General features: G+C 66.9%; 57 protein-coding genes (2 of these 57 running past the window's edge). 27 read left to right on the top strand and 30 right to left on the bottom strand.

From position 1 onward, the window contains the following. On the top strand, positions 1-646 hold the 3' portion of the coding sequence (locus FB547_RS09190; RefSeq protein WP_145741506.1) for a helix-turn-helix domain-containing protein. Its footprint begins 200 nt before the window's first position; the window shows 646 of its 846 coding nt (coding positions 201-846); the start codon falls outside the window, past its left edge; its stop codon occupies positions 644-646. On the opposite strand, the gene FB547_RS09185 is transcribed toward FB547_RS09190, so the two are convergent. From FB547_RS09185 to FB547_RS09160, 6 genes are all read right to left on the bottom strand, one after another. Further along, a complete protein-coding gene (locus tag FB547_RS09185) occupies positions 552-2,810 on the bottom strand; it encodes an acyl-CoA dehydrogenase (protein WP_145741504.1) in 2,259 nt (752 codons plus the stop codon). The two genes, FB547_RS09190 and FB547_RS09185, sit on opposite strands and share 95 nt — an antisense overlap. 192 nt (positions 2,811-3,002) lie before the next feature. After that, positions 3,003-5,591 carry a bifunctional aconitate hydratase 2/2-methylisocitrate dehydratase gene (locus tag FB547_RS09180; protein ID WP_145741502.1) on the bottom strand — a complete coding sequence of 863 codons (2,589 nt, stop codon included), beginning with the start codon at positions 5,589-5,591 and terminating at the stop codon, positions 3,003-3,005. A gap of 81 nt (positions 5,592-5,672) precedes the next feature. Further along, positions 5,673-6,212, bottom strand: coding sequence for a hypothetical protein (locus FB547_RS09175; RefSeq protein WP_145741500.1), 540 nt, complete (start codon positions 6,210-6,212; stop codon positions 5,673-5,675). Between the two features lie 33 nt (positions 6,213-6,245). Continuing rightward, positions 6,246-7,244: an HpcH/HpaI aldolase/citrate lyase family protein gene (locus tag FB547_RS09170; protein WP_145741498.1), complete on the bottom strand. Its 999-nt coding sequence runs from the start codon at positions 7,242-7,244 to the stop codon at positions 6,246-6,248. Continuing rightward, complete coding sequence (tam, locus tag FB547_RS09165; RefSeq protein WP_145741496.1) at positions 7,241-8,020, bottom strand: trans-aconitate 2-methyltransferase; 780 nt, start codon at positions 8,018-8,020, stop codon at positions 7,241-7,243. Before tam ends, FB547_RS09170 begins: the two co-directional genes overlap by 4 nt. Positions 8,021-8,035: 15 nt before the next feature. Then, positions 8,036-9,022 carry a malate dehydrogenase gene (locus tag FB547_RS09160; RefSeq protein ID WP_145741494.1) on the bottom strand — a complete coding sequence of 329 codons (987 nt, stop codon included), beginning with the start codon at positions 9,020-9,022 and terminating at the stop codon, positions 8,036-8,038. A gap of 183 nt (positions 9,023-9,205) precedes the next feature. Between FB547_RS09160 and FB547_RS09155 the strand changes: the two genes are divergently transcribed. From FB547_RS09155 to accD, 19 genes are all read left to right on the top strand, one after another. Continuing rightward, positions 9,206-9,964 (top strand): GntR family transcriptional regulator, encoded by a 759-nt coding sequence (locus FB547_RS09155; RefSeq protein ID WP_145741492.1) that lies wholly within the window; start codon positions 9,206-9,208, stop codon positions 9,962-9,964. Positions 9,965-10,191: 227 nt separating this feature from the next. Continuing rightward, a complete protein-coding gene (gene sdhC, locus FB547_RS09150; protein ID WP_145741490.1) occupies positions 10,192-10,638 on the top strand; it encodes a succinate dehydrogenase, cytochrome b556 subunit in 447 nt (148 codons plus the stop codon). Between the two features lie 13 nt (positions 10,639-10,651). Continuing rightward, complete coding sequence (gene sdhD / locus FB547_RS09145; RefSeq protein WP_028254163.1) at positions 10,652-11,017, top strand: succinate dehydrogenase, hydrophobic membrane anchor protein; 366 nt, start codon at positions 10,652-10,654, stop codon at positions 11,015-11,017. A gap of 7 nt (positions 11,018-11,024) precedes the next feature. Next, the gene (gene sdhA, locus FB547_RS09140) at positions 11,025-12,833 is read left to right on the top strand and encodes a succinate dehydrogenase flavoprotein subunit (protein WP_145741488.1); all 1,809 of its coding nucleotides are present in this window, start codon (positions 11,025-11,027) and stop codon (positions 12,831-12,833) included. Positions 12,834-12,860: 27 nt separating this feature from the next. Next, a complete protein-coding gene (locus FB547_RS09135; protein ID WP_012746572.1) occupies positions 12,861-13,562 on the top strand; it encodes a succinate dehydrogenase iron-sulfur subunit in 702 nt (233 codons plus the stop codon). 19 nt (positions 13,563-13,581) lie between these two features. Beyond that, positions 13,582-13,905, top strand: a complete 324-nt coding sequence (locus tag FB547_RS09130) for a succinate dehydrogenase assembly factor 2 (protein ID WP_145741486.1) — start codon at positions 13,582-13,584, stop codon at positions 13,903-13,905. A gap of 24 nt (positions 13,906-13,929) precedes the next feature. Further along, positions 13,930-15,240: a citrate synthase gene (gltA, locus tag FB547_RS09125; protein ID WP_021006166.1), complete on the top strand. Its 1,311-nt coding sequence runs from the start codon at positions 13,930-13,932 to the stop codon at positions 15,238-15,240. A 123-nt stretch (positions 15,241-15,363) separates the two neighbouring features. Further along, the gene (locus FB547_RS09120; protein WP_145741484.1) at positions 15,364-15,504 is read left to right on the top strand and encodes an entericidin A/B family lipoprotein; all 141 of its coding nucleotides are present in this window, start codon (positions 15,364-15,366) and stop codon (positions 15,502-15,504) included. Positions 15,505-15,620: 116 nt separating this feature from the next. Next, positions 15,621-16,574: a LysR substrate-binding domain-containing protein gene (locus FB547_RS09115; RefSeq protein WP_145741482.1), complete on the top strand. Its 954-nt coding sequence runs from the start codon at positions 15,621-15,623 to the stop codon at positions 16,572-16,574. Positions 16,575-16,622: 48 nt separating this feature from the next. After that, positions 16,623-18,044 (top strand): 3-isopropylmalate dehydratase large subunit, encoded by a 1,422-nt coding sequence (gene leuC / locus FB547_RS09110; protein ID WP_145741480.1) that lies wholly within the window; start codon positions 16,623-16,625, stop codon positions 18,042-18,044. 19 nt (positions 18,045-18,063) lie between these two features. Beyond that, positions 18,064-18,714 (top strand): 3-isopropylmalate dehydratase small subunit, encoded by a 651-nt coding sequence (leuD, locus tag FB547_RS09105; RefSeq protein ID WP_145741478.1) that lies wholly within the window; start codon positions 18,064-18,066, stop codon positions 18,712-18,714. A gap of 40 nt (positions 18,715-18,754) precedes the next feature. Continuing rightward, positions 18,755-19,843, top strand: a complete 1,089-nt coding sequence (leuB, locus tag FB547_RS09100; protein WP_145741476.1) for a 3-isopropylmalate dehydrogenase — start codon at positions 18,755-18,757, stop codon at positions 19,841-19,843. 91 nt (positions 19,844-19,934) lie between these two features. Continuing rightward, entirely contained in the window at positions 19,935-21,077 is a 1,143-nt protein-coding gene (gene asd, locus FB547_RS09095; RefSeq protein ID WP_145741474.1) for an aspartate-semialdehyde dehydrogenase, read from the top strand. A 167-nt stretch (positions 21,078-21,244) separates the two neighbouring features. Continuing rightward, on the top strand, positions 21,245-24,046 hold the full coding sequence (locus FB547_RS09090) for a FimV/HubP family polar landmark protein (RefSeq protein WP_145741472.1): 2,802 nt from the start codon (positions 21,245-21,247) through the stop codon (positions 24,044-24,046). A 33-nt stretch (positions 24,047-24,079) separates the two neighbouring features. Continuing rightward, the gene (truA, locus tag FB547_RS09085; RefSeq protein WP_145741470.1) at positions 24,080-24,892 is read left to right on the top strand and encodes a tRNA pseudouridine(38-40) synthase TruA; all 813 of its coding nucleotides are present in this window, start codon (positions 24,080-24,082) and stop codon (positions 24,890-24,892) included. Then, positions 24,889-25,584 carry a phosphoribosylanthranilate isomerase gene (locus tag FB547_RS09080; RefSeq protein WP_145741468.1) on the top strand — a complete coding sequence of 232 codons (696 nt, stop codon included), beginning with the start codon at positions 24,889-24,891 and terminating at the stop codon, positions 25,582-25,584. The genes truA and FB547_RS09080 overlap by 4 nt, the downstream gene beginning before the upstream one ends. A 49-nt stretch (positions 25,585-25,633) precedes the next feature. Then, positions 25,634-26,911, top strand: coding sequence for a tryptophan synthase subunit beta (trpB, locus tag FB547_RS09075; RefSeq protein WP_145741466.1), 1,278 nt, complete (start codon positions 25,634-25,636; stop codon positions 26,909-26,911). A 71-nt stretch (positions 26,912-26,982) separates the two neighbouring features. After that, entirely contained in the window at positions 26,983-27,840 is an 858-nt protein-coding gene (gene trpA / locus FB547_RS09070; RefSeq protein WP_145742016.1) for a tryptophan synthase subunit alpha, read from the top strand. A gap of 63 nt (positions 27,841-27,903) precedes the next feature. Next, positions 27,904-28,776: an acetyl-CoA carboxylase, carboxyltransferase subunit beta gene (gene accD, locus FB547_RS09065; RefSeq protein WP_012746558.1), complete on the top strand. Its 873-nt coding sequence runs from the start codon at positions 27,904-27,906 to the stop codon at positions 28,774-28,776. Positions 28,777-28,788: 12 nt separating this feature from the next. Here accD and FB547_RS09060 read toward each other — a convergent pair whose 3' ends face one another. Beyond that, entirely contained in the window at positions 28,789-29,349 is a 561-nt protein-coding gene (locus FB547_RS09060; RefSeq protein WP_145741465.1) for a YggT family protein, read from the bottom strand. Between the two features lie 49 nt (positions 29,350-29,398). On the opposite strand from FB547_RS09060, the gene FB547_RS09055 reads away from it, so the two are divergent. The 4 genes from FB547_RS09055 (at position 29,399) to FB547_RS09040 (ending at position 33,533) form a co-directional block, all read left to right on the top strand. Further along, positions 29,399-30,046: an LON peptidase substrate-binding domain-containing protein gene (locus FB547_RS09055; RefSeq protein WP_261380250.1), complete on the top strand. Its 648-nt coding sequence runs from the start codon at positions 29,399-29,401 to the stop codon at positions 30,044-30,046. 123 nt (positions 30,047-30,169) lie between these two features. Then, on the top strand, positions 30,170-31,741 hold the full coding sequence (gene lysS, locus FB547_RS09050) for a lysine--tRNA ligase (protein ID WP_145741463.1): 1,572 nt from the start codon (positions 30,170-30,172) through the stop codon (positions 31,739-31,741). Beyond that, on the top strand, positions 31,738-33,006 hold the full coding sequence (locus FB547_RS09045; RefSeq protein ID WP_145741462.1) for an Hsp70 family protein: 1,269 nt from the start codon (positions 31,738-31,740) through the stop codon (positions 33,004-33,006). Before lysS ends, FB547_RS09045 begins: the two co-directional genes overlap by 4 nt. Further along, on the top strand, positions 33,003-33,533 hold the full coding sequence (locus FB547_RS09040; RefSeq protein WP_145741460.1) for a M48 family metallopeptidase: 531 nt from the start codon (positions 33,003-33,005) through the stop codon (positions 33,531-33,533). Before FB547_RS09045 ends, FB547_RS09040 begins: the two co-directional genes overlap by 4 nt. A gap of 7 nt (positions 33,534-33,540) precedes the next feature. Here FB547_RS09040 and nagZ read toward each other — a convergent pair whose 3' ends face one another. The 22 genes from nagZ to FB547_RS08930 all read right to left on the bottom strand — a co-directional run bounded on the left by nagZ (position 33,541) and on the right by FB547_RS08930 (position 52,977). Then, on the bottom strand, positions 33,541-34,644 hold the full coding sequence (gene nagZ / locus FB547_RS09035; RefSeq protein WP_145741458.1) for a beta-N-acetylhexosaminidase: 1,104 nt from the start codon (positions 34,642-34,644) through the stop codon (positions 33,541-33,543). Next, a complete protein-coding gene (gene acpS / locus FB547_RS09030) occupies positions 34,641-35,033 on the bottom strand; it encodes a holo-ACP synthase (RefSeq protein ID WP_145741456.1) in 393 nt (130 codons plus the stop codon). The genes nagZ and acpS overlap by 4 nt, the downstream gene beginning before the upstream one ends. Before the next feature lie 13 nt (positions 35,034-35,046). Further along, a complete protein-coding gene (locus tag FB547_RS09025; RefSeq protein WP_145741454.1) occupies positions 35,047-35,811 on the bottom strand; it encodes a pyridoxine 5'-phosphate synthase in 765 nt (254 codons plus the stop codon). Beyond that, on the bottom strand, positions 35,808-36,581 hold the full coding sequence (recO, locus tag FB547_RS09020) for a DNA repair protein RecO (RefSeq protein WP_145741453.1): 774 nt from the start codon (positions 36,579-36,581) through the stop codon (positions 35,808-35,810). Before recO ends, FB547_RS09025 begins: the two co-directional genes overlap by 4 nt. A gap of 1 nt (position 36,582) precedes the next feature. Next, the gene (gene era, locus FB547_RS09015; protein WP_145741451.1) at positions 36,583-37,548 is read right to left on the bottom strand and encodes a GTPase Era; all 966 of its coding nucleotides are present in this window, start codon (positions 37,546-37,548) and stop codon (positions 36,583-36,585) included. Positions 37,549-37,555: 7 nt separating this feature from the next. Next, complete coding sequence (gene rnc, locus FB547_RS09010) at positions 37,556-38,242, bottom strand: ribonuclease III (protein WP_145741449.1); 687 nt, start codon at positions 38,240-38,242, stop codon at positions 37,556-37,558. A 17-nt stretch (positions 38,243-38,259) separates the two neighbouring features. Beyond that, positions 38,260-38,628 carry a DUF4845 domain-containing protein gene (locus FB547_RS09005; protein WP_027729515.1) on the bottom strand — a complete coding sequence of 123 codons (369 nt, stop codon included), beginning with the start codon at positions 38,626-38,628 and terminating at the stop codon, positions 38,260-38,262. Between the two features lie 31 nt (positions 38,629-38,659). Then, positions 38,660-39,625 carry a signal peptidase I gene (lepB, locus tag FB547_RS09000; RefSeq protein WP_145741447.1) on the bottom strand — a complete coding sequence of 322 codons (966 nt, stop codon included), beginning with the start codon at positions 39,623-39,625 and terminating at the stop codon, positions 38,660-38,662. An 8-nt stretch (positions 39,626-39,633) separates the two neighbouring features. Further along, complete coding sequence (lepA, locus tag FB547_RS08995; RefSeq protein ID WP_012746544.1) at positions 39,634-41,445, bottom strand: translation elongation factor 4; 1,812 nt, start codon at positions 41,443-41,445, stop codon at positions 39,634-39,636. Between the two features lie 522 nt (positions 41,446-41,967). Continuing rightward, positions 41,968-43,449, bottom strand: a complete 1,482-nt coding sequence (locus tag FB547_RS08990) for a DegQ family serine endoprotease (protein WP_145741446.1) — start codon at positions 43,447-43,449, stop codon at positions 41,968-41,970. Positions 43,450-43,551: 102 nt separating this feature from the next. Continuing rightward, on the bottom strand, positions 43,552-44,622 hold the full coding sequence (locus tag FB547_RS08985; protein WP_145741445.1) for a MucB/RseB C-terminal domain-containing protein: 1,071 nt from the start codon (positions 44,620-44,622) through the stop codon (positions 43,552-43,554). Positions 44,623-44,642: 20 nt separating this feature from the next. Continuing rightward, a complete protein-coding gene (locus tag FB547_RS08980) occupies positions 44,643-45,302 on the bottom strand; it encodes a sigma-E factor negative regulatory protein (RefSeq protein ID WP_145741444.1) in 660 nt (219 codons plus the stop codon). A gap of 17 nt (positions 45,303-45,319) precedes the next feature. After that, positions 45,320-45,994: an RNA polymerase sigma factor RpoE gene (rpoE, locus tag FB547_RS08975; protein WP_225613190.1), complete on the bottom strand. Its 675-nt coding sequence runs from the start codon at positions 45,992-45,994 to the stop codon at positions 45,320-45,322. A 9-nt stretch (positions 45,995-46,003) separates the two neighbouring features. Then, positions 46,004-46,486 (bottom strand): hypothetical protein, encoded by a 483-nt coding sequence (locus FB547_RS08970; protein ID WP_145741442.1) that lies wholly within the window; start codon positions 46,484-46,486, stop codon positions 46,004-46,006. Between the two features lie 13 nt (positions 46,487-46,499). Continuing rightward, positions 46,500-47,744: a beta-ketoacyl-ACP synthase II gene (gene fabF, locus FB547_RS08965; protein ID WP_145741440.1), complete on the bottom strand. Its 1,245-nt coding sequence runs from the start codon at positions 47,742-47,744 to the stop codon at positions 46,500-46,502. A 96-nt stretch (positions 47,745-47,840) separates the two neighbouring features. Beyond that, positions 47,841-48,080, bottom strand: coding sequence for an acyl carrier protein (gene acpP, locus FB547_RS08960; protein ID WP_007830471.1), 240 nt, complete (start codon positions 48,078-48,080; stop codon positions 47,841-47,843). A gap of 98 nt (positions 48,081-48,178) precedes the next feature. Further along, complete coding sequence (gene fabG / locus FB547_RS08955; RefSeq protein ID WP_145741438.1) at positions 48,179-48,922, bottom strand: 3-oxoacyl-ACP reductase FabG; 744 nt, start codon at positions 48,920-48,922, stop codon at positions 48,179-48,181. Between the two features lie 26 nt (positions 48,923-48,948). Then, on the bottom strand, positions 48,949-49,902 hold the full coding sequence (gene fabD, locus FB547_RS08950; protein ID WP_145741436.1) for an ACP S-malonyltransferase: 954 nt from the start codon (positions 49,900-49,902) through the stop codon (positions 48,949-48,951). A 52-nt stretch (positions 49,903-49,954) separates the two neighbouring features. Continuing rightward, positions 49,955-50,932 (bottom strand): beta-ketoacyl-ACP synthase III, encoded by a 978-nt coding sequence (locus tag FB547_RS08945; protein ID WP_124957201.1) that lies wholly within the window; start codon positions 50,930-50,932, stop codon positions 49,955-49,957. Continuing rightward, positions 50,932-52,029, bottom strand: coding sequence for a phosphate acyltransferase PlsX (gene plsX / locus FB547_RS08940; RefSeq protein ID WP_145741434.1), 1,098 nt, complete (start codon positions 52,027-52,029; stop codon positions 50,932-50,934). The genes FB547_RS08945 and plsX overlap by 1 nt, the downstream gene beginning before the upstream one ends. A gap of 61 nt (positions 52,030-52,090) precedes the next feature. Then, positions 52,091-52,273, bottom strand: coding sequence for a 50S ribosomal protein L32 (rpmF, locus tag FB547_RS08935; RefSeq protein WP_007830466.1), 183 nt, complete (start codon positions 52,271-52,273; stop codon positions 52,091-52,093). 146 nt (positions 52,274-52,419) lie between these two features. Next, positions 52,420-52,977: a YceD family protein gene (locus FB547_RS08930; protein WP_145741432.1), complete on the bottom strand. Its 558-nt coding sequence runs from the start codon at positions 52,975-52,977 to the stop codon at positions 52,420-52,422. Positions 52,978-53,058: 81 nt separating this feature from the next. Between FB547_RS08930 and FB547_RS08925 the strand changes: the two genes are divergently transcribed. The 3 genes from FB547_RS08925 to FB547_RS08915 are packed head-to-tail and all read left to right on the top strand — an operon-like array spanning position 53,059 to position 55,558. Beyond that, positions 53,059-53,640: a Maf family protein gene (locus tag FB547_RS08925; protein WP_145741431.1), complete on the top strand. Its 582-nt coding sequence runs from the start codon at positions 53,059-53,061 to the stop codon at positions 53,638-53,640. Next, complete coding sequence (locus FB547_RS08920; protein ID WP_145741428.1) at positions 53,637-54,401, top strand: SAM-dependent methyltransferase; 765 nt, start codon at positions 53,637-53,639, stop codon at positions 54,399-54,401. Before FB547_RS08925 ends, FB547_RS08920 begins: the two co-directional genes overlap by 4 nt. A gap of 2 nt (positions 54,402-54,403) precedes the next feature. Next, the gene (locus FB547_RS08915; RefSeq protein ID WP_145741426.1) at positions 54,404-55,558 is read left to right on the top strand and encodes an MFS transporter; all 1,155 of its coding nucleotides are present in this window, start codon (positions 54,404-54,406) and stop codon (positions 55,556-55,558) included. An 18-nt stretch (positions 55,559-55,576) separates the two neighbouring features. Here the strand turns inward: FB547_RS08915 and FB547_RS08910 are convergent, their stop codons facing one another. Continuing rightward, positions 55,577-55,581: the end of a S49 family peptidase gene (locus FB547_RS08910; RefSeq protein WP_145741424.1), read on the bottom strand. Its footprint extends 1,039 nt past the window's final position; 5 of the gene's 1,044 nt are visible here — the last part of the coding sequence; its start codon lies off the right edge, out of view; the stop codon is at positions 55,577-55,579.

Genomic DNA, 55,581 nt, shown 5'->3' with positions numbered 1-55,581 from the left:
GGCCGAGCGGCTCGACGTGCCGCTGCGCGAGCGCAATGCGCTGCTGGTGGCCGCGGGCTTCGCGCCGATGTACCGGCAGCGCTCGCTCGACGATCCGGCCATGGCCTCGGCCCGGCGCGCGGTGGACCTGGTGCTCAAGGGCCATGAGCCGTTCCCTGCGCTGGCCGTCGACCGGCACTGGAACCTGGTGGCGCACAACGCGCTGGTGCCGATGCTGATGGCCGGCGCCGCCCCCGAACTGGTGAAGGCGCCCATCAACGTGCTGCGACTGAGCCTGCATCCCGAGGGCCTGGCTTCGCGCATCGCCAACTTCGCGCAGTGGCGTGCCCATCTGCTCGAACGGCTGCAGCAGCAGATTGCGGCCACCGGCGACGCGGTGCTGCAGGCCCTGCACGACGAGCTCGCAGCCTATCCCGCGCCGCAGGTGAGCCACGACACGTCCGCTGCCGACACGGAGCTTTCGGGCGTGGTGGTGCCCTTTCAGCTGGCCACGCCGAGCGGCGTGCTGAGCTTCATCAGCACCACCACCATCTTCGGCACGCCGGTGGACGTCACTTTGCAGGAACTGGCGGTGGAGTCCTTCTTTCCGGCCGATGCGCAGACGGCCGCGGCGCTGGCTGCACTGGCGGCGCAGCCGGCCGGCTGAGCGCCGCGCGCGCCTGCTGCTGCGCGGGACCTTCGAAGTCGTCGACCTGGATCACCTTGTCGGCGGCCTTGAGATAGGCGAGCGCCAGTCCCGGATCGGGTGCCGAGCATGCGGCCTCCTCGAACGAGCGGGTACGCCGCAGCGCCTTGTTGAGCACGGCCGCGGTGTCGCCACCGAGCTGCTCGCCCAGTTCCATCGCGCGCATCAGGTCGCGCAGGCCGCCGGCCGCGGGCTCGCTGAGGTCCGGCGCCAGCCGCTGGACGATGCGCGGATTGGTGCGCAGCAGCTCGGCCAGCGCCATCAGCTGCACGTCGCGCAGCGGCGCCAGGTGCGCGGTGCGGCGCAGCACCAGCGCACCGATCACGCGCCGGCCGGCGGTCGGCAGGTTGGCATACAGGTCGCGCAGGATCTTCCCCGCCTCGTCCAGCTGCAGCCGGATCGCGGCCTGCGCAAAGGGCAGCAATTCGGGCGCCGCATCGACCCGATAGCGCCACACGCTGGCACTGGCCAGGTACAGGTGCGCGAGCACGTCGCCCAGCCGCGCCGACAGCAGTTCCATGCGCTTGAGCCGGCCGCCGAGCAGGCCCATGGCCAGGTCGGCGGTGAGCGCGTACTTGGCGCTCATGCGCGCGATCAGCCGCGCCTCGCAGGCCAGCGCCTCGGGCGGCTCGCCCAGCACCGGCGCACCGAACAGGCTGTGCCACAGATTGGCGGCCACGTGCTTGCCGTGCGCGATCAGCGCCCGGCCCAGCGCCGTCTCGTCCCGCGCCTGCACGGCCGTCATTTCGTCAAGCACATGCGGGTGGCAGCGGATCGCGCCCTGGCCGAACACGATGAGCGCGCGCGTCAGGATGTTGGCGCCCTCCACCGTGATGGCGATCGGCGCCTGCCGGTACGACACGCCGAGCAGGTTCGACGGCCCCGCGATGATGCCCTTGCCGCCCAGGATGTCCATGCCGTGGTTCACGGCCCGCCGCCCGGCCTCCGTGAGCTGCACCTTGAGGATCGCGCTGGCCACGCTCGGCCGCTCGCCCTTGTCCAGCGCGGCCGCGGTGAAGCGCCGCGCCGCATCGCTCGCATAGAGCTCGGCCGACATCTGCGCGACCAGCCCCGCAACCGCATGGAACTTGCCGATCGGAAGGCCGAACTGCTCGCGGATCTGGCCATAGCCGTTGCTCACGTAGAGCGCGGTCTGCTGCATGGCCGAGCCGAGCGCGGGCAGCGAGATGGCGCGGCCCGCCGCCAGGCACTCCATCAGCATGCGCCAGCCCTGGCCCACCTGCTTTTCGCCGCCGATCACCCAGTCCACCGGCACGAACACCTGGCGGCCATGGATCGGGCCGTTCATGAAGGCGCTGTCCATCGGGCGGTGGCGCCGGCCGATCTCCATGCCTTCGTGCGGCACCGGAATCAGCGCGCAGGTGATGCCGAGCTCGCGCTCGCCCTCGGGCCTGCTCTCGTCCACCGCATGGAAGGCGAGCCCCACGACGGTGGCAACGGGCGCGAGCGTGATGTAGCGCTTGTCGAAATCGACCAGGAAGCCGCGCGTGCGTCGGCCGCCGAACTCGCGCTCGACCATGACGCCGCGGTCCGGAATGGCCGCCGCATCGGAGCCCGCGTAGGGCGAGGTCAGCCCGAAGCACGGAAGCTCGCGGCCATCGGCCAGGCGTGGCAGGTAGCGCGACTTCTGCGCGTCGGTGCCGTAGCGCAGCAGCAGCTCCGCCGGGCCAAGCGAGTTGGGCACCATCACGGTCACGGCAGCGGCGATGTTGACGGTGGCGATGCGCGCCACCACCGTGGCGTGCGCGTAGTGGCCGAACCCGAGGCCGCCGAACTGCTCGGGAATGATCATTCCGAAGAAGCGCTTGTTGCGCAGGTAGCGCCACACCTCGGGCGGCAGGTCGCGCGCCTGGTCGATGGCGTGGTCGTCGAGCATGCGGCACAGCTCGCGCACCTCGTGGTCGATGAAGGATTGCTCGCGCTCGCTGAGCCGGTTGGGCCCCATGGCCGAGAGCAGGTCGAAGTCCGGGCGCCCCGCAAAAAGCAGGCCTTCGAAGCCGACGGTGCCGGCCTCGAGCGCGGCGCGCTCGGTGTCGCCGAGCGGCGGCAGCGCCCTGGAAAACGGCCGCATGGCCCATCGGCCGACCAGAGAGGCCAAAGGCATGGCGTGTCTCCTTGTTCTCCGCGACAAGCGGCGGAGACAAGCCATTCTTGTCGGAGAGGCCCGCTCTCCCGGCCGGCCGAGGGCGCCCTTGCGTGTCGGAGACGGCCGGGGAGGCAGTCAAAAGCGGCACCCCAGACGCAAGAAAGCCCCGCCGAAGCGGGGCCCCTGTCCAATGTACGAACCGCCTGAGGATCAGGCCGCGACGGCGGCGCCGGCTTCGGTCTTGTAGTCGTCGATCTTGTCGAAGTTCAGGTACTGGTAGATCTGCGCGCTCGATGCATCGAGCACGCCGGTCGCGGCCATGTACTCCTCGCGCGTCGGGATGCGGCCCAGGCGCGAGCAGATCGCGGCCAGTTCGGCCGAGCCCAGGTACACGTTGGTGTTCTTGCCCAGGCGGTTCGGGAAGTTGCGGGTGCTGGTGGACATCACCGTGGCGCCTTCGCGCACCTGCGCCTGGTTGCCCATGCACAGCGAGCAGCCCGGCATCTCGGTGCGTGCACCGGCATTGCCGAACACGCCGTAATGGCCTTCCTCGGTGAGCTGCTGTGCGTCCATCTTGGTGGGCGGTGCAATCCACAGCTTGACCGGGATGTCGCGCTTGCCTTCGAGCAGCTTCGACGCAGCGCGGAAGTGGCCGATGTTGGTCATGCACGAGCCGATGAACACTTCGTCGATCACGGCGCCGGCCACGTCGCTGAGCGTCTTCACGTCGTCAGGGTCGTTCGGGCAGGCCACGATGGGTTCGTGGATCTCGGCCAGGTCGATCTCGATCACGGCGGCGTAGTCGGCGTCGGCATCGCCCTTGAGCAGCTGCGGGTCCGCGAGCCAGGCTTCCTGCGCGGCGATGCGGCGCTGCAGCGTGCGGGCGTCGGCGTAGCCTTCGGCAATCATCCACTTCATCAGCGTGATGTTGCTGTTGATGTACTCGATGATCGGTTCCTTGTTCAGGTGCACCGTGCAGCCGGCGGCCGAGCGCTCCGCGGACGCGTCGCTCAATTCGAAGGCCTGTTCCACCTTCAGGTCCGGCAGGCCTTCGATCTCGAGGATGCGGCCCGAGAAGATGTTCTTCTTGCCCTTCTTCTCGACCGTGAGCAGGCCGCTCTTGATGGCGTACAGCGGAATCGCGTTGACCAGGTCGCGCAGCGTGACGCCGGGCTGCATCTTGCCCTTGAAGCGCACGAGCACCGATTCGGGCATGTCCAGCGGCATCACGCCGGTGGCGGCCGCGAAGGCCACGAGGCCGGAGCCCGCGGGGAAGCTGATGCCGATCGGGAAGCGGGTGTGGCTGTCGCCGCCGGTGCCCACGGTGTCGGGCGTCAGCAGGCGGTTGAGCCAGGAATGGATCACGCCGTCGCCCGGGCGCAGCGAGACGCCGCCGCGGTTGGCCATGAACTCGGGCAGTTCATGGTGCATCTTGACGTCGACCTTCTTCGGGTAGGCCGCCGTGTGGCAGAACGACTGCATCACGAGGTCGGCCGAGAAGCCCAGGCAGGCCAGGTCCTTGAGCTCGTCGCGCGTCATCGGGCCGGTGGTGTCCTGCGAGCCGACCGAGGTCATCTTGGGTTCGCAGTAGGTGCCGGGGCGCACGCCCTGGCCTTCGGGCAGGCCGCAGGCGCGGCCGACCATCTTCTGCGCGAGCGAGAAGCCCTTCTTGGTGTCGACCGGGCTTTGCGGCAGGCGGAACAGCGTCGAGGCCGGCAGGCCCAGCGCCTCGCGCGCCTTGGCCGTGAGGCCGCGGCCGATGATCAGCGGAATGCGGCCGCCGGCACGCACTTCGTCGAACAGCACGTCGCTCTTGACCTTGAATTCGGCGATGACCTTGCCGTCCTTCAGCGCCTTGCCTTCGTAGGGGCGCAGCTCGACCACGTCGCCCATGTTCATCTGGCTCACGTCGAGCTCGATGGGCAGCGCGCCCGAGTCTTCCATGGTGTTGTAGAAGATCGGCGCGATCTTGCCGCCGAGGCAGACGCCGCCGAAACGCTTGTTGGGCACGAAGGGAATGTCTTCGCCCGTGAACCACAGCACCGAGTTGGTGGCGCTCTTGCGCGAGGAGCCGGTGCCGACCACGTCGCCGGCATAGGCCACGAGGTGGCCGCGCGCGCGCAGGTCCTCGATGAACTTCACCGGGCCGCGCTTGCCGTCTTCTTCAGGGACGATGCCGGGGCGGGCGTTCTTGTGCATCGCCAGGGCGTGCATCGGAATGTCGGGACGCGTGGTGGCGTCGGGTGCGGGAGAGAGGTCGTCGGTGTTGATTTCACCGGCCACCTTGAAGATGCTGACCGTGATGCTCTGCGGCACTTCAGGGCGGCTGGTGAACCATTCGGCGTCGGCCCAGCTCTGCAGCACGCCCTTGGCGTGGGCGTTGCCCTTGTCGGCCTTTTCCTTCACGTCGTGGAACTGGTCGAACATCAGCAGGGTTTTCTTCAGGCCCTCGGCTGCCACGGCGCCCACTTCGGCGTCGTCGAGCAGGTCGATCATCGGGCTGATGTTGTAGCCGCCGAGCATGGTGCCGAGCAATTCGGTGGCACGCGCACGCGAGATGAATGCGTTCTTCTCGGTGCCGTGGGCCACGGCCGCCAGGTAGCTCGCCTTGACCTTGGCCGCGTCGTCGACGCCGGCGGGCACGCGATGGGTGAGCAGATCGAGCAGGAAGGCGCCGTCCTTGGCATTCGCGCTCTTGAGGAGCTCGATGGCTTCGGCGGTTTGCTTCGCGCTCAATGGCAGCGGCGGAATACCGAGCGCGGCGCGTTCGGCAACATGGTCAACGTAGGCTTGCAACATCTTCTTTTCTCCGGAAACTGGGCTTGCGGGTGCGCGGCACGGCAAGCAAGAGCCGCGCCGCACCCCGTGTGTGGGACTCTCTTACTTCTTGGCCGGGTCAGCGCCTTCGAACAGGCTCTTGGGCGGGTTCTTCTTCATTTCTTCGGAAAACGCGACCTGCTCGGCCGTCTGGCATTCGTCGGCAATGCGCAGGCCAGCCTTCTGGTTCATCAGCATCGACTTGTTGCCCAGCTGCAGCCACATGGCGCCGGCACGGGGGTCTTCGAGGCGGATGGCGCCGGTGCGGCTTTCGACCGGGTGCATGCGGTACTTCACGCCCTTGGTCGACACGTTGAAGAAGCCGGGCTTCTTCTCGTCGGCCGTCACGGTCACGTCCGCGCCGAGTTCGCACTGGGCCTTGCCGACCGAAACGCGCTGGGCCACGGCCAGGTCGGCGTCGGTCAGCACGATGTTGGTTTCATCGGCAATGGGCGTCACTTCCTCGACGGCCTTGGCGGCCTTGCGGGTGACCTGCTTCTTGGCGGGCGCCTTCTTGGCTTCGGACTTGGCGGGGGTGGTCTGCGCGCTGGCAGCGAACGGAAGCGCCAGGGCCAGGGCGGCGATCAGGGCAATTTTCTTCATGGGTGTGTTTCCTTGAGGCTGGATTCGGAAGTTTCAGGAGGCCGCGAGTGCAAACCACGTTTTGGCTTCTGGCGGCAGCGCGCGCCCTGTTGCGTGGGCACGCGTCAGCACTTGCCAGAAATGGCGATAGCTCGCGCGGTCGTGCAATGTGCCATCAATTTGCGTCGGCGCCCAATTTGCGAGGGCCGCATTTGTAATGATTTTTGTGGCAACTTGAATCTGCGCCTCATCGGGCGCAAAAGCCTCCAGAATGGGCCGGATCTGGTTCGGATGGATGCTCCACATGCGCGTGTAGCCGAATTCGGCGGCGGCCTTGCGGGCCGCCAGGCGCATGGCACCGGTGTCGTTGAACTCGGTGACCACGCAATGCGAAGGCACCTTGCCGTAGGCATGCGCGGCGGATGCGATGGCCAGCTTGGCGCGCACCACCAGCGGATGCGTGAACTGGCCGACCGCACCCATGCCATCGGCGGGGATGGCGCCCGCATGGGCGGAAACGAAGTCCATCAGGCCGAAACTCAGCGATTGCACGCGCGGATGCGCCGCGATCTCGAACGCGTTGTGCACGGCCAGCGGCGATTCGATCAGCACATGCAGCGGCAGCGCATCGGCATCGGCCGCCTCGAGCGCCGCCACCGCCTGCGCCACGTCGGCCACGGACTCGACCTTGGGCACCATCAGGTGGCTGAGCCGGTGGCCGGCGCGGCCGGCGATGGTGATCACGTCACCGGCAAAGGCGGGATGGTCCACCGGGTGGACGCGCACGCCCACGCGCATGCCGGGCTTGGCTGCCAATGCCAGTTCGGTCACCAGCACGGCATGCTCCGCCTCGCCGCCCACGGGGGCGCCGTCTTCGCAATCGAGGGTGACGTCGAACACGCAGGCGCCGAATTCGTCGGCCATCTCGGCCTGCAGCGCGAGGCTCTTCTTCATGCGCGCCTCGACGCCGCTGTAGTGGTCGCACACGGGCAGGCTCACCGCCCCGGCCTGCGCGCCGAGCAGCACTTCGGCGGGATGAACGGCTTTTGTCATGCTTTTCTCTGCGCCACGATGAACATGCGCGGGAAGGCCAGCAGCCGCTTGCCGTCGGTGCGCGCCGGATAGGCCTGGTCCACGCGGCGCTCGTATTCGGCCAGGTAGCTGGCCTGCAGGTCGGCCGGCAGGCGGTCGACGAAGGGCTTCAGCCCGGTGCCGCGCACCCATTCGACGATGGCGGCGGCATCGGCCATCGGGTGCTGGTAGATGGTGTGCCACACATCGACTTTGGCCGCGGCGGGCGCGAGCAGGTCGTAGTAGCCGCCCAGCGGCAGCAGCAAGGTGCGCAGCCGGTCGGCATTGCCGATGGGCTCGGCCCAGGGCGCCTCGGCGGCCACGGCGCGCATCAGGCGGTGCGTGGGCTCCTCGCGGTTGTCGGGCATCTGGATGGCGAGCACGCCACCGGGGGCCAGCGCAGCGAACAGGCGCGGGATCAGCTGCTCGTGATCCGGCACCCACTGCAGGGCTGCATTGGCGTAAATGAGGTCGGGCGCTTCGTCTTGCGGCGCCCAGGTCGCGATGTCGCTCAACTCGAAGCGCGCCTGCGGCAGGCGCTCGCGCGCGCTGACCAGCATGGCTTCGGAGTTGTCGGTCCCGACGACTTGCGCCTGCGGGAACCGATTGGCCAGCAGTTCGGTGGAATTGCCCGGGCCGCAGCCGAGATCGACCACGCGGGCCGCCTCCGGCAACGGCACCCGCGCCAGGAGTTCCTGTGCGGGGCGGGTGCGCTCGTCCTCGTAGCGACGGTAGAGCGCGGGGTTCCAGTCGAGCATGCCGGCCGGTCCTGCTTAGATCAGGTGCGCAACGCCGGCTTGTTCGCCTTGCAGCTCTTCGAGCGTCTTGTTGATGCGTTCCTGGCTGAATGCGTCGATTTCCAGGCCTTCGACCAGCTTGTACTCGCCGTTTTCACAGGTGACGGGGAAGCCGAACATCGTGTCCTTCGGAATGCCGTACTGGCCGTCCGACGGGATGCCCATGGTGACCCACTTGCCGTTGGTGCCCAGGGCCCAGTCGCGCATGTGGTCGATGGCGGCGTTGGCGGCCGAGGCGGCCGACGACAGGCCACGGGCCTCGATGATGGCCGCGCCGCGCTTGCCGACGGTCGGCAGGAAGGTGTTGGCGTTCCATTCCTGGTCGTTGATCATCTTGGCGACGCTCTCGCCCTTGATGGTGGCAAAGCGGTAGTCGGCGTACATCGTGGGCGAGTGGTTGCCCCAGACGACGAGCTTTTCGATGTCGGCCACGGGCTTGCCGGTCTTGGCGGCGATCTGGCTGGCGGCGCGGTTGTGGTCCAGGCGCAGCATGGCGGTGAAGTTCTTGCGCGGCAGGTCGGGTGCGCTCTTCATGGCGATGTAGGCATTGGTGTTGGCCGGGTTGCCGACCACCAGCACCTTGACGTTGCGGCTGGCCACGGCGTTGAGTGCCTTGCCCTGCGCCGTGAAGATGGCGCCGTTGACGGCCAGCAGCTCGGCACGCTCCATGCCCGGGCCGCGCGGACGCGAACCGACCAAGAGGGCGTAGTCGGCGTCCTTGAAGGCGGTCATCGGGTCGCCATGGGCTTCCATGCCGGCCAGCAGCGGGAAGGCGCAGTCGTCGAGTTCCATCATCACGCCCTTGAGCGCCTTCTGGGCCTTCTCGTCGGGGATCTCGAGCAGTTGCAGGATGACCGGCTGGTCCTTGCCGAGCATTTCGCCGGACGCGATACGGAACAACAGGGCGTAACCGATTTGGCCGGCGGCACCGGTGACGGCAACGCGGACGGGTTTTTTGCTCATGGGAAGACTCCAGAAGGTGGTGAAACGGTATCGGCGGGCGCGCGTGGCGCCGATGGTCCTGCAGGGCGGGAATCCTTCCCGCGGCGCAGGCCGGCCCGCATTTTAAGCCGATTCAGCAGGCCTCGTCTTATGTCTTATATAAGATATGCTCCAGGGTTCCGCCACGGCGCCTCCACCGCTGCCATGAATGTCCCCACCGTCCTCGAAGATTCTGCGACGCCCTCCTTCAGTCCGCTCTACCAGCAGATCAAGACGCTGATCCTGCAGAGCCTGCAGGCCGGCGAGTGGAAGCCGGGCGAGCCTATTCCCAGCGAGATGGACCTGGCGGTACGCTACCGCGTGAGCCAGGGCACGGTGCGCAAGGCCATCGACGAACTCTCGGCCGAAAACCTCGTGGTGCGGCGCCAGGGCAAGGGCACCTTCGTCGCCACGCATGCCGAGCAGCATGTGCAATACCGCTTCCTCAAGCTCGTGCCCGATGTCGGCACGCCAAGCACCGAAGGCCCCGCCGAGCGCACCATCGTCGACTGCCGCCGCCAGCGCGCCTCGGCCGATGTGGCGCGCGCCCTGGGCCTGCGCACGGGCGACGCGGTGCTGCAGGTGCGGCGCGTGCTCGCCTACGGCGGCGTCCCGACCATCCTCGAGGACCTCTGGCTTCCCGGCGCGCCGTTCAAGGGTCTCACGGCCGAGCGGCTGCGCGCCTGGCCGGGCCCGATGTACGCCATGTTCGAAACCGAATTCGGCGTGCGCATGGTGCGCGCCGAAGAAAAGATCCGCGCGGTGCTGCCCGATGCCGAGCAGGCCGCGCTGCTCGACGTGCCGCTGCAGATGCCTTTGCTGAGCGTGGAGCGCCTGGCCCACACCTACCACGACACGCCGATGGAACTGCGCCGCGGCCTCTATCGCACCGACACGCACCACTACCGCAACCAGCTCGGCTGAGCGCGCATCCAGATGGCATCACGACCCCACCGCATCGCAGCGCCAAAGATTCGTGCGCAACACGCCGCGAACTCCCTAGCATCCGACTGCAGCGCTGCGCCGACACGGGCACCTCCGCCACGCAATGGTGCATTGCAATAGAATTTTGCGTTGTTTGCATTCCCCGAGAAGAAACAAAAGCGTTCGCTCTCAGAACAAGCCATCAAGCCACGAAAGCCTTCCCCCCAATGACAGAGCTTGCAACTCCCCCCCGGCCGCCGCGCCGCGAATTCCGGAACATCAATGCCTTCACCGATCTCACGACCTACCGGCTGCCGCCGGCCGGCATCGTGTCGATCCTGCACCGCGTGAGCGGCGTGCTCATGTTCCTGCTGCTGCCGTTCATCATCTGGATGTTCGACACCTCGCTTTCGTCCGACTACTCCTTCGCCAGGTTCAAGGCCGCATTCAACAGCGGCCTTGGTTTCGTTCCGGGCTGGTTCATCAAGCTGGTGGCGCTCGCGCTGATCTGGGCCTACCTGCACCACTTCATCGCCGGCCTGCGCCATCTCTGGATGGACGTGAGCCACGCCGCCGTCACCAAGGAGTTCGGCCATACATCCGCCATGGTCACACTGGCCCTGAGCATCCTGCTCACCCTGGTGCTCGGCGCCAAGTTGTTCGGCCTGTACTGAGAAGGAGCCAACCATGTCTGTGAATTACGGCTCCAAGCGCATCGTCGTCGGCGCGCACTACGGTTTGCGCGACTGGCTCAGCCAGCGCATCACGGGCGGCCTGATGGCGCTCTTCACGATCATCCTGCTCGCGCAGCTGATCTTCACGCGCGGTCCCATCGGCTACGACCTCTGGGCCGGCATCTTCGCGGCGCAGTGGATGAAGGTGCTGACCTTCTCGGTGATCGCCGCCCTGCTCTATCACGTGTGGGTCGGCATGCGCGACGTGTGGATGGACTACGTCCAGCCCGTCGGCATTCGCCTTGCCCTGCAAATTTTCACCATCGTCTGGCTTGTCGGTTGTGCGGGTTGGGCCATTCAAGTGCTTTGGAAGATCTGACCCCACCATGACCTACACAAAAGAACAAATCACCAAGCGCAAGTTCGACGTCGTGATCGTCGGTGCCGGCGGCTCCGGCATGCGCGCCTCGCTGCAACTGGCCCGTGCCGGCCTGAACGTGGCCGTGCTCTCCAAGGTGTTCCCCACCCGTTCGCACACCGTCGCTGCCCAGGGCGGCGTGGGCGCCTCGCTCGGCAACATGAGCGAGGACAACTGGCACTACCACTTCTACGACACGATCAAGGGCTCCGACTGGCTCGGCGACCAGGATGCGATCGAATTCATGTGCCGCGAGGCCCCGAAGGTCGTGTACGAGCTCGAGCACTTCGGCATGCCCTTCGACCGCAACCCCGACGGCACCATCTACCAGCGCCCCTTCGGCGGCCACACGGCCAACTACGGCGAGAAGCCCGTGCAGCGCGCCTGCGCCGCGGCCGACCGCACCGGCCACGCGATGCTGCACACGCTCTACCAGAAGAACGTCGAAGCCCGCACCCAGTTCTTCGTCGAGTGGATGGCGCTCGACCTGATCCGCGACGCCGAAGGCGACGTGGTCGGCGTGACCGCGCTCGAAATGGAAACCGGCGACCTGCACATCCTGCAGGCCAAGACCGTGCTGCTGGCCACCGGCGGCGCAGGCCGCATCTTCCAGGCCTCGACCAACGCCTTCATCAACACCGGCGACGGCCTGGGCATGGCCGCACGTTCGGGCATCCCGCTGCAGGACATGGAGTTCTGGCAGTTCCACCCGACCGGCGTGGCCGGCGCCGGCGTGCTGCTGACCGAAGGCTGCCGCGGCGAAGGCGCCATCCTGCTCAACAGCAACGGCGAGCGCTTCATGGAGCGCTATGCGCCCACGCTGAAGGACCTGGCGCCGCGCGACTTTGTCTCGCGCTCGATGGACCAGGAAATCAAGGAAGGCCGCGGCTGTGGCCCCAACAAGGACTACGTGCTGCTGAAGCTCGACCACCTCGGTGCCGAGACCATCCACAAGCGCCTGCCCTCGGTGTACGAAATCGGCGTGAACTTCGCCAACGTCGACATCACCAAGGAGCCGATCCCCGTGGTGCCGACCATCCACTACCAGATGGGCGGCATCCCCACCAACATCAACGGCCAGGTCGTGGTGCAGCAGGGCGACCAGAACAGCGCCGTGGTGAACGGCCTCTATGCGGTGGGCGAATGCTCTTGCGTGAGCGTGCACGGCGCCAACCGCCTGGGCACCAATTCGCTGCTCGACCTGCTGGTGTTCGGCCGCGCGGCCGGCAACCACATCGTCGAGTTCAACGACAAGCACAAGGAGCACAAGCCGCTGCCGGCCGATGCCGCCGACCGCACGCTGGAGCGCCTGAACCGCCTCGAAGCCGCCACCGGCGGCGAGTACGCGCAGGACGTGGCAGGCGAGATCCGCGCCGTCATGCAGCAGCATGCCGCCGTGTTCCGCAAGCAGGCCTCGATGGACGAGGGCGTGGTCAAGATCGCCGCCGTGCGCGAGCGCGTCAACGCCATCGGCCTGAAGGACAAGTCGAAGGTGTTCAACACGGCACGCATCGAGGCGCTCGAAGTCGACAACCTGATCGAAGTGGCGCAGGCCACCATGGTTTCGGCCGCCGCCCGCACGGAATGCCGCGGCGCGCACACGGTCGAGGACTACGAGCGCCCGGCCGACGACCCGGTCGCGCCGCTCGGCCGCGACGACGCCAACTGGATGAAGCACACGCTCTGGTACAGCCAGGACAACCGCCTCTCCTACAAGCCGGTCAACCTCAAGCCGCTGACGGTCGACTCCGTTCCTCCCAAGGTCCGTACGTTCTAAACAAGAACAACATCACAAGGTTTCACGATGAAGCGCACATTCCAGATCTACCGCTACGACCCGGACAAGGACGCCAAGCCCTACATGCAGACGGTCGAGATCGAACTCGACGGCCATGAGCGCATGCTGCTCGACGCCCTGATGAAGCTCAAGGCGCAGGATCCGACCCTGTCGTTCCGCCGTTCCTGCCGCGAAGGCGTCTGCGGCTCCGACGCGATGAACATCAACGGCAAGAACGGCCTGGCCTGCCTGACCAACATGCTCACGCTCAAGGGCACGATCGTGCTCAAGCCGCTGCCGGGCCTGCCCGTCATCCGCGACTTGATCGTGGACATGACGCAGTTCTTCAAGCAGTACAACTCGATCAAGCCGTACCTGCAGAACGACAACGTGCCGCCCGAGAAGGAGCGCCTGCAGTCGCCCGAGGAGCGCGACGAGCTCAACGGCCTGTACGAGTGCATCCTGTGCGCGAGCTGCTCCACCAGCTGCCCGAGCTTCTGGTGGAACCCCGACAAGTTCGTGGGCCCGGCCGGCCTGCTGCAGGCCTACCGCTTCATTGCCGACAGCCGCGACGAAGCCACCGCCGAACGCCTGGACAACCTCGAAGACCCGTACCGCCTGTTCCGCTGCCACACGATCATGAACTGCGTCGATGTGTGCCCGAAGAACCTGAACCCGACCAAGGCGATCGGCAAGATCAAGGAACTGATGGTGCGCCGCGCCATCTGATCCTTTTCCGAGAGAAACCATGCAAACCGCCGCCGACCCGTCCGAGCTGATCAGCGAACGCGCGCTGAGCAAGCTGAAATGGCGCTGCCGGCGCGGCCTGCTCGAGAACGACCTGTTCATCGCCCGCTTCTTCGAGCGGCACGAATCCCGCATGACCAACGGCCAGGCGGGAGCGATGGAGACCTTGATGGACCTGTCGGACAACGATCTCCTCGATCTTCTCCTGCGAAGAAAGGAGCCCGAGCCCGCATGGGCCGGGGCCGAGGTGGTCGAGTTGCTGCAGCTGATGCGCACCGACGGCGCGCAGCGTCCCGCAACCTCCGTTTCCTCTTCGCCCTCCTGAATACTCCTCTGAAAGAAACCCGAAATGAAAGCTTCCGATACCAAGGCCACGCTGTCGTTCAGCAACGGCGGAGACAGCGTCGAACTGCCGATCTACAAGGGCACCGTCGGCCCCGACGTGATCGACATCCGCAAGCTGTATGCGCAGACCGGCATGTTCACCTATGACCCGGGCTTCATGTCGACCGCCGCCTGCCAGTCGGCCATCACGTACATCGACGGCGACAAGGGCGAACTGCTGTACCGCGGCTACCCCATCGAGCAGCTCGCGACCAACTGCGACTTCCTCGAGACCTGCCACCTGCTGCTCTACGGCGAGCTGCCGGACCAGGCCAAGAAGACCAACTTCACCAAGCTCGTGACCAACCACACGATGGTCAACGAGCAGATGCAGTTCTTCCTGCGCGGCTTCCGCCGCGACGCGCATCCGATGGCCATCATGACCGGCCTGGTGGGCGCACTGTCGGCCTTCTATCACGACAGCACGGACATCAACAATCCCGAGCACCGCGAGATCGCCGCGATCCGCCTGATCGCGAAGATGCCCACGCTCGTGGCCATGGCCTACAAGTACACGATCGGCCAGCCGTACATGTACCCGAAGAACGACCTCAGCTACGCGGGCAACTTCCTGCACATGATGTTCGCCACGCCGTGCGAAGAGTACAAGGTGAACCCGGTGCTCGAGCGCGCGCTCGACCGCATCTTCATCCTGCACGCGGACCACGAGCAGAACGCCTCGACCTCGACCGTGCGCCTGTGCGGCTCGTCGGGCACCAACCCCTTCGCGGCCATTGCGGCCGGCGTGGCATGCCTGTGGGGCCCGGCCCACGGCGGCGCCAACGAAGCGGCACTCAACATGCTCTACGACATCCAGAAGGAAGGCGGCGTGGAGAAGATCGGCGAGTTCATCAAGAAGGTCAAGGACAAGAACTCGAACGTCAAGCTCATGGGCTTCGGCCATCGCGTGTACAAGAACTACGACCCGCGCGCCAAGCTGATGCAGGAAACCTGCAACGAAGTGCTGACCGAGCTGGGCCTGGAACAAGACCCGCTGTTCAAGCTCGCCAAGGAACTCGAGAAGATCGCGCTGGAAGACGAGTACTTCGTGTCGCGCAAGCTCTACCCGAACGTCGACTTCTACTCGGGCATCGTGCAGCGCGCCATCGGCATCCCGGTGCCGCTGTTCACCGCGATCTTCGCGCTGGCCCGCACGGTCGGCTGGATTGCGCAACTGAACGAAATGATCGGCGACCCCGAGTACAAGATCGGCCGCCCGCGCCAGCTGTTCGAAGGCTCGCCCAAGCGCGACGTGCAGCCCATCGGCAAGCGCTGAACGCGCGCTGCTTGCGCTCAAGCCGGAAAGCTGCCCTCGGGCAGCTTTTTTGCGTCTTGGCTGACATCCGGCGCCGCGAAGCCGGCGATAGCCTGCAGAGCACTTAGTCGAAGGAGTTTCATCATGAAATCGCTTGTCGCATTGTTCGCCGTCGCATTTGCTCTTGCCGTGCCACTGTCGGGTTGCAACACTTGGAGGGGAGCCGGCCAGGACGTGCAGAAGGCAGGTGAAAAGATGGAGGATTCGGCCAAGAAGCGCCAATGACGCCTCTTTTGCTCATCGCGCGCCGACAGTAATGTCATCGCGCATGACGATGACTCAGGCCTGAAAACAAGGGGAAAATACGGGCTTCCATCTCCATACGAGATGCCAAGACCCGTATGACCTCTTCCGAACGCAATTTCGCACGGCGCATCGACCTCACGTCGCTGCAGCTGTTCGTGGCTGTTTGCGAACTCGGCAGCATCGGGCGCGCCGCGGAGCGCGAATTCATTGCCGCTTCGGCCATCAGCAAGCGGCTGTCGGACCTCGAAGCCACGCTGGGCACCACCCTCCTCTACCGCCATGCGCGCGGCGTCGATCTTTCCCCTGCGGGCGAAAGCCTGCTGCACCATGCGCGCTCGGTGCTCTACAGCCTCGAGAAGATGCAGGGCGAGCTCAGCGAATACGCCGAGGGTGTGCGCGGCCATGTGCGCGTGCATGCCAACATCTCGGCCATCGTGCAGTTTCTGCCGGAAGACCTCGGCGCCTTCACGCGCGAGCACGATGCGATAAAGATCGACCTCGAGGAGCACCTGAGCAACGAGGTGGTGCGCGCAGTCCAGGAGGGTGCGGCCGACCTCGGCATCTGCCACATTCCCGACGGCACCAACGAGCTGCAGACCCTGCCCTACCGCCACGACCGGCTCGTGCTGATCGCGCCGGCCGGGCACCCGCTGGCCGCCCAGGGGCCGATCGACTTCGCCGCCTCGCTCGATTTCGACCACGTCGGCCTGCACACCAATAGCTCGATCTACGTGGCGATGCACCAGGCCGCGCTCGAGGCCGGCCGCAGCGTCAGGCTGCGCATCCACGTGACCGGGCTCGACGCGATGTGCCGCATGATCGACAACGGGCTGGGCATCGGCGTGATGCCGCAGCGCGCCTTCGAACTGCTGCAGGCGGGCATCGGCAGCCGCCTGCGCAGCGTGGCGCTGAACGACGCCTGGTCCCGGCGCGAGATTCGCCTGGTGGCGCGCGACTTCTCCACCCTGCCGGTGGCCGCGCGCACGCTGGTCAACCATCTGCACACGCCCACGGCCGCCCACGATGCTGCCGAGCCGCTCGCCGCCTAGAACGCAAGACAATCCACCTCCCCACGAAAGACAAGAGAAGAGAACGACATGGCACGCACGCTCTACGACAAGATCTGGGACGAACACGTCGTCCACACCGAGGAAGACGGCACCGCGATCCTCTACATCGACCGCCATCTGGTGCACGAAGTCACCAGCCCGCAGGCCTTCGAGGGCCTGCGCGTGGCCGGCCGCAAGCTGTGGCGCATCAGCTCGGTGGTGGCCACGGCCGACCACAACACGCCGACCACCGGCTGGGAGCGCGGCTATGAAGGCATTGCCGACCCGACCAGCAAGGAGCAGGTCACCACGCTCGACAAGAACATCGCGGAATTCGGCGCCGCCGCGTTCTTTCCGTTCCTGAGCAAGCGCCAGGGCATCGTGCACGTGATCGGGCCCGAATCGGGCGCCACGCTGCCCGGCATGACCGTGGTCTGCGGCGACTCGCACACCTCCACCCACGGCGCCTTCGGCGCGCTCGCGCACGGCATCGGCACCAGCGAGGTCGAGCACGTCATGGCCACGCAGACGCTGCTCGGCAAGAAGGCGAAGAACATGCTCGTGAAGGTCGAGGGCAAGCTGCCCTTCGGCTGCACCGCCAAGGACATCGTGCTGGCCATCATCGGCAAGATCGGCACGGCCGGCGGCACGGGCTACACGATCGAGTTCGCGGGCTCGGCGATCCGCGACCTGAGCATGGAAGGCCGCATGACGGTCTGCAACATGGCCATCGAGGCCGGTGCGCGCGCCGGCCTCGTGGCGGTCGACGAAAAGACGATCAGCTACGTCAAGGGCCGGCCGCTCGCACCCACGGGTGTGGAGTGGGACCAGGCCGTGGCCTACTGGCGCACGCTGCAGTCCGACCCCGGCGCCACGTTCGACGCCGTGGTCGAACTCGACGCCACGCAGATCCAGCCGCAGGTCACCTGGGGCACCTCGCCCGAGATGGTGGTCGACATCAACGGCCGCGTGCCAGATCCCGACAAGGAAAAGGACGCCAGCAAGCGCAGCGCCATCGAGCGTGCGCTGGTCTACATGGGCCTGGAGCCGAACAAGGCGATGAACGACATCTTCGTCGACAAGGTGTTCATCGGCTCGTGCACCAACAGCCGCATCGAGGACATGCGCGAAGCCGCCGCCGTGGTGAAGAAGCTGGGCCAGAAAGTGGCCAAGAACGTCAAGCTCGCGCTGGTGGTGCCCGGATCGGGCGTGGTGAAGGAGCAGGCCGAGCGCGAAGGGCTCGACCTGATCTTCAAGGCCGCGGGCTTCGAATGGCGCGAGCCCGGCTGCTCGATGTGCCTGGCCATGAACGCCGACCGCCTGGAGCCCGGCGAGCGCTGCGCCTCCACCAGCAACCGCAACTTCGAAGGCCGCCAAGGAGCCGGCGGCCGCACCCACCTCGTGAGCCCGGCCATGGCCGCCGCGGCCGCGGTGCACGGCCACTTCGTCGACGTGCGCACCTTCGCCTGATCCGGATCTGGAGCAACACATGCAGAAATTCACCGTGCACAAGGGCCTCGTGGCCCCCATGGACCGCGAGAACGTCGACACCGACGCGATCATTCCGAAGCAGTTCCTCAAGTCGATCAAGCGCACCGGCTTCGGCCAGAACCTGTTCGACGAATGGCGCTACCTGGACGCCGGCTTTCCGGGCCAGGACCCGGCCAGCCGCAAGCCGAACCCCGACTTCGTGCTGAACCAGCCGCGCTACGCCGGCGCCTCGATCCTTTTGGCGCGCAAGAACTTCGGCTGCGGCTCGTCGCGCGAGCATGCGCCGTGGGCGCTCGACCAGTACGGTTTCCGCGCGATCATCGCGCCGAGCTATGCCGACATCTTCTTCAACAACAGCTTCAAGAACGGCCTGCTGCCGATCGTGCTGCCCGAGGCCCAGGTGGCGCAGCTGTTCGATGAGACCTTCGCATTCCCCGGCTACACGCTCACCATCGACCTGGAACGCCAGGTGGTCGTGAAGCCCGATGGCGGCGAGTTCGCGTTCGACGTGCAGGCCTTCCGCAAGTACTGCCTGATCAACGGCCTGGACGACATTGGCCTCACGCTGCGCCACAAGGAGAAGATCAAGGCCTTCGAGGCCGAGCGGCTGGCGCAGAAGCCCTGGCTCGCGCACACGATGATCTCGTGATCGACCGCATTTCCTTTTTCAAAAAACCTCAGACCCAATCATGAAAATCGCAGTTCTCCCGGGCGACGGCATCGGCACCGAAATCGTGGCCGAAGCCATCCGCGTGCTCGACGCGCTCGACCTCTCTTTCGAGATGGAAACGGCGCTGGTCGGCGGCGCGGCCTACGAAGCGCACGGCCACCCGCTGCCCGAAGCCACGCTCAAGCTCGCCAAGGAAGCGGACGCGGTGCTGTTCGGCGCGGTCGGCGACTGGAAGTACGACAAGCTCGACCGCCCGCTGCGCCCGGAGCAGGCCATCCTGGGCCTGCGCAAGAACCTCGGCCTGTTCGCGAACTTCCGCCCGGCCATCTGCTACGAGCAGCTGGTGGGTGCCTCGAGCCTCAAGCCCGAGCTGATTTCGGGCCTGGACATCCTCATCATCCGCGAGCTGACCGGCGACATCTACTTCGGCCAGCCGCGCGGCCGCCGCACGGCCGTCGACGGACACTTTCCGGGTGCCGACGAGGCTTTCGACACCATGCGCTATTCGCGCCCCGAGGTCGAGCGCATCGCCCGCGTCGCCTTCGAGGCCGCACGCAAGCGCAGCAAGCGCGTGACCAGCGTCGACAAGGCCAATGTGCTGGAGACCTTCCAGTTCTGGAAGGACATCGTGACCGAGGTGCACAAGGACTATCCGGACATCGAGCTCGACCACATGTACGTCGACAACGCGGCCATGCAGCTCGTGAAGGCACCCAAGAAGTTCGACGTGATCGTCACCGGCAACATGTTCGGCGACATCCTCTCGGACGAGGCCGCCATGCTCACCGGCTCCATCGGCATGCTGCCCTCGGCCTCGCTCAATTCGAGCAACCAGGGCCTGTACGAGCCCAGCCACGGCAGCGCGCCCGACATTGCCGGCAAAGGGGTTGCCAATCCATTGGCTACAATACTGTCCGCTGCCATGATGCTCCGTTTTTCACTCAACCAAGCCGAAGCTGCCGACCGGATCGAGTCGGCGGTCAAGCACGTGCTCGCCTCCGGCCTGCGCACCGGTGACATCTGGTCAGAAGGCACCAAGCGCGTCGGCACCCGCGAAATGGGCGATGCGGTTGTTGCAGCAATCACCAAAAAGACGATTACCGGCTAACCGCAGCCCGCTTCGTCACGCCCCTCCCCGGCTCGACGAGTCGGGGGCAAGAAAAGACAACTTCTTTCTTTTTTCATAAGGGCAAACTGAAATGGCGAACGCATCTCAACCTCTGGTCGGCCTCGTGGGCTGGCGCGGCATGGTCGGCTCGGTTCTGATGGACCGCATGCAGGCCGAAGGCGACTTCGGGCTCATCGAGCCGGTCTTCTTCTCGACTTCCAACGCCGGCGGCAAGGCCCCGGCCATGGCCAGGAACGAGACCGCGCTCAAGGATGCGAGCGACATCGAAGCACTGAAGAAGTGCGACATCGTCATCACCTGCCAGGGCGGCGACTACACCAGCGAGGTGTTCCCCAAGCTGCGCGCCGCCGGCTGGAGCGGCCACTGGATCGACGCCGCCTCCACGCTGCGCATGCAGGACGACGCGGTCATCGTGCTCGATCCCGTCAACCTGCCGGTGATCCAGAACGCGCTCGCCAAGGGCGGCAAGAACTGGATCGGCGGCAACTGCACCGTGAGCTGCATGCTGATGGGCGTGGGCGCCCTTTACAAGGCGGGCCTGGTCGAGTGGATGACCAGCATGACCTACCAGGCGGCTTCGGGCGGCGGCGCGCAGCACATGCGCGAGTTGCTGACCCAGTTCGGCACGCTCAACGCCGAGGTGCGCGCGCTGCTCGACGACCCCAAGTCGGCCATCCTCGAGATCGACCGCAAGGTGCTGCACAGGCAGCAGAACCTCAGCGCTTCCGAAACCGCCAACTTCGGCGCACCGCTGGGCGGCTCGCTGATTCCCTGGATCGACAAGGACCTGGGCGACGGCATGTCCAAGGAAGAATGGAAGGCCGGCGCGGAAACCAACAAGATCCTCGGCCAGGGCGCGGGCTTCGGCACCGCCGCCGTGCCGGTCGACGGCTTCTGCGTGCGCATCGGCGCGATGCGCTGCCACAGCCAGGCGCTGACCTTCAAGCTCAAGAAGGACGTGCCCGTGGCCGACATCGAAGCGATGATTGCCGCGGACAACCCCTGGGCCAGCGTCGTGCCGAACACCCGTGAAGCAACGCTGAAGGACCTGACGCCGGTGGCGGTGACGGGCACCATGAACATCCCGGTCGGCCGCATCCGCAAGCTGGCAATGGGCCCCGAGTACGTCGGCGCCTTCACCATCGGCGACCAGTTGCTGTGGGGTGCGGCGGAACCGCTGCGCCGCATGCTGCGCATCCTGCTCGAGGCTTGATGGGGGCGCGCAGGCTCTCCATGGACCCCAAGTGTTGCCATGCGGCAACACTGAATGTGTGCGTAAGTATGCGCGCACTGGGTAGAACAGGCGCACTGCCTTGTCAGTACCTGGTGATGATGCTAACGTCCTCTTACAAATTCTGGGCCTGAGCCGCCCCTATCAGCATGACAAGACATCTGTTGCCCGCGGCCCGCCCATCGGCCGCTCGCCCCTCGCTGCCCTTGAACGGCCTTCGCCTCTCCGTTCTGGGTACGGCCGTCGCCGTGGTCCTGGGTATTGCAAGCACCGGCGCCAGCGCCTTCGCGCTCGGGCAGCTGAAGGTGCAGTCAGCACTGGGCGAACCGCTCCGCGCCGAAATCGACGTGACCGAAATGGCTGCCGCCGAAGCGGAGAGCCTGAAGATCAACGTCGCCAGTGCCGACGCCTTCAAGAACGCGGGCGTCCCCTACAACGATGCGTTGAGAGACGTCAAGGCCACGCTGCAGCGCCGCGCGGGCGGCCAGTACGTCGTCCGGCTCACCGGCAGCCGTCCGCTCAACGATCCCTTCGTCGACCTGCTGCTCGAAGCCAACGGCTCGTCGGGCCGGATGGTGCGCGACTACACCGTGCTGCTCGATCCGCCGGCCACGCGCCAGGCGGCGCCGAGCGCGTCCATCGCGCCCGCCACGCCCCAGGTGAGCACGCCGCCGCCTGTGGAACGTCCGGCTGCCGCGGCAGCACGCGCACGCCGCGAGCGCGCGCCCGTCGCACCGGTTACAGCCCCGGCCGCGCCGGTGCCCGCCACGGCCGCACCGCAGGCGCCCGGCGCCACAGCACCGGCTCGCCCGGCTGGCGGCGGCGAACAGGTCACGGTCCAGCGCGGCGACACCGCCAGCAAGATCGCCGGAGCCCACAAGCCCGCCGACATCTCGCTCGACCAGATGCTGGTGGCGCTCCTGCTTGCCAATCCCGATGCATTCGTTGGCGGCAACGTCAACCGCATGAAAGCCGGCGCCGTGCTCGATCTGCCGAGCGCCGCCGAAGCCGGCGCCATTCTTCCGTCGGAAGCGCGCCGCACCATCACTGCGCAGAGCCGCGACTTCGGCGCCTACCGCCAGCGCCTTGCCGAAAATGCACCCACGTCCAACGTGGCCGCCGCCGACCGCAAGGCTTCGGGCAAGCTGCAGGCCAATGTCGAGGACCGCAACGCCGCGGCGAGCGCCCCTGACAAGCTGACGATCTCGCAGGGCAGCGCAGCAGCCCGCGCCGCCGAGGAAAAGGTCGCGCAGGCCCGCCAGGCGCAGGACAGCAACAACCGCGTTGCCGAGCTGTCGAAGAACATCAACGAACTGGCCAAGCTCAAGGCAGCCACCGGTTCGGCGGCGCCAGCCGCTGGCTCGGCGCCGGCACCCGCCCCGGCAGCCCCCGGCATTCCGGTTCCCACCCCGGGGGTCGCCGCAACCACGGCACCGCCCGCTGCGGCGCCTGCTGCCGCCGCCCCTGCCCCGGTGGCTGCGCCCGTCGCCCCCGCCACGCCCCCCGCTGCTGTTTCGGCACCGGCAGCACCCGCAACGACTCCCGCGCCAGCTGCAGCGGCACCGGCTGCTGCAGCTGGCGCCGCTCCGGCGGCCGAGCCCGTGCCTGCTGCGACTTCCGAAGCTGCGCCGGCCGCTCCCGCAGCGGCGGCAAGCGCCGCGGCCGCCGCCCCTGCACCGGCGCCCAAGCCGGTCGTCAAGGCAGCGCCTCCGCCGCCTCCGGTGGAGCGCGGCTTCTTCGAAGAGCTGATGGACAACCCGCTGATGCTCGGCGGCGCGGCGCTGATCGCCTTGCTGGTCGGCTTCCTGCTGTACCGCGTGCTGGGCCGCCGCCGCGAAGAAATGAGCGAGAGCGTGTTCCTCGAAAGCCGCATTCCGAAGGACTCGTTCTTCGGCGCCAGCGGCGGCGAATCGGTCGACACCAAGCAACGCGGCGATTCCACCGTGTCGTCGCTGTCGTACTCGCCGAGCCAGCTCGATGCGGGCGACGTCGATCCCGTGGCCGAAGCGGACGTGTACCTGGCCTACGGCCGCGACCTGCAGGCCGAGGAAATCCTCCGCGAGGCCCTGCGCGTGAATCCGGACCGCACGGCCATTCACGTCAAGCTGCTCGAAATCCATGCCAAGCGCCGCGACGTCCGCGCCTATGAAGGCCTTGCGGCCGAAGTGCACAAGCTGACCAACGGCACCGGTGCCGACTGGAACCGCGTGGTCGAGATGGGCAAGGACCTCGATCCCGGCAATCCGCTGTACGACTCGGGCGCGTCCCGCGGCGTGAGCCCGGCCGAGAGCGCCGCCTTTGCGGGCGCCCTGGCCACGGCAGCGGCCAAGCCCGCGCCAGCCCCGGCGGCAGCGCCGGCGCCCGCGCCCGTCGCGGCCACGCCAGCCTTCGTGCCCTCGGTCGCGCCGCTGGACTTCGATCTGGACCTGAGCCAGCCGCCGGCACCCGCCCCGGCCCCGGTGAGTGCCAGCCTGCCGAAGACGGCCTATGCGCCGCCGGCCGCCAGCAGCGCCCCACTGTCCAACGGCCATGCCCATGCGCCCACGGCACCGGTCGACCTGGAAAACGACTTCGACACCGCCCCCGGCGCGCTGTCGCCGATCACCCGCCCCGGCGCGCTCGGCGAAGCCGATGCCAACACCCGCCCGGCCGGGCTGCGCGGCAACCTGCCCGCGGACTCGGGCTTCATCGAATTCGACATGAGCGCGCTGGCCGGCCTGCCCTCCCGCCCGGTGGCCGGCACCGCCGAAGCCGCAGGAAGGCCCGCTGCCGAAGCCGCGCAGGACGACGATGGCGACGAGAGCCCCCATGCCGTCAAGCTGTCGCTGGCGCGCGAACTGCAGGCCATTGGCGACGTTGAAGGCGCCCGCTCGCTGGTCGAGGAAGTCGAAGCCGAAAGCGCCGGCGACCTCAAGTCGCAGGCGAGGCAATTGCTCGCCGAACTGCGCTGACGAGCGGCTTTTTCCGCTGTTGCTCCTGAATTCGTGAGGCTGGCGCTAGGCATCCGCTACAACGGCCAGGCGTACGAGGGCTGGCAGAGCCAGCGCTCGGGCCGCACGGTGCAGGACAAGCTCGAAGCGGCGCTCGCCAAGTTCGCGGCGCAGCCCATCGGCACGCTGTGCGCGGGCCGCACCGACGCCGGCGTGCATGCGCTGATGCAGGTGGTGCACTTCGACACCGCCGTCGAACGCGAGCCGTTCTCCTGGGTGCGCGGCACCAACCGCTTCCTGCCCGACGACATCGCCGTGCAGTGGGCCCAGCCGGTGCCGGGCGAATTCCATTGCCGCGCCAGCGCACTCGCGCGGCGCTACCTCTACGTGCTGTCGCAGTCGCCCGTTCGGCCCAGCCTCGATTCGGGCCGGGTCGGCTGGTCGATGCATCCGCTCGACGGCGATGCGATGCGCGCCGCCGCCGCCCTCTTGGTGGGCCGGCACGACTTCAGCTCGTTCCGCGCCTCGGCCTGCCAGGCGCGCTCGCCGGTCAAGGACCTGCGGCGCATCGAAATCACGCGCCACGGCAGCGGCGACCGCTGCCGCTGGCATTTCGAGTTCGAGGCCGATGCCTTCCTGCACCACATGATCCGCAACCTGATGGGCTGCCTCGTGCGCATCGGCCGCGGCGACGAACGGCCCGAATGGATCACCGAGGTGCTCGAGGCGCGCAGCCGCAAGGTGGCGGCGCCGACCTTCTCGGCCAACGGGTTGTATTTTCTCGGGCCGTTGTACGACGCCAAGTGGGGTCTGCCGGCCGAGGCCACGCTGCAGGCCGGCGGCGCTCCTTATGATGGGCCGCCATGACTGCCGCTCCCCGCACCCGCATCAAGATCTGCGGCCTCACGCGCGAGGCCGACGTGGATGCCGCCATCGAGGCCGGCGCCGATGCCATCGGCTTCGTGCTCTATGCGAAAAGCCCCCGCGCCGTGACGGCCGAGCGCGCCGCCGAACTCGCCTCCCGCCTGCCGCCCTTCATCACGCCGGTGCTGCTGTTCGTGAACGAGGATGCTTCCAAAGTCATAGCAGCCCTCTCTCGCGTGAAGGGCGCGATCGCGCAGTTCCACGGCGAAGAAACGCCTGAACAGTGCGAGCAGGCCACCGGCCCGGGGCGCTTTCGCTACATGCGCGCGGCCCGTATTCCGCTGGGCGCCGCCGGAGCGGGCTTCGATCTCGTAAAATACGCATCCGATTACTCCCACGCCCAGGCCATCCTGCTCGACGCCCATGTCGAAGGTTATGGCGGTGGCGGCAAGGCATTCGATTGGTCACTTCTTCCACCCGCCGTCGACGCTCACCTCGTCTTGAGTGGTGGGCTCACACCTGCAAACGTGAGCGATGGCATTCGCATCCTGCGGACGCGCTGCAAGACGCTGTCCGTTGATGTGAGCTCGGGCGTCGAAATCGACGGTCCCGGGAACAAGGGCCTGAAGGACGCCGGCAAGATCCGGCAATTCGTCGCAGCCGTCAGAGCCGCCGACGCCTCCTTCTCCAGTTAGCCGCCGCACCCGATCGTGATTTCGGGCTGCGGCCCACCGATCGAGAACCATGCAAAGCAACTACCAGCAACCCGACGCCACCGGCCACTTCGGCAACTACGGCGGCACCTTCGCGAGCGAAACGCTCACCCACGCGATCAACGAGCTGCGCGACGCCTACGCGAAGTACAAGAACGACCCGGCCTTCCTCGCCGAATTCCACTACGAGCTGAAGCACTTCGTCGGCCGGCCCTCGCCGGTCTACCACGCCGCACGCACCAGCCGCGAGATGGGCGGCGCGCAGATCTACCTGAAGCGCGAAGACTTGAACCACACCGGCGCGCACAAGATCAACAACGTGATCGGCCAGGCGATGCTCGCGCGCCGCATGGGTAAGCCCCGCGTGATCGCCGAAACCGGCGCCGGCCAGCACGGCGTGGCCACCGCCACGATCTGCGCGCGCTACGGCCTTGAATGCGTGGTCTACATGGGCAGCCAGGACGTCAAGCGCCAGAGCCCCAACGTCTACCGCATGAACCTGCTGGGCGCGACCGTGGTGCCGGTGGAATCAGGCAGCAAGACGCTGAAGGACGCGCTCAACGAGGCCATGCGCGACTGGGTCACGAACGTGGAGAACACCTTCTACATCATCGGCACCGTGGCCGGCCCGCACCCCTACCCGACCATGGTGCGCGACTTCCAGAGCGTGATCGGCACCGAGTGCATCGACCAGATGCCCGCCATGCTCGCGGCCCAGGGCATCACCGGCGAAGCCGAGGGCCGGCAGCCCGACGTGGTGGTGGCCTGCGTGGGCGGCGGCAGCAACGCGATGGGCATCTTCCATCCCTACATTCCGTTCGAAGGCACGCGCCTGATCGGCGTGGAGGCCGCGGGCGAAGGGCTCGACAGCGGCAAGCACTCGGCTTCCATCCTGCGCGGCAGCCCGGGCGTGCTGCACGGCAACCGCACCTACCTGCTGCAGAACGAGGACGGCCAGGTGACCGAAACCCACAGCATCAGCGCCGGCCTCGACTACCCCGGCGTCGGCCCCGAGCACGCCTACCTGGCCGACATCGGCCGCGCCGAATACGTCGGCATCACCGACACCGAGGCGCTCGAAGCCTTTCACTACCTGTGCCGCACCGAAGGCATCATTCCGGCCCTCGAATCGAGCCACGCCGTGGCCTACGCCATGAAACTCGCCAAGACCATGCGGCCGGACCAGTCGATCCTCGTGAACCTTTCGGGCCGCGGCGACAAGGACATCGGCACCGTCGCCGACCTGTCGGGCGTCGATTTCTACGACCGACCCTCGATGCGCGGCCTGAGCGTGAAGGGAGGCAAGTGATGAGCACCGCAGGACCGCTCCAAGGTGCGAACGCCCCCTCGGGGGGCAGCGCAGCACACGAAGTGGCAAGCGTGGGGGCCCGTACCGGCCGCATTGCCGCTACCTTCAAGACACTCCAGTCGCAAGGCCGCAGGGCCCTGATTCCCTACGTCACGGCCGGCTTCCCCTTTGCCGACATCACGCCCGAGCTGATGCACGGCATGGTCGAGGCGGGCGCCGACGTGATCGAGCTCGGCGTGCCGTTTTCCGACCCGATGGCCGACGGCCCGGTGATCCAGAAGGCCGGCGAGGCCGCGCTGGCGCTAGGCGTCGGCATGAAGCAGGTGCTCGCCATGGTGGCCGCCTTCCGCCAGAAGGACGCGACCACGCCCGTGGTGCTGATGGGCTATGCGAACCCGGTCGAGCGCTATGACCTCGTGCACGGCAAGAAGGCCTTCATCCGCGATGCATCGGCCGCCGGCGTCGACGGCCTCCTGGTGGTCGACTACCCGCCCGAGGAGTGCGAGGACTTCGCGGCCGACCTGAAGGCCGCAGGCATCGACCTGATCTTCCTGCTCGCCCCCACCAGCACCAGCGAGCGCATGGCGCAGGTCGCGCGCATCGCGAGCGGCTATGTCTACTACGTGTCGCTCAAGGGCGTGACGGGCGCCGGCCACCTCGACACCGAAGCGGTCGGCCAGATGATCCCGCGCATCCGCGAGCATGTGAGCATCCCGGTGGGCGTGGGTTTCGGCATCCGCGACGCGCGCACCGCCCAGGCCGTGGGTTCGGCCGCCGACGCCGTCGTGATCGGCACCAGGATCATCCAGCTGATCGACGGGCAGCCGCGCGAAAGGGTGGTGCCCGCGGTGCGCGAATTCCTCGCCGGCATCCGGGAGGCGCTGGACGCGCTGCCGGCGGCTACCCCCAAGAACGCGGCTGGCCGATAATCGCTGCTGCCCTCACCCAGCCCCTCTTCCGCACGCGGGAGAGGGGAGCTAAATCGGAGTCCTATGAGCTGGCTTGAAAAACTGCTACCCGCCAAGATCGCACAAACCGACCCGTCGGAGCGCCGCCAGGTGCCCGAGGGCCTGTGGATCAAGTGCCCCGCCTGCGAGACCGTTCTCTACAAGACCGACCTCGAGCACAACCAGAACGTCTGCCCGAGCTGCAGCCACCATCACCGCATCGGCGCCCGCGCGCGGCTCGACGCCTTCCTCGACGCCGAAGGCCGCTACGAGGTCGGCCAGGAAGTGCTTCCTGTCGACGCGCTCAAGTTCAAGGACAGCCGCAAGTACCCCGAACGGCTCAAGGAAGCGCTCGAGAACACCGGCGAGACCGACGCACTGGTCGTCATGGGCGGATCGGTCCACAGCATCAGCGTGGTCGTGGCCTGCTTCGAATTCGAGTTCATGGGCGGCAGCATGGGCAGCGTGGTCGGCGAGCGCTTCGTGCGCGGCGTCGAGACGGCCATCGAGCAGAAGGTGCCGTTCATCTGCTTCACCGCCACGGGCGGTGCGCGCATGCAGGAAGGCCTGCTGTCGCTGATGCAGATGGCCAAGACCAACGCTGCGCTCACCCGCCTCGCGAAGAAGGGCCTGCCCTACATCAGCGTGCTGACCGACCCGACCATGGGCGGCGTCTCGGCCGGCTTCGCCTTCGTGGGCGACGTGGTCATTGCAGAACCCAAGGCGCTGATTGGCTTTGCCGGCCCGCGCGTGATCGAATCGACCGTGCGCGTAACCTTGCCCGAAGGCTTCCAGCGCGCGGAGTTCCTGCAGACCAAGGGCGCGATCGACTTCATCAGCGACCGCCGCGAGCTGCGCAAGACCATTGCGAGTACGCTCGCGATGCTGCTGCGCCAGCCGGCCGACGCAGTCAGCTGACCAGGAGATCGCTCAGGCGCCCAGCCGGTAAGCCCAGACCAGCAGGTTGCCCAGCACGATCGCAATCACCTGCAGCACCACGATGGCGGCCAGGGGCGACAGGTCCACGCCGCCGATCAGCGGAATGAACCGCCGAAACGGCCGCACCAGCGGTTCGGCCAGCCGGGAAATGAGGTCGAGCAGCATCGGCGACGCGCCCGGTATCCACGACAACACGGCATAGACCACCAGCAGCGCCGTCAGCCCCGACACCGCGAGCTGCAGCAACCCCACCAGCGAAACAAGCGGCAGGGTGGCAATCCGGCCCAGGTTGCCGATCAGGAGCCACAGCAGCAGGAACTTGGCCAGCACGAGCAGCCAGGCCGCGATGGCGCTCGCCAGATCCCAGCGCTTGACCGAAGGCACGATGCGGCGCAGCGGCAACACGATCCAGTCGGTGATCGCAAAGACGAAACGCCCGAGCGGGTTGCCGAAAGGCACGCGGTGGTACTGCATGTAGAGGCGCAGCAGGCAGGCGCCGCCGAGCAGGCCGACGATCACGTCGAGAAGGAACGAGGGGATCTGGTAGAGCATGGGGCGTGGTCGTGAGGGGAATGCGATGATAGCCATGCAAGGTTCCTCGATGACCACACAGCCCCTTTTGCATTCACTGCCATTGTTCCCGCTCGGCACGGTCCTGTTTCCGGACGGCGTGCTTCCGCTGCGTATTTTCGAAGTACGTTACCTCGACATGATCGGCAAGTGCCGCAAGGCCGACGCGCCCTTCGGCGTGGTCAACCTCACGAGCGGCAGTGAGGTGCGCAAGGCTGGCGCCGAGGCGGAGAGCTTCGCGGCCGTCGGCACGCTGGCGGTCATCCGCGAATTCGATTCGCCGCAAAGCGGCCTGCTGCAGATCGAATGCGTCGGCACGCAGCGGTTCCGGGTCCGCGCCGCCGAGCTGCAGAAATACGGCTTGTGGGTTGCCGAAGTGGAAGCCGTGGCCGAAGACACGGCGCTCGAAATTCCGGGCGACCTCCAGCACACCGCCACGGCGCTGCGGCGCCTCGTCGACACCCTCGAAGAACGCCGCCGTGCGCAGGGTGCAGAAGCCCCGCGCCTACCCGTCGGCGAGCCCTACCGCTTCGACGATTGCGGCTGGGTGGCCAACCGCTGGTGCGAACTGGTGCCCATGCAGCTCGAACTGCGGCAGCGGCTCATGGAACTCGACAGTCCGCTGATGCGGCTCGAACTGGTCAGCGATCTGCTGGCACGTGCGGGCATCACTGAATAGATTGCTACTTCTTTCATAGCGTTTCGCGCAGGATTGGCGGGCACTGGAGGCCGGTTCCGTTTGCACCCGATCGGCTAAAATGCCCGGTTGCGCTCGCTTTTGTTGCGCCCCCACCCGCTCTTCATGTCCGACCACCTGATCCCCTCCATTCCCACGCCCGCCGCGGCTCCCGCCGCCGCGCCCGCCGTCGACGACAACCAGCTCATCGCGGAGCGCCGCGAAAAGCTCAAGCTGATGCGCGCCGCCCAGGCCGAGGGCAAGGGGGTCGCGTTCCCGAACGACTTCAAGCCGGGCCACCGCGCCGCCGCGCTGATCGAGGCGCATGGCGCCGCCGATGCCGAGGCCCTCGAGGCGCAGGCCATCGCCGTGAGCGTGGCCGGCCGCATGATGCTCAAGCGCGTGATGGGCAAGGCCAGCTTCGCCACGGTGCAGGACGCGACCAGCCGCATCCAGCTTTACGTCACGCGCGATGCCATCGGCGAAGAGGCCTACGCCGAGTTCAAGCGCTGGGACCTGGGCGACATCGTGGGCGCCGAGGGCACGCTGATGAAGACCAAGACCGGCGAGCTGTCGGTCAAGGTCACCAGGCTGCGCCTGCTCACCAAGAGCCTGCGCCCGCTGCCCGACAAGTTCCACGGCATGGCCGACCAGGAGCAGAAGTACCGCCAGCGCTACGTCGACCTGATCACCGACGAAACCGCCCGCGTGCGCTTCACCGCGCGCAGCAAGGCCGTGAGCGCGCTGCGCGAGTTCATGGTGGCCCACGGCTTCCTCGAAGTCGAGACGCCGATGCTGCATCCCATTCCGGGCGGTGCCAATGCCAAGCCCTTCAAGACGCATCACAACGCGCTCGACCAGGAGATGTTCCTGCGCATCGCGCCCGAGCTGTATCTCAAGCGCCTGATCGTCGGCGGCTTCGAGCGCGTGTTCGAGATCAACCGGAGCTACCGCAACGAGGGCATCTCGGTGCGGCACAACCCCGAGTTCACGATGATGGAGTTCTACGCGGCCTACTGGAACTACCGCGACCTGATGGACTTCACCGAGACGCTGATCCGCACCATCGCCGACAAGGCCGTGGGCACGCAGCAGCTCACCTACCAGGGCAAGCCGGTCGACCTGACGCAGCCCTTCGAGCGTCTGACGATCCGCGAAGCCATCCTCAAGTACACCGAAGCCGCGGATGTCGCACAGGGCGTCGACGACAGCGCCTGGCTCGTCAACGCCCTGCGCAAGCTCGGCCTCAGCGAAGAGAAGGACAAGCTCTCGCAGCGCAGCCTCGCCAGCCTGCAGGTGATGTACTTCGAAGAAACGGTGGAAGAGAAGCTCTGGCAGCCGACCTTCATCATGGAGCACCCGACCGAGATCTCGCCGCTGGCGCGCGCCAACGACGAGCGCCCCGAGGTCACCGAGCGCTTCGAGCTCTACATCACGGGCCGCGAGTTCGGCAACGGCTTCAGCGAGCTCAACGACGCCGAAGACCAGGCCGCGCGCTTCAACGCGCAGGTGGCGGCCAAGGACAGCGGCGACGACGAAGCCATGTTCTACGACCACGACTTCGTGCGTGCGCTCGAGTACGGCATGCCGCCCACCGGTGGCTGCGGCATCGGCATCGACCGGCTGATGATGCTGCTGACCGATTCGCCGAGCATCCGCGACGTGATCCTGTTCCCGGCGCTGCGCAGGGAATCTTGAGCGTGAAGTCACCGTCGTCGCTGCCGACGATCGGCATCGACTTCGGCACCTCCAATTCCGCCGTGGCCTGCCAGGTCGACGGCGCGGCCCGGCTGCTGCCCATCGAAGGCGCGGCCACCACGCTGCCGACCGCGATCTTCTTCAACGCCGAAGACCGCACGACGCATTTCGGCCGCGAGGCGGTGGCGCTCTACCTTGCGGGCGTCGAAGGCCGCCTGATGCGCTCGCTGAAGAGCCTGCTCGGCAGCGCGCTGATGCAGGAGAAAACGGCCATCTATGACGGCCTCGTGAGCTTCGAGGACATCATCGCGCGCTTCCTGCGCGAGCTCGCGGTGCGCGCGGGCCGCGAATTGGGCCGGGTGCCCGAGCGCGTGGTGATTGGCCGGCCCGTGCACTTTGTCGATGACGATTCCAAACGCGACGAGCGCGCCGAAGAAAGCCTGCGCCACGCGGCCCGCGCGGCCGGCTTCCGCGACATCGCCTTTCAGCTCGAGCCGATTGCCGCGGCCTTCGACTACGAACAGCGCATCGCGAAGGAGTCGCTGGTCCTGATCGTCGACGTTGGCGGCGGCACCTCCGACTTCACCGTCGTGCGCGTCGGACCCGACCGCGCCGCGCGCGAGGACCGCAGCAGCGACGTGCTGGCCACCAGCGGCGTGCACATCGGCGGCACCGACTTCGACCAGCGACTCAACCTCGACCGCGTCATGCCGGAATTCGGCTTTCGCCATACAGGCGCGCAGGGGCGCGAAGTGCCGAGCAAGGTGTTCTTCGAGCTATCGTCCTGGCACCTGATCAACTGGCTCTATGCCGCCAAGGCGGTGCGGCAGGCGAAGGACCTGCGCACCAGCTACAGCGACACGCGGCTGCACGACCGGCTGATGACGGTGCTCGAAGAGCGGCACGGCCACCGCATCGCGAGCGAGGTCGAGCAGGCGAAGATCGATGCCTCGGTGAACGATGCGGCCACCGCCATCGACCTCTCGTGCGCCGAAACGGGCCTGGCCGCCTCGCTCTCGCCCGCCGACATGGCGCAGCAGCTTTCTCCGCTGCTCGAGAACGTGATTGCCTGCGCGCACGCCTGCGTCAAGCGCGCCGGGCTGCGCAGCGGCGACCTCGACGCGATTTACCTGACGGGCGGCTCCTCGGCGCTGCGGCCGTTCCAGCAGGCCTTGCGCAGGAGCTTCGCGGGCGTGACCCTCGTCGAAGGCGACCTGTTCGGCGGCGTGGCAACCGGGCTCGCCTGCGCGGGACCGGTGGCATGAAATACCTCGCGGGCTACCCACCCACGCTGCTGGCGCAGGTGCAGCAGCTGGTCGCCACCGAAGGGCTCGCTCCCCTGCTGCGCAAGCGCTATCCCGGCCCCCTGCACGAGGTGCAGACGGATCGAGCACTCTACGACTACGTGAGCGCACTCAAGAGCGATTTCATGCGCAAGGCCCCGCCCCTTTCCAAGGTGGCGTTCGACAGCAAGCTGCATGTGATCCGCAATGCGCTCGGCACCCACACCACCGTTTCGCGCGTGCAGGGCAGCAAGCTCAGGACCAAGCGCGAGATCCGGGTGGCGAGCCTGTTCAGGGAAGTGCCGCTGGAATGGCTGCGCATGATCGTGGTCCACGAGCTCGCGCACATGAAGGAGCGGGACCACGACAAGAGCTTCTATGCGCTCTGCGAGCACATGGAGCCGGACTACCACCGGCTCGAATTCGATGTCCGGCTGTACCTGACGCACCTGGATGCGGGCGGCGAGCGCCTGTGGGCGAATTCGCTGCCGGCCCCGGCTACGCCTTAACCCTCCCTCAGGCGCCGTGCGGCGCTGCGAGCCCGGCCTGCGCGAGCACCTGCCTCGCGTGCCGATACCCCGCCGAATCGACCAGCGCGTTCCAGTCGGGCGGCGGCGTTTCCGGCAACAGCGCCCGCCGGCGTGCTTCGCTCTTCGCATCGGGCAGCCAGAGCCCCGCCCTGGCCGCCGCGGCAAAGCCATCGAGCAGTTCGTCGAGCGGCCGGCCATCGCCGATGCTCTGGTTGCACAGCATCGCCAGGTCGCAGCCCGCATCGAGCGCCGCCAGCGCGGCGTCGGCATAGCTCAGCAACTCGCCATCGATGTAGCGCCCCGCTTCCATGCTCAGGTCATCGCTGAAGATGGCGCCATCGAAGGCCAGCCGGCTGCGCAGGACGTCCTTGAGCCACCTGGACGAAAAGCCCGCGGGCCGCTTGTCGACCTTCGGATAGATCACGTGCGCCGGCATCACCGCCGTGAGCGTGCCTGCGAGCCAGTCGTAAGGCCGCGCATCGTCGGCCAGGATGACCTTGAGGCCGCGCCGGTCGACCGGGATTTCCACGTGCGAATCGGCGGTGACGAAGCCATGCCCCGGAAAGTGCTTGCCGCAATTGCGCATACCCATCTGCAGCATGCCGTGCATCGCGCTCTTGGCCAGCAGCGCCACCACGCGCGGATCGCGGTGGAAGCTGCGGTCGCCGATCACGCTGCTGCCGCCGTAGTCCAGGTCGAGCACCGGGGCAAAGCTGAAGTCGACGCCGCAGGCGCGCAGTTCGGCGGCAAGCACCTGGCCGGCGGCCGTTGCGGCCTGCGTCGCGCGCATGGCATCGCGCATCCACAACTCGCCCAGCGAGCGCATCGAGGGCAGGCGCGTGAAACCGTCGGTGCGAAAGCGCTGCACCCGGCCGCCTTCGTGGTCCACGCAGATCAGCAGGTCGGGGCGGATCGCCTTGATCTCGGCATTGAGCGCGCCCATCTGCGCACGGTCCTGCCAGTTGCGGGCGAAATGGATCACGCCGCCGACCAGCGGGTTGGCGATGCGCCGGCGGTCGGCCTCGTTCAGCCCGGTGGCCGCCACGTCGATGATCAGCGGCGCATGGGAACGGGTGGGCCCGGCGGTCATGGCTTCTCCACTACCACGAAGCTCGCGGCATATTCGGTTTCGTCGGTCACGGTGACGTGGGCCGTGAGGCCCCTGGCCTCGAACCACTCCTTGAGTTCGCCATGCAGCACGATGACCGGTTTGCCGCTGCGCAGGTTGGCGATCTCGCACAGGCGCCAGCTCATCGGCATGCGCATGCCCAGGCCGATGGCCTTGCTGAAGGCCTCCTTGGCGGAAAAACGCGTGGCGAGGTAGCTCAGGCCGCGCTTGGGCCAACGCTCGCTGCGGGCCTTCCAGACCGCGAATTCGGCGTCGCTGAGCACCCGGTGGGCGAAGCGCTCGCCCTGGCGCTCGAACGTTGCGGCGATGCGCCGCAGGTCGCAGATGTCGGTACCAATGCCGTAGATCATGCCGCTTCAGCGTTCACTGCGCTTCTTCGATGCAGCGCAGGTATTCCTTGGTGGTGGCGGCGTAGCCGAGTTCGAGCGCATCGGCGATGAAGGCATGCCCGATGGAAACTTCCTGGACGCCGCGCACCGCGCGCAGGAACGGCGTGAGGTTGTCGCGGCTCAGGTCATGGCCCGCATTGAGGCCGAGGCCCGCCGCCTGCGCCGCGCGTGCCGCTTCGACATAGCGCGCCAGCACGGCCTGCTCGTTTGGCGTGCCGCGCGATGCGGCATAGCCTTCGGTATAGAGCTCGACGCGGTCGGCGCCCACCGCCTTGGCTGCGGCCATCATTTCGGGAATGGGGTCCATGAACAGGCTCACGCGCACGCCCAGGGCCTGGGCTTCGGCAATCAGCGGGCGCAGCTGGTCGGCGTCTTCGGGGAAGCTCCAGCCATGGTCGCTGGTCGACTGGGTTTCGCTGTCGGGCACGAAGGTGGCCTGGTGCGGCTTCAACGCGCGCACGAAGTCCATCAGGTTGTGGAAGGGGTTGCCTTCGATGTTGAACTCGATCGCGGGCCAGTCCCTGGCCAGCAGCGCGGCCAGGTCGCTCACGTCATGCGGCCGGATGTGGCGCTCGTCGGGCCGCGGGTGCACGGTGATGCCCTGCGCTCCGGCGGCAAGGCAGGCCTTGGCGGCGGTGAGCACACTCGGAATGCCGAGAGCGCGCGTATTGCGCACCAGGGCCACCTTGTTGAGGTTGACCGACAGCGAGGTGGTAGCGGATTGGCCGGAAGTGCTCATAGGGCTTGCAAATCTCTCATCATCTGCCGCGTGCGCAGCGTGGACACACCGCAATGGTAGTTGAGCAGGGCGCGCAGCTGGTTCCTGAGGGCGCTGTTGCTGCCGGCATTCATGGTGGCGATCTCGCGCAGCGTGGCCGTGAAGGGCGCGCGATCGTCGAGCACGCCCTGCAGCGACTGCCAGTCGGCACCGGCCAGCGCCGCCTCGTCCTCGCCCGCCAGCCGCAGGCCGGCTTCCGGCACCAGGGTGTAGCGGGCGTCGGCCACGAGCGGTTCGAGCGTGAGGGTCTGCGCGTCGAGCGACGGCAGCAGGCCCACTTCGCGCAGCAGCAGCAGCTCGAAGGCGCGCAGCGCGGCGGCCTGGGTGGCGGCTTGCGCGCCGGCGTGGTCGCCCGCCAGCACCTGGACCACGCCCGCATAGGCATCGAACAGCGCCTCATGAGCGTCGTCCCGCGCCAGCAGGCGCAGCAGCAGTTCGTTGACGTAGTAGCCCGAGAGCAGCGCCTCCCCGGTCGGCATGACATGGCCGCCCATCCACTCGGCGCCCTTGAGCGTGCGGATCTCGGCGTCGCCGCCGTAGTTGAGCTGCAGCGGCTGCAGCGGCAGCAGCACCGGCCTGAAATTGGAGCTCGGCCGCTTCGCCCCCTTGGCCACCAGCGCAATGCGCCCGTGGTGGCGGGTGAAGACCTCGAGGATCAGGCTCGACTCGCTCCAGTCGTAGCGATGGAGCACGTACGCCGGTTCGTGCGAAACGCGGTGGGCAGTTGCCACTTCATTCGTAGCCGAACGAGCGCACGCGGGCTTCGTCGTCGGCCCAGCCCGAGCGCACCTTCACCCACAGTTCGAGGAAGACCTTGGCGTCGGCCAGCTTCTCGAGCTCGACCCGGGTTTCCATGCCGATGCGCTTGATGCGCTCGCCCTTGTCGCCGATCACCATGGCCTTGTGGCCGTCGCGCTCCACCACGATGGTGGCCGCGATGCGCAGCAGGCGCTTCTGGCCCTTTTTCTGCGGCGGCTCTTCCTCGAACTTGTCGATGATCACGGTCGAGGTGTAGGGCAGCTCGTCGCCGGTCAGGCGGAACAGCTTCTCGCGCACCAGCTCGCCCGCGAGGAACTTCTCGCTGCGATCGGTGAGCTCGTCCTCGGCGTAGAACCAGGGCTGTTCGGGCAGGTACTTCTCGCAGATGCCGAACAGGCGCTCGACGTCCTTCGGGTTCTTGGCCGACATGGGCACGAACTCGGCGAAGGAGTGCTTTGCCTGCATGCTCTGCAGCCAAGGCGCGATGTCGCCGCGGCGGTGAACGTTGTCGAGCTTGTTGGCCAGCAGCACGGTCGGAATGCCCTTGCCGAGCAGCTTGAGCACCCGCTCGTCGGCCGGCGTGAAACTGCCGGCCTCGACCACGAAAAGAATCAGGTCCACGTCGCCGACCGCACCCTGCACGGTCTTGTTGAGCGATTTGTTCAGCGCGTTCGCATGCAGGGTCTGGAAACCCGGCGTATCGACGAACACGAACTGCGTGGCGCCCAGCGTGCGCATGCCCGTGATGCGGTGCCGCGTGGTCTGCGCCTTGCGCGAGGTGATGCTGATCTTCTGGCCCACCAGCGCATTGAGCAGCGTCGACTTGCCCACGTTGGGCTTGCCGACGATGGCGATCAGGCCGCAATGCTGAGGGCCGCTTGCGCCCGTATCGCCCGCCGGGCCCTGGGAGTCTGCTGCTGAATTGATAGCGTCGTTCATTCTGGTTTCACGCGGCCCCGCGTGCCTTGAGCCGGATCAACATGGCCGCCGCGGCAGCCTGCTCGCCGGCACGTCGCGAACCACCGATGCCGCGTTCGCGCAGGCCCAGCTCCGGCACCTCGCACTCGACATCGAAGGTCTGCTTGTGCGCTGCGCCGAGCGTGGCCGCCACGCGGTACACCGGCAGCTTCATTTTGTGACCCTGCAGCCATTCCTGCAATTCGGTCTTCGGATCCTTGGCCACCGCGTCCATGCGCGGATTGATCTCGACCGACTCGTAGAGCCGCCGCACCAGCGCCTCGGCGGCCGAAAAGCCGGCATCGAGGTAGACCGCGCCGATCAGCGCTTCGAGCGCGTCGGCCAGGATCGAGGGCCGGTTGGGCCCGCCGGAGCGCGCCTCGCCCTCGCCGAGCCGCAGCAGCGGCGACAGCTGCAGTTCCAGCGCCAGGCGGTGCAGGGTGTCCTGCTTGACCAGGTTGGCCCGCACGCGCGACAGGTCGCCTTCGGGCAGGGCCGAGAGGCGGGTGTAGAGCAGGTGCGAGACCGCGAGGTTGAGCACCGAGTCGCCGAGGAACTCCAGGCGCTCGTTGTGGTCGGCCGAAAAACTGCGGTGCGTGAGCGCGAGCTGGAGCAGCCGCGCGTCGGAGAACGAATGCTTGAGGCGCTCCTGCAGCGCCGTGAGGCCGCCGTCCACCTTGCGTGTCGCCGCGTTCAGCGGGTCTGGCCCTTGTACTTGAGCACCAGGTAGGCCGGCCCGAACAAGGGAATCTCGCGCTCGTAGGCATACGAGACGACCACCTTGTCGCCGACCTTCTTGATGTCGAGGTCCTTGCCCGAGACCGACTGGAAGTCGTCGATGGCCTGGGCCCGATCGAAGATGGCGCGCACTTCGGGCACGGTGGTGCCTTCCTTGGCCTTGTTGGCGGCCTTGTCGATGGCCTGCCATTCGATCAGCGTCGGGATGACCTGCGCGACGACGACGCCGACGCAACCCAGCACCACGGCGACAAACACCAGACCGATGAACGAGATGCCGCGCTGGTGCGCGGCCCTGCTGCGGATGGACCGATTTGTTCTCATGCCCTCTTACCCCTCGAACAATGCTGACTGCTTATTGGAATGGACCGATACGACCCAGGTCGCCGAAGTTCATCCAGACGAAGAACGCCCTGCCCACGATGTTCTTGTCCGGAACGAAGCCCCAGAAACGGGAGTCCGCCGAATTATCGCGGTTGTCGCCCATCATGAAGTAGTTGCCGGCCGGCACCTTGCACACCACGCCTTCGACGGAGTAGCGGCAGTTCTCGCGGTACGGAAAGTCGGTCGCGCCCTGCACGAAAGCCGGACCGGCATCGTCGTTGAGCAGCCTGTGCTGCTTGCCGCCGAGGTCTTCGCTGAACTGCCTGAGCAGGCGCATCGACTCGCTGTCGAGATAGTCGGGCATCGGGTTCTTGGACACCGGCTGGCCGTTGATGGTGAGCTTCTTGTTCAGGTAGGCCACCTCGTCGCCCGGGATGCCGACCACGCGCTTGATGTAGTCCATGCTCGGCTTGGGCGGGTAGCGGAACACCACCACGTCGCCGCGCGCCAGCGGCGTACCCTCGGTGATCTTGGTGTTGATGACCGGCAGGCGCAGGCCGTAGGTGAACTTGTTCACCAGGATCAGGTCGCCCGTGAGCAGCGTGGGCATCATGGAACCCGACGGAATCTTGAAGGGCTCGTACAGGAACGAGCGCAGCAGGAACACCACCAGGATCACCGGGAAGAGCCCCGCCGTCCAGTCGAGCCACCAGGGCTGCATCCGCAGCCGCTCGCTGGCCTTGGCGTCGACGGTGTCGACCTGCGTGATGCCCTGGCCGGCCAGGCGCGCGTTGCGCTCGCTCAGGGAGGCCTCGAGCGCCGCGGCGGCGCGCTCGCGCCGAGGCAGGAAGTAGAAGCGCTCGGCCAGCCAGTACAGGCCGGTGACCACTGTGGCCAGGAACAGCAAGAGCGCGAAATTGCCCTCGATGGCACCAAAGTACCAGGCACCGACATAGCCGGCGAAGGCCGCGAGGACCAGGGAAGTGATGAATGCCATTTTTGAGATCAGTCTTCGACTTGCAGAATCGCGAGGAAGGCCTCTTGCGGGACCTCGACCGAGCCGATCTGCTTCATTCTTTTCTTGCCCGCCTTCTGCTTCTCGAGCAGTTTCTTCTTGCGGGTGATGTCGCCGCCGTAGCACTTGGCTAGAACGTTCTTGCGCAGCGCCTTGATTGTCTCACGCGCGATGATGTTGACCCCGATGGCCGCCTGGATCGCCACGTCGAACATCTGGCGCGAAATGATCTCGCGCATCTTCGAGACCACCGCCCGGCCGCGGTACTGCGACTGGCTGCGGTGCACGATGATCGACAGCGCATCGACCTTTTCGCCGTTCAGCAGGATGTCGACCTTGACCACGTCGGACGCGCGATATTCCTTGAACTCGTAGTCCATCGAGGCGTAGCCGCGGCTCACCGACTTCAGCTTGTCGAAGAAGTCGAGCACGATTTCGCCGAGCGGCATCTCGTAGGTCAGCATGACCTGGCGGCCGTGGTAGGCCATGTTCATCTGCACGCCGCGCTTCTGGTTGGCCAGCGTCATCACCGCCCCGACGTATTCCTGCGGCATGTAGAGATGCACGGTGACGATCGGCTCGCGGATCTCGCTCATCTTGCCGACGTCGGGCATCTTGGACGGGTTCTCGACCATGATGACTTCGCCGTCGTTGCGCACCACCTGGTAGACCACGCTCGGCGCGGTGGTGATCAGGTCCTGGTCGAACTCGCGCTCCAGGCGTTCCTGCACGATCTCCATGTGCAGCAGGCCGAGAAAGCCGCAGCGGAAGCCGAAGCCCAGCGCCTGGCTCACCTCGGGCTCGTAGCGCAGCGATGAATCGTTGAGCTTGAGCTTTTCGAGCGCGTCGCGCAGCGAGTCGTACTCGCTGGCCTCGGTCGGATAGAGGCCGGCAAACACCTGCGGCTGGATTTCCTTGAAGCCCGGCAGCGCCTCGGTGGCGGTGGCGGCCGCGCCGCCCGTGCCCGGCTTGATCAGCGTCACGGTGTCACCGACCTTGGCGGCCTGCAGTTCCTTGATGCCCGCGATGATGTAGCCCACCTCGCCGGCCTCGAGCGACGCGCGCGGTTCGTTGGCCGGCGTGAAGACGCCGATGTTGTCGGCGTTGTACATGGCGCCGGACGCCATCATCTTGATGCGCTCGCCCTTCACCAGGCGGCCATCCACCACGCGCACCAGCATGACCACGCCGACGTAGGGATCGAACCAGCTGTCGACGATCATCGCGCGCAGCGGGCCGTCGGGATTGCCGCGCGGCGCAGGCATCTTGTGCACGATGGCTTCGAGGATCTCGTCGATGCCCAGGCCGGTCTTGGCGGAACACGGAATGGCATCGGTCGCGTCGATGCCGATCACGTCCTCGATCTCGCTGCGTGCGTTGTCGGGGTCCGCATTGGGCAGATCCATCTTGTTGAGCACCGGCACCACCTCGACGCCGAGGTCGAGCGCGGTGTAGCAGTTGGCCACGGTCTGCGCTTCGACGCCTTGCGATGCATCGACGACGAGCAGCGCACCTTCGCACGCCGACAGCGAGCGGCTCACTTCATAAGAGAAGTCGACGTGGCCCGGCGTGTCGATCAGATTGAGGTTGTAGACCTGCCCATCGAGTGCCTTGTAGTGCAGCGCGGCGGTCTGCGCCTTGATGGTTATCCCACGCTCTTTTTCGATGTCCATCGAGTCGAGCACCTGCGCTTCCATCTCGCGTTCCGCGAGGCCGCCGCAACGCTGGATCAGGCGGTCCGCGAGCGTCGACTTGCCGTGATCGATGTGCGCAATGATCGAAAAATTTCTGATGTGATTCATCAACGGGAACGCTTAAGTACTTGAATTGGCTCGTGCGCAGAGTGCGACAGGCAAGAAAAAAGGGCGCGTCTTCTGGAGACGCGCCCTGAACCAACAAGCAATGGCAACTGCAGTAGTTGGAACTTCATTGTAGGCAAAAAGGGAGGCACGTACATCCGGGGACAGGGTCAAAACGGGTCGTTGCAGGTCCACAACATCAAAGATATAAACAACTTATCCACAAGATCGGTGGAGCACTCCATGAACAACTTGTGGGCGATCTGTGGAGCGCCGGTGGACTGCTGTCTGACATCTCGCATGGTGGAGGAAAGCTCTCCCCTTATGCGCGGACCCGCCGCCCAATGGCTTCTATTCTACCGAAAATCGTCCTAAGGCTCTTCATAAGTTAGTGGATACAAACAAAACTCGCCCGCTTTTGGCCTGGAATTTTTTTTGAAACCGGGCGCTCGAGCGTCGCAAACACCTCAAAAAAAGGCCCCAAACCCGAGTGACGGGTGGGGCCACTTGACGGAAAAGGCCGGATCAGCGTGCGGGGCGGATCAGGGCGTACTGGGCCCACTCGCCACGGCGGAACAGCACGCTCAGGGGCTTGCCCTTGTCGGCCTTGGCGACCGCGGACTCGAATTCCTTGACGCTCGAGACCTCGATGTTGCCCACGGCCAGGATCACGTCCCCTTCGCGCAGGCCGGCCCGCGCAGCGCCATCGCTCGCCGACTCGATGCGCACGCCGCCGCGCATCTTGAGCTCCTTCTTCTGGGCCTCGGTCAGGTCGCTGACCACCAGGCCGAGCGCCTTGCCGGCGGCAGAAGGCTTGGCCTGCGGCTCCTCGCGTTCGGGCTGGCGCTTGCCGGCCGGCTTGGCTTCCGCATCGCCCTCGGCCACGGTCACCGAGAGCTCGCGCGTGCTGCCGTTGCGGAACACCGTCAGCGTGTTCCTTGAGCCGGGCTTGGTGCTGGCCACCGAGCGCGACAGGTCGCTGGGAGTTTCGATGAGCTTGTCGCCGTACTTGGTGATGATGTCGCCCTCGCGCACGCCGGCCTTGTCGGCTGCCGAACCCGGCACCACGCTGCTCACGAGCGCACCGCGCGCCTTGCCGAGCCCGATGGATTCGGCCACGTCCTTGGAGACCGAGCCGATGGTCACGCCGATCAGCCCGCGCGAAACGCGGCCGGTGGCGCGCAGCTGGTCGCTGACGCGAATCGCCTCGTCGATCGGGATCGAGAACGAGATGCCCATGTAGCCGCCCGAGCGCGAATAGATCTGGCTGTTGATGCCCACCACTTCGCCGCGCAGGTTGATCAGCGGGCCGCCCGAGTTGCCGGGGTTGATGGCCACGTCGGTCTGGATCAGGGGCACCAGGTCGCCGGTGTCGCGCTGCTTCGCGCTCACGATGCCGGCGGTCACGGTGTTCTCCAGGCCGAAGGGCGAACCGATGGCCATGACCCATTCGCCGACGCGCAGCTTCGAGATGTCGCCGATCTTCACCACCGGCAGGCTGGTCGCCTCGATCTTGACCACGGCGACGTCGCTGCGCTTGTCGGCACCGATCAGCTTGGCCTTGAACTCGCGCTTGTCGGTCAGCGTGACGAGGATTTCGGACGCATCCTCGATCACATGGGCATTGGTCATGACATAGCCGTCGGCCGACAGGATGAAGCCCGAGCCCACGCCGCGCGGGCGCTCTTCCTCCTGCGGCTGCTGCGGCCGGTTCGGGCGCGGGCCCGGACGCGGGTTGCCCGGCAGCGGCTGCCCGAAGAAGCGCCGGAAGAACTCCTGCATCTCCTCGTCCATTTCGCCGCTGCCGCCGCCCGAGGCCACTTTCTCGACCGTGCGGATGCCGACCACGGCCGGCCCCACCTGCTCCACCAGATCGGCGAAATCGGGCAATCCGCGCGTCTGCGCCATGGCCGGCGCTGCCGGCACGAAACCCACGGCAGCCGAGCAGGCCATGCCGAATGCGAAGAGATAGGAACGAAGCTTGTGTCCCTCGACTTTGAACATCATCGGTTTTCTTTCAAAAGAACAGAGCGGCCAAAAGAAGAAGAGCTATGAGTCGGTGATACGGACTTGGTTCAGCGCCATCTACTACAGCGCAGGCGCAGCGGGTCAGCGCGTGCGCGCGAGACTTTGAGCGAACGCATTGAGCGTCTGCTGCGGCACCTCGCCCACAGCGGTCAGCCACCAGTCGCTCGCCGGCTCGGGCAATCGCCGGCGAATGGCGTTAGTGGCTCCGATCGTCAGCACACCATCACGCGGCGCACGCTTTTCATCGTAACGCTCGATGAAAAGCGACACCGAGGCCAGGCCATCGGAGAAGGTCCACTGGACGGTGCGGTCCTGCCCCGCCTTGCTGTCGCTGCCGGCCGGACGCCGGTAGAAGCTGCGCGGCTTGAAGCCGGCCACCGGCGCCTTGAGCACCCAGCCTTCGTCCTGCGCGCTGGTGCGTTCGAGCTCCAGTTTCTCGACGCGGTAGCCGCTGGTATTGGTCATCATCTGCGCGAGCGCCTGCGCCTTGATCGGCGCGTCGAGCTGCAATTCTGAAAACGCCGACTGCTCCACCACGCGGGATTCGGCGTCCACGGTCTGCAGCTTCACCACGAGGCCGGAGCGGCGCTCGCTCCAGATGCGGTAGCCGAAGCGCAGTGCGTCGTGCGGCACCAGTTGCACCACGTCGGCATCGAAGCCCGCCACGCGGTCCTTGCCGACGGCGCGAACGTCGTAGAAGTCGCCGATCGACGAATCGGGCTTGTCGGGCAGATTGGGGAACAGGTCGAGGTTTTCGCGCTTCTCGACCTTCACGACCTTCGCCTCGGGCAGGAAGGTCATCACATGGTGGTTGCGCCTGAACGTGGAGCGCGGTGGCCCCGACAGCGCCTCGATGCGCTCGATCTGCAGGTCGCCGTCGCGCACATGCCAGATGCGCGCGCTCGACAGGTCGCCACCCGCGGCCGACACCACGAAGGTGCCGACGTAGTTGCGCTGCCGGGCCCCCGTGTGCATGCGCTGCAGCCATTCGACGACGCTCATCGAGGGCGGTGCATCGCCCGCCTGGGCCGAGGCCGTCCCCTTGGCGTTCGCCAGCCCGGGCCGGGTCTGCGCGGCCGCGATCTGCGCAAAACAAAAAGCAGCGAACACCAGCGCGAACGCGCGTGCGGAGATCGGCATCTGAACGGTCATTGGAGAGAGACGGGCGCGGATCAGCGCGCAGGGCCTTCGAAGGTCGCGTTGCGCAGGAAGCCCGAGGGCATTTGCGATGCGCCACCGGCTTGCTGGTGCGCTTCGAGCAGCTGGTCGAGGCGCGGGTCGCGCAGCATGACCTGCGGGCTGCCGTTGCCGACCATCACGCGGGTTGGCGTGAGCGCGGCAGTGGGCGGAAGCTGGCTATTGGCGGCGGCGGCCAGCACGGAATTGGCGGCCGGCTGCGGCTGCGCTGCTGCAATCTGGGCACCCGGCGACGGCACACCGATGCCGTTTCCGACCAGGGTCCAACTGATCGCGGCCACCGCCACCAGCGACGCGGCGCCGGCCACCAGCTTCCAGCGAAACACCGGCTCGTTGGCTGCCTCGGCCCTGTGCCGCGCCGTCAGCACCGCGGGGGCCGCGGCCGGCACCGGTGCCGCGATCACGGGCTCCGCGGCCAGGCGCTGCTGGAAGCGGGCCAGGAATGCATTGCTGTCGCTGCAGGGCGAATGGGCACCCGAGCGCAGGATGTCGCCCACCAGGTGATAGGCGCGCCAGGCACCGCGCGCGTCTTCTTCCGCGCAGACGGTGTCGATGGCCCGCGCAAAGTCCTCGCCATGCAAATGACCGTCCGCCAGTGCGGACACCTGTTCACGAACCGTCATCGTCTGATTCATTTCATTCACCTGCTTACCTACCAACGCTTGCCGGACTGGTTGTCCAGCAGCGGTTTGACCCTGGCCGAAATGGCCTCACGCGCCCGGAAAATACGCGAGCGCACCGTGCCGATCGGGCAATCCATGACCTCGGCGATCTCTTCGTAACTCATGCCCTCGATCTCGCGCAGGGTGACCGCCTGGCGCAATTCGGGCGGCAATGCTTCCATGGCCGCCTCGACCACCTGGGCGATCTCGTTGGCTGCCAAGACTGATTCGGGGGTTTCGTCGCTGATTGGTTCGTTTCCAGGGCGGTAAGTTTCATCGTCCTCGTCAGAAGACGGCCGCAGGGCGCTTTCGGAGATGGTCGGGTCGCGCTTCATGTCGACCAGCGCCTTCTTGGCGGTGTTGACCGCGATCCGGTAGAGCCAGGTGTAGAACTGGGCGTCGCCGCGGAACTGATGGAGCGCGCGGTAGGCCCGGATGAAGGTTTCCTGGGCGATGTCCTCGACCAGGTCGACGTCGCGCACCATGCGCCCGATCAGGCGCTCGATCCGGCGCTGGTACTTGATGACCAGCAGCTCGAAGGCCTTCTGGTCGCCCGCGACCGTGCGCTGGACCAGTTGGAGGTCGACCTCGCCCGGGCGCGGCGCCTCGGCGGACACATCGGGCAAGCCGGAGTCCGGTGGCACTGGCGGGGGAGAAGTTGTCATCGGGGAGGTTCAGGGCGCATCGGCAGGCGCGGTTGCTCGCCACGGCTCGCCCGCAGGCGAGGCGGACGGGGCGCGCGAATATACCGCACGGCGTACATCGCGCCAGCGCTCCGGCATGGCGCGCTGTTCGAGCCATATCCATCGTCCGGCGCGGCCCGGCTGGGTCAGGTGGACCAGCAGCAGCGATTGCAGGTCGAGCGCCACCGCGGCGCGCGCCGCATGAACGGCCCGGCCGCGATCGGCGCCCGTCAGGCTCCAGCACAGGCCGTCGAAGTGCAGCACGCCGGCACCGTCGCTTCGCAGCCCAAGTCCGGCCGCAGCGCCGGAAAACAGGACGCTCAGCACCAGCAGCAGCTGGCGCCAGCCGACACTATCGATCAAATAGCACGAGAGACCTGCGCAGCAGGCGCCCAGGGCCCAGGTGGCAATCAGGATCCGGGTCGCACCGCGCGAGCGCCCCACCGGATAGGTCACCGAGGGTGCGCTGTACATGGAAGAGCAAGATTCAAACGCGCTTGAACACCAGCGTGCCGTTGGTGCCGCCGAAGCCGAAGTTGTTCTTGACCGCGACATCGATCTTGAGATCGCGCGCCTGATTGGCGCAATAGTCGAGGTCGCACTCCGGGTCCTGGTTGAAGATGTTGATGGTCGGCGGGCTCTTCTGGTGATGCAGCGCGAGCACCGTGAACACCGATTCAATGCCCCCGGCGCCGCCCAGCAGGTGGCCGGTCATGGACTTGGTCGAATTGACGACGAGCTTCTTCGCGTGATCACCGAAAGCCAGCTTGACCGCATTGGTCTCGTTGACGTCGCCGATCTGCGTGGAGGTGCCGTGCGCATTCAGGTACTGGACCTCGTCGGGGTTGACGCCCGCATTGGCCAGCGCCATGGCCATCGACCGGCGCGGGCCGTCGACGTCAGGCGCGGTCATGTGGTACGCATCGCCGGTCATGCCGAAGCCCGAGACTTCCGCATAGATTTTGGCGCCGCGCGCCTTGGCGTGTTCGTACTCCTCGAGCACGACCACACCGGCGCCCTCGCCCAGCACGAAGCCGTCGCGGTCCTTGTCCCAGGGACGCGAAGCCGTGGCAGGATCGTCATTGCGGGTGCTCAACGCGCGAGGCGCGGTGAAGCCGCCGATGCCGAGCGGAGAAATGGTCGACTCGGCGCCGCCCGCGATCATGACGTCGGCGTCGCCGTATTCGATCATGCGTGCCGACGTGCCGATGGCGTGCAAGCCCGTGGTGCAGGCGGTCACGACGGCGATGTTCGGACCCTTAAAGCCGTACTTGATCGAGACGTGGCCCGAGATCATGTTGATGATCGAAGCCGGCACGAAGAACGGCGAAATGCGGCGCGGTCCGCGGCTCGCGTATTCGCCGTGCGTCTCTTCGATCATCGGCAGCCCGCCGATGCCCGAGCCGATGTTGCAGCCGATGCGCACGGCCTTCTCATAGGACAGCGCTTCGCCGGTCGGCAGTCCGCTGTCCTGCACCGCCTGGATGGCGGCGGCAAGCCCCAGATGAATGAAGCGATCCATGTGGCGCGCTTCCTTCTCCGAGATGTATTGGGTGATGTCGAAACCCTTGACCTCACCGGCGAACTTGCAGGCGAAGGCGCTTGCATCGAACGCGGTAATGTTCGCAATGCCCGACTTCCCGGCCAGCAGATTGGCCCAGGATTCGGCTGCGGTGTTTCCGACAGGAGCGATGCAACCGAGTCCGGTCACGACGACGCGGCGTTTGGTCATGCCGGCAAACCTTTCTGGAAGCGCTGAACAGCTGCCGAGCGGCGCGGGCGGTTGAAAAAAGAGCCGCCGGCCGTCGTTGCAGTGTCAGCTGGCCGATCAGGCCTTTTGATTCTTGGTGGCGTAGTCGACGGCGTTTTGCACCGTGGTGATCTTCTCGGCGTCTTCGTCGGGAATCTCGATGCCGAATTCGTCTTCGAGTGCCATCACCAGTTCGACCGTGTCGAGCGAGTCTGCACCGAGGTCGGCCACGAAGGCCTTCTCGTTGGTTACTTGGGACTCTTCCACGCCGAGCTGCTCGGCGATGATTTTCTTGACACGTGCTTCGATATCGCTCATTTGGTTCCCTCTGAGGGTTGTAGGTAACAGTGGATTTTAGCCGGGCGCATTGTGGCATTTGCCGTGCGCCCGGTACGGGAAAAGTTTGCGCCTTGCGGCTACATGTGCATGCCGCCGTTGACGTGCAGTTCCTGCCCCGTCACGTAGGACGCCTGGGGAGATGCGAGATAGGCCACTGCATGCGCGATGTCGGCCGGCTTGCCCAGATGGCCCAGCGGGATCTGCTGCAGCAGCGCCTGCTGCTGTGCCTCGGGCAGGCTGGCCGTCATGTCGGTTTCGATGAAGCCCGGCGCCACGCAGTTGACCGTGATGTTGCGGCTGCCCAGCTCGCGCGCCAACGCGCGGGTCATGCCCGCCACGCCGGCCTTGGCTGCCGCGTAGTTGGCCTGTCCGGCATTGCCGGAGGCGCCCACCACGCTCGTGATGCTGATGATGCGGCCGTAGCGCTGCTTCATCATCGGGCGGATCACCGCGCGCGAGAGGCGGAACACGGCCTTGAGATTGGTGTCGAGCACCGCGTCCCAGTCGTCGTCCTTCATGCGCATGGCGAGCGTGTCGCGCGTGATGCCGGCGTTGTTGACCAACACGTGGATGGCGCCGTAGGCCTTCACGATCTCGTCGATCAGAGCCTCGACCGCGACGGCGTCGTTCACGTCGAGTGCGCGGCCGCGGCCGTCGAAGGCGCTGAGCGCCGAAGTGATCTTGGCCGCGCTGTCCTCGGTGGTGCCGGTGCCGACCACCTTGAGGCCACGCTGCGCCAGCTCGAGCGCGATGGCTGCGCCGATGCCGCGCGATGCGCCGGTGACCAGGGCGACCTGCCCTTCGAATTTGGGAATGCTCATAAAAGAAGTGTCTGGGCCCGCGCCGTTCAGCCGGCGAGCGATTGTCGGGTGTCCGCGAGCGTTGCCGGGTCGTACACCGACGCGGCTTGCAGCTCGGGGGCGATGCGCTTGACCATGCCGGCCAGCACCTTGCCCGGCCCGCACTCGATGATGGAGGCTATGCCGCGCAGTTTCAAGGCCTGCACGCTTTCGACCCAGCGAACCGGACCGGCGGCCTGGCGCACGAGGGCGTCGCGGATGCGCGCGGGATCGGTCTCGACCGCCACGTCGATGTTGTTGAGCACCGGGATCTGCGGCGCAGCGAGCGTGAGGGTGGCGAGCTTTTCGCGCAATGCCTCGGCGGCGGGCTTCATCAGGCTCGAATGGAAGGGCGCGGACACCGGCAGCAGCAGCGCGCGCTTGGCACCGCCGGCCTTGAGCAGCTCGCAGGCCTTGTCGACGGCCGCCTTGCTGCCCGCGATCACGGTCTGCATCGGATCGTTGAAATTCACCGCCTCGACGATCTCGGCGCTGCCTGCACCGAAGGACGCCGTGGCTTCCGCGCAGCCCGCCACCACCTTGGCGGCGTCCATGCCCAGCACCGCCGCCATGGCGCCGACGCCGACCGGCACCGCCTGCTGCATGGCCCGCGCCCGAAAGCGCACCAGCGGCGCGGCCTGCGCGAGCGTCAGCACGCCGGACGCAACCAGCGCCGAATATTCACCCAGCGAATGCCCCGCCACCACCGACGGGGTGGGCCCGCCTTCGGCCAGCCAGGCGCGCCAGGCGGCAACGCCGGCCACCAGCATCACCGGCTGCGTGTTGGTGGTCAGCGCCAGTTCTTCCTTCGGGCCGTTCTTGATCAGCCCGCCGATGTCTTCGCCCAGCGCTTCGGAAGCTTCGCGCAGGGTTTCGGCCACGGCCGGATGATCGCCCCAGGCATCGAGCATGCCGACGGCCTGGGAGCCCTGACCCGGGAAGACAAAAGCAAAGGATTTCATTTTTATCAAAAGCGTCGTGTCGCATCGCAGCCCGGAGGGGCATCGCGATGCACTACAGATTCAATAGCACCGCGCCCCAGGTGAAGCCACCGCCCACGCCTTCCAGCATGACGGTTTCGCCCTTCTTCACCTTGCCGGACCGCACCGCCTCGTCGAGCGCCAGCGGAATGGAGGCGGCCGAGGTGTTGCCATGCTCGTTGACCGTGACGATGAGCTTCTCGCGCGGAAGCTTCAGCTTCCTGGCCGTGCCTTCCATGATGCGGATGTTGGCCTGGTGCGGAATGAGCCAGTCGATGTCGGCCTCGGTCTTGCCCGCCTTGGCCAGCGTGGCGCGGGCGGCATCCTCGAGCACGCGCACCGCGAGCTTGAACACGGCCTGTCCGTCCATGTGCAGCAGCGGCGTACCCAGCACATTGCCGCCCGAGACGTGGCCCGGCACGCAAAGAATGCCGACGTGCTTGCCGTCCGCATGCAGGTCGCTTGCCAGGATGCCCGGCTCCTCGCTGGCCTCGAGCACCACGGCGCCGGCACCGTCGCCGAACAGCACGCAGGTGGTGCGGTCGTTGAAATCGAGAATGCGCGAGAACACTTCGGCGCCCACGACCAGCGCGCAGCGCGCGGTGCCGGTGCGGATCATGGCGTCGGCCACGGTCAGCGCATAGACGAAGCCGCTGCAGACCGCCTGGACGTCGAAGGCCGGACAGCCGGCCACGCCAAGCTTGTTCTGGAGAATGGCCGCCGACGAAGGAAACACCATGTCGGGCGTCGAGGTCGCGACGATGATCAGGTCGATGTCTTCCGCCTTGCGGCCCGCAGCTTCGAGCGCGTGGCGGGCAGCCTCGAGGCCGAGATCGCTGCTCGTGACCTCGGGCGCTGCGAAGTGCCGCGCATGGATGCCGGTGCGCTCGACGATCCATTGGTTCGAGGTTTCGATGCCGCGCGTTGCCAATTCCTTGGCAAGGTCGTCATTGGTCACCCGGCGCGGCGGCAGGTAGCTGCCGGTGCCGGTGATGCGTGAATAAGGGCTCATCAAACGTGAAGGGCCGTCGCGTCGGCTGGCACCGCGGGCTCCTGCCGCGCGAGCAATGGCGCGGCGTGAGCGATGCGGGCCCGCACGCGATCGAGCAGGTTGTTGCGAGCGGCATCATAAGCGCGATCCAGCGCATGGCCGAAAGCCACTTCGTCGGCCGAGCCATGGCTCTTGAAAACCAGGCCACGCAGGCCCAAGAGGGCCGCACCGTTGTACCGGCGGTGATCGAGCCGGTTTTTAAACGCTTTTAGAACCGGATAGGCAACAATTGCCGCCGCTTTCGTGAAAATGCTCCGCGAAAATTCCACGCGGATGAACTCACCGATCATCGAGGCCACGCCTTCGCTGGCCTTCAGCGCCACGTTTCCGACAAAACCGTCACAAACGACGATATCGGTCGTGCCCTTGAAAATATCGTTACCTTCCACATTGCCGTAGAAGTTCAGATCCTTCGAGTTGGCGGCCGTACGCAGCAGTTGACTGGCCTTTTTGATCGTTTCGCTGCCCTTGATCGCCTCTTCGCCGATGTTGAGCAGGCCGACCGAAGGCGCCTCGTTGCCCGTGAGCGCCGAAACCAGCGCCGAGCCGAGCACGGCAAACTGGAGCAGGTCTTCCGCGTCGCAATCGACGTTGGCGCCCAGGTCGAGCACCGTGGTGGCGCCGCCCTTGGCGTTGGGAAGCTGAGGAGCGATGGCCGGACGATCGATGCCGTCGAGCGTCTTGAGTAGGTAGCGGGCAATGGCCATGAGGGCGCCCGTGTTGCCGGCCGAGATGGCCGCCTGGGCGGCACCATCCTTGACCTGCTGGATCGCGATGCGCATCGAAGAATCCTTCTTCTTGCGCAGGGCGATTTCGATCGGGTCGTCCATGCCCACCACCTCGCTGGCCGCGACGATGCGGGCGCGCGGATGCGCGGCAAAGCCTGCCAGCGCAGCCGGCGCGCCGACCAGCAGCAACGAGGCTTCGCTGTGCCGCTCGAGGAACGCGCGGCAGGCCGCAAGCGTGACGCGCGGCCCATGGTCGCCTCCCATGCAATCCACGGCGAGCGTGATTGCGGAAGGCGCAGCAGTGGATTCGGGGAAAGAAGGCGTAGCCATCAAAACAAAGGCCCGACGCTACGGCAAAAGTAGCTTCGGGCCTCGGCCTTGGGATGCGAGATCAGGCTTCGGACTTGTTCTTGAGCACCTGGCGGCCACGGTAGAAACCGTTGGGGCTGATGTGGTGGCGCAGATGCGTTTCGCCAGTGGTCGGCTCAACGGCAATGCCGGGCACGACCAGCGCATTGTGGGAACGGTGCATGCCGCGCTTGGAAGGCGACTTCTTGTTTTGCTGGACGGCCATGATGGCTCCTGGACTGTTAGGTGAGTGATTGGATGCGCTCTCTTGCGGTGGCAATCCAGGGGCATGCATGGAATGCCCTTGTCTGTCTTGCTGCTCACGGCGGCGCGCGCGAAGCCCATGATTATAGCCCAGGCGGCGAAAAAGGGCTACTTGCCCTCTTCCGGCTTGCGCGAACGCAACGCGCCGAGCACCGCGAAGGGGTTCGGCTTGGCCTCTTCGGCCGCCTGGAAGTCATCGTCGCTGGAAGAGAGCCGCACCGGGACCGGGCAGACCTCGTGCACGGGCATGACGGGAATCTCCATCAGGAGCTCGTCTTCGATCAGGGTGGGCAGGTCGAAGTCCCGGCTCACGACGAGCAGGTCTTCCTCGGACTCCTCGTCTTCGGCCTCCGCCGTGGCCTCGTCGGCAACGAAGCGGAACCAGCGGTCCACCACCAGCGGCGTCTCCACAGGCGTCAGGCAGCGCTGGCAGGTCAGCGGCACGGTCGCTTCGGCTTCCAGGTGCAGCCAGGGCACGGCCTTGCCGTCGGCGCCCGGGCGTTCTTCGCCGGTCGCCGTCCAGCGGACCACGGCATCGGGCGCCGGAGCCGCCAGTTCGGCGGCAAGGCGCACATAGCTCGGAACCGGGTCGGTGGCGTGCAGGGTGGCGGCAGCGGCGGCAAAGCCGGCCACGTCGAGCCGTTGGGGGGCAAATTCTCTCTTCATCCGCGCCAGTCTAGCGCGCCGGCCGCGTCACCCCCAAAGGCATGCCCGAGGGTTTTGCGCGGCTCCCGCACAATCTGGCCCATGCAACGCCCCTTGATCCTCGCCTCGACCTCGCGCTACCGGCGCGAACTGCTGAACCGCCTGCACCTGTCCTTCGATGTACAGGCACCCGAAGTCGACGAAACGGCGCTGGCCGGCGAAACGCCGCGCGAGCTGGCCGAGCGGCTGGCGCTCGAAAAGGCGCGCGCCGTGGCCGCACGCTTTCCGGAAGCCGTGGTCATCGGCTCGGACCAGGTGGCCGAGTTGGCGGGCGAGGCGCTCGGCAAGCCCGGCGACCACGCGCGCGCCACGGCCCAACTGCGCCGGATGCGCGGCCAGACACTGGTGTTCCAGACCGCGGTGGCCGTGGTCTGCGAGGCCACCGGCTTCGTCCAGCGCGACCTGGCGCCGGTGCGGGTGGTGTTCCGCGAACTCAGCGATGCCGCCATCGAGCAGTACCTGCAGGCCGAGCAGCCGTACGACTGCGCAGGCAGCGCGAAGAGCGAAGGGCTCGGCATCGCCTTGCTGAGCGCGATCGACAGCGACGACCCGACGGCGCTGGTCGGCCTGCCCTTGATCCGCACCTGCCGGATGCTGCGCGCCGCGGGGGTCGAACTCCTGTGACGCACGGCAAGCTCTACCTCGTTCCCGCGCCGCTCGACTTCGGCTGCGACACCCAGGCGCCGCTGCAGGACGCCCTGCCGCTGGGCACGATCCAGGCCGCCGCCGGGATCACCCACTGGATCTGCGAGAACGCCAAGTCGGCCCGCGCCTACCTGAAGCGGATCGATGCCGTCGCGCCACTGGCGGCGCCGCTGCAGGCGCAGGACATCCGCGAACTGCCGCGCGAGGTGCACAAGAAGGGCGACCACGCGGGGCAGTTCGATGCCCGCCCGTTGCTGGCCGCCGCGCTCGAAGGCCACGACGTCGGCCTGCTGAGCGAGGCCGGCATGCCGGCGGTGGCCGACCCCGGCTCCTCGGTGGCGCGCGCCGCGCATGACCTGGGCATTGCCGTGGTGCCGCTCACCGGGCCCGTCTCGCTGCTGCTGGCGCTGGCTGCGAGCGGCCTCAACGGGCAGAACTTCGCCTTCGTCGGCTACTTGCCGCAGGATGCCGGCGAGCGCCAGGTGCGCATCCGCGAGCTCGAGGCGCTGGCGCTCAAGACGGGCCAGACGCAGCTGTTCATCGAAACGCCCTACCGCAACGCCGCGCTGCTGCAGGCGCTGGTGCAAACGCTGCAGCACAACACCCGGCTCGCGGTAGCACGCGGCCTGACGCTCGCCAGCGCCCACGTGCGCAGCGAAACCGTGAAATCCTGGCGCGCCAAGGCGCAGCCGGGCACATTGGACGAACGCCTGCCGGCCGTGTTCGCGATCGGGCGTTGACGATGGGGGTGACCGCCGGCACGCGCTGGGCCTCGCGCGCGCAGTTCTTTTCGTCCGGATTCATCTTTGCGACCTGGGGCGTGCATGTTCCGACGGTCAAGGCGCACTACGGCATCGACGAAGCCGAGCTCGGGCTGGCGCTGCTCGCGGCCGGCGCCGGCGCGATGTTCGGGCTGACCAGCGCCGGCCGCTGGATCGGCCGCCACGGCCCGCGGCGCATGGCCGCGCTCTGCGGCTGCGTCTATGCCCTGCTGCTTGCCGGCCTGATCGCGATGCCGGGCTATCTTTTCCTTTTGGCATTGCTGGCGGTCTTCGGCCTGGTGACCAGCGTGTTCGACGTGGCCATCAACACCGAGGCGGCGCAGCTGGAGCTGCACGGCGGCAAGCCCCTGATGAGCGGCATGCACGGCATGTTCAGCCTGGGTGGCATGGCCGGCGCCGCGAGCGGCAGCGCGGCACTGGCCGCCGGGCTCGGGGCGCAGGCGCATCTGCTGTGGGTGGCAGCGGCAATGGTGCTGGTGGTTGCCGTCGCGTCGACGCGCATGCTGCCCAGGCCGCCCGCCGCGAGTGATGCCGCCCCGGCGGACCATCGCTTCCGGCTGCCCCGCGGCACGCTGGCGGTGCTTGGCGTGCTCGCCGCGCTGGGCCTGATTGCGGAAGGCGCCATCTACGACTGGAGCGTGCTCTACATGCAGCAGGAACTCGGCAGCCCGCAAAAGCAGGCCGCGCTGGCCTACGCGAGCTTCTCCGCCGCCATGGCGGCGGCGCGCTTCGGCGGCGACGCCATGCGCGCGCGCTTCTCGCCGACGGCGCTGCTACGCGGCAGCGGCATTCTGGCGGCCGTGGCCATGGCGCTGGTGCTGCTGACCGACCTGCCCTGGCTCGCGTTGCTCGGCTTCGCGGGCGTCGGCATCGGTTTTGCGAACGTAGTGCCGATCCTGTTCGGCGCCTCGGCGCGCGTGCCCGGCGTTGAACCCGCCATCGGCATTGCCGCCGTCTCGGCCGTGGCCTACCTGGGTTTCATGGCCGGCCCGGCGGTGATCGGCCTGCTCGCGCGGGCCAGCTCGCTGACGGCCGCGCTCTATGTGGTCGTGGTCTTTGCCGCGGCGCTGGCGGCCTCGGCCCGCCTCACGGGCGAGGACGGCAAACGGTCTTGAAGCGACTGGCCGCCGGCCTCAGC

This window comes from Variovorax beijingensis (assembly GCF_007828835.1).
GTDB lineage: Bacteria > Pseudomonadota > Gammaproteobacteria > Burkholderiales > Burkholderiaceae_C > Variovorax > Variovorax beijingensis_A.
This window is presented reverse-complemented; position numbering and strand designations above follow the sequence as displayed.

Coding starts and splice junctions, on each gene's coding strand:
- leuD (WP_145741478.1), top strand. CDS start 18,064: ATGCAGAAATTCACCGTGCACAAGGGCCTCGTGGCCCCCATGGACCGC.
- FB547_RS08980 (WP_145741444.1), bottom strand. CDS start 45,302: ATGAATCAGACGATGACGGTTCGTGAACAGGTGTCCGCACTGGCGGAC.
- sdhD (WP_028254163.1), top strand. CDS start 10,652: ATGTCTGTGAATTACGGCTCCAAGCGCATCGTCGTCGGCGCGCACTAC.
- FB547_RS08915 (WP_145741426.1), top strand. CDS start 54,404: ATGGGGGTGACCGCCGGCACGCGCTGGGCCTCGCGCGCGCAGTTCTTT.
- FB547_RS09120 (WP_145741484.1), top strand. CDS start 15,364: ATGAAATCGCTTGTCGCATTGTTCGCCGTCGCATTTGCTCTTGCCGTG.
- leuC (WP_145741480.1), top strand. CDS start 16,623: ATGGCACGCACGCTCTACGACAAGATCTGGGACGAACACGTCGTCCAC.
- FB547_RS09025 (WP_145741454.1), bottom strand. CDS start 35,811: ATGAGCACTTCCGGCCAATCCGCTACCACCTCGCTGTCGGTCAACCTC.
- FB547_RS09115 (WP_145741482.1), top strand. CDS start 15,621: ATGACCTCTTCCGAACGCAATTTCGCACGGCGCATCGACCTCACGTCG.
- lepA (WP_012746544.1), bottom strand. CDS start 41,445: ATGAATCACATCAGAAATTTTTCGATCATTGCGCACATCGATCACGGC.
- FB547_RS09155 (WP_145741492.1), top strand. CDS start 9,206: ATGAATGTCCCCACCGTCCTCGAAGATTCTGCGACGCCCTCCTTCAGT.
- rpmF (WP_007830466.1), bottom strand. CDS start 52,273: ATGGCCGTCCAGCAAAACAAGAAGTCGCCTTCCAAGCGCGGCATGCAC.
- FB547_RS09180 (WP_145741502.1), bottom strand. CDS start 5,591: ATGTTGCAAGCCTACGTTGACCATGTTGCCGAACGCGCCGCGCTCGGT.
- era (WP_145741451.1), bottom strand. CDS start 37,548: ATGAACGACGCTATCAATTCAGCAGCAGACTCCCAGGGCCCGGCGGGC.
- FB547_RS08970 (WP_145741442.1), bottom strand. CDS start 46,486: ATGTACAGCGCACCCTCGGTGACCTATCCGGTGGGGCGCTCGCGCGGT.
- sdhA (WP_145741488.1), top strand. CDS start 11,025: ATGACCTACACAAAAGAACAAATCACCAAGCGCAAGTTCGACGTCGTG.
- accD (WP_012746558.1), top strand. CDS start 27,904: ATGAGCTGGCTTGAAAAACTGCTACCCGCCAAGATCGCACAAACCGAC.
- FB547_RS09090 (WP_145741472.1), top strand. CDS start 21,245: ATGACAAGACATCTGTTGCCCGCGGCCCGCCCATCGGCCGCTCGCCCC.
- FB547_RS08945 (WP_124957201.1), bottom strand. CDS start 50,932: ATGAGCCCTTATTCACGCATCACCGGCACCGGCAGCTACCTGCCGCCG.
- fabD (WP_145741436.1), bottom strand. CDS start 49,902: ATGAAATCCTTTGCTTTTGTCTTCCCGGGTCAGGGCTCCCAGGCCGTC.
- plsX (WP_145741434.1), bottom strand. CDS start 52,029: ATGGCTACGCCTTCTTTCCCCGAATCCACTGCTGCGCCTTCCGCAATC.
- FB547_RS09135 (WP_012746572.1), top strand. CDS start 12,861: ATGAAGCGCACATTCCAGATCTACCGCTACGACCCGGACAAGGACGCC.
- FB547_RS08930 (WP_145741432.1), bottom strand. CDS start 52,977: ATGAAGAGAGAATTTGCCCCCCAACGGCTCGACGTGGCCGGCTTTGCC.
- lysS (WP_145741463.1), top strand. CDS start 30,170: ATGTCCGACCACCTGATCCCCTCCATTCCCACGCCCGCCGCGGCTCCC.
- sdhC (WP_145741490.1), top strand. CDS start 10,192: ATGACAGAGCTTGCAACTCCCCCCCGGCCGCCGCGCCGCGAATTCCGG.
- FB547_RS09170 (WP_145741498.1), bottom strand. CDS start 7,244: ATGACAAAAGCCGTTCATCCCGCCGAAGTGCTGCTCGGCGCGCAGGCC.
- acpS (WP_145741456.1), bottom strand. CDS start 35,033: ATGATCTACGGCATTGGTACCGACATCTGCGACCTGCGGCGCATCGCC.
- FB547_RS08985 (WP_145741445.1), bottom strand. CDS start 44,622: ATGACCGTTCAGATGCCGATCTCCGCACGCGCGTTCGCGCTGGTGTTC.
- rpoE (WP_225613190.1), bottom strand. CDS start 45,994: ATGACAACTTCTCCCCCGCCAGTGCCACCGGACTCCGGCTTGCCCGAT.
- asd (WP_145741474.1), top strand. CDS start 19,935: ATGGCGAACGCATCTCAACCTCTGGTCGGCCTCGTGGGCTGGCGCGGC.
- gltA (WP_021006166.1), top strand. CDS start 13,930: ATGAAAGCTTCCGATACCAAGGCCACGCTGTCGTTCAGCAACGGCGGA.
- FB547_RS09160 (WP_145741494.1), bottom strand. CDS start 9,022: ATGAGCAAAAAACCCGTCCGCGTTGCCGTCACCGGTGCCGCCGGCCAA.
- leuB (WP_145741476.1), top strand. CDS start 18,755: ATGAAAATCGCAGTTCTCCCGGGCGACGGCATCGGCACCGAAATCGTG.
- acpP (WP_007830471.1), bottom strand. CDS start 48,080: ATGAGCGATATCGAAGCACGTGTCAAGAAAATCATCGCCGAGCAGCTC.
- FB547_RS09185 (WP_145741504.1), bottom strand. CDS start 2,810: ATGCCTTTGGCCTCTCTGGTCGGCCGATGGGCCATGCGGCCGTTTTCC.
- FB547_RS09040 (WP_145741460.1), top strand. CDS start 33,003: ATGAAATACCTCGCGGGCTACCCACCCACGCTGCTGGCGCAGGTGCAG.
- FB547_RS09175 (WP_145741500.1), bottom strand. CDS start 6,212: ATGAAGAAAATTGCCCTGATCGCCGCCCTGGCCCTGGCGCTTCCGTTC.
- tam (WP_145741496.1), bottom strand. CDS start 8,020: ATGCTCGACTGGAACCCCGCGCTCTACCGTCGCTACGAGGACGAGCGC.
- fabG (WP_145741438.1), bottom strand. CDS start 48,922: ATGAGCATTCCCAAATTCGAAGGGCAGGTCGCCCTGGTCACCGGCGCA.
- FB547_RS09005 (WP_027729515.1), bottom strand. CDS start 38,628: ATGAGAACAAATCGGTCCATCCGCAGCAGGGCCGCGCACCAGCGCGGC.
- FB547_RS09060 (WP_145741465.1), bottom strand. CDS start 29,349: ATGCTCTACCAGATCCCCTCGTTCCTTCTCGACGTGATCGTCGGCCTG.
- lepB (WP_145741447.1), bottom strand. CDS start 39,625: ATGGCATTCATCACTTCCCTGGTCCTCGCGGCCTTCGCCGGCTATGTC.
- FB547_RS09055 (WP_261380250.1), top strand. CDS start 29,399: ATGACCACACAGCCCCTTTTGCATTCACTGCCATTGTTCCCGCTCGGC.
- FB547_RS08990 (WP_145741446.1), bottom strand. CDS start 43,449: ATGATGTTCAAAGTCGAGGGACACAAGCTTCGTTCCTATCTCTTCGCA.
- FB547_RS09080 (WP_145741468.1), top strand. CDS start 24,889: ATGACTGCCGCTCCCCGCACCCGCATCAAGATCTGCGGCCTCACGCGC.
- FB547_RS09130 (WP_145741486.1), top strand. CDS start 13,582: ATGCAAACCGCCGCCGACCCGTCCGAGCTGATCAGCGAACGCGCGCTG.
- fabF (WP_145741440.1), bottom strand. CDS start 47,744: ATGACCAAACGCCGCGTCGTCGTGACCGGACTCGGTTGCATCGCTCCT.
- nagZ (WP_145741458.1), bottom strand. CDS start 34,644: ATGACCGCCGGGCCCACCCGTTCCCATGCGCCGCTGATCATCGACGTG.
- trpB (WP_145741466.1), top strand. CDS start 25,634: ATGCAAAGCAACTACCAGCAACCCGACGCCACCGGCCACTTCGGCAAC.
- FB547_RS08925 (WP_145741431.1), top strand. CDS start 53,059: ATGCAACGCCCCTTGATCCTCGCCTCGACCTCGCGCTACCGGCGCGAA.